The following is a 56,981-nucleotide window of genomic DNA, read 5'->3' as shown; positions in this document are numbered from 1 at the left end:
GACGTTCCGGTTTCCGCCCGAGGACATCACAGCGATGGAGCGCCAGCTTTCCGGAGAGCTCCAGGACGGCGATCGCACCGAGATCGAATTCGCGTTGGGTAAAGCGCTTGAGGATGAAAAGCGATTTGAAGCGTCGTTTGCGCACTATCAGGCTGGCAATGAGCTCGCCAGCAAGCGTTTCCGTTTCGATGATGAAGCGACGCGCCGCAACTTCGAGGCTGTGAAGGACGTTTTTACCGATGACTTCTACAGATCGCGCCCCGAATTCGGCGACGCCGATCCCGCACCGATCTTTATTGTCGGACTGCAGCGGTCCGGCTCGACACTGCTTGAGCAGATATTGTCCGCACATAGCCAGGTCGATGGCACGCAAGAGCTGAAGTTCGTGACAGCGCTGATCCGAAATTTAAAAAACACAATCGGACCGGACGAAGACGACGCCTATACAAAAAGCATGGAAGCGATCGATGCAGAGATGGCGGAAAGACTCGGACAGACCTATCTGAAACAGCTGGCGCCTTACCGAAAGTCAGGCCGCTTTTTTACCGACAAGTTGCCGGATAATTTCAAACATGTTGGCTTCATCAAGCTGATCCTCCCTCATGCGAAGATCATTGATGCGCGCCGTCATCCCATGGCGTGCGGGTTTTCATGCTTCAAGCAATTGTTCAGTTCGGGCGCGGAGTTCTCCTACTCACTTGAAGATATGGGCGCGTATTATCGCCTCTATGACGATCTGATGAGCCATTTCAACGAGGTTTTGCCCGGCCAGATCCTGCGGGTGAACAATGAAGATGTCATCGACGATCTGGAGGGTGAAGTCCGGCGCATTCTTGATTTCCTGGGGCTGGAATTCGAGGAGGCCTGTCTGAACTATCACAAGCAGGACCGCGCGGTTTTTACGCCAAGCGCCAGCCAGGTTCGCAAGCCCATTTCGCGGTCCGGTATGGAGCAGTGGAAGAATTTCGATCCATGGCTCGGACCGCTGAGAGAGGCGCTGGGCGATCTGGTATAGCATTCCCTCGGGGACCGGGCGCGGCAAGGCACGTGCCGATAAATGAGGTGTTTTCGGAACCCTTGAAGGCGGCTGCCCGTTGGTCCTGTTGATAGATAGACAGGAGAAACACATGGCCGAGCGCGATATTGAACGAGAAGAAGAAGTCAGCCGCCAGCGTGGCTATGGCGAAGAGTTCCGGAACGGAAAAGGCCTCGAAAATCAGGATGCTGATGGCGCAGGTTATAAAAAGGGTTCACCCGTCGCACAGCAGGGCGCTGAGCCCGATGACCTCGTAACTACGATGGATGATGAGCGCGTCCCGAATGCGCCGAATGACGGCACAGACGACGATTCGAGCGCCACGGTTGAAGGTCACGCGTCGCTCAAGAAGAAGCCTGATGGCCACCTTCTGGAGGATGCCTATTCGGTCCCAGACCCGGGCGTCGAGCCAAAAGAATAGAGATTTGTGAGAGAGCCCGGCCAATGCGCCGGGCTTTTTTGTTTCGATTGAAACATTGTGGGACGCGCGGCTGTGTAGTTAGGTCCGGCCTTAACGAAGACCAAACCTGGAGACATCCCATGAAACGACTGGGCCTGATGGCAGCAGCATCTGCAACGGCGATCCTTCTGTCCGGTTGCGCGGCGAACACCACACCTGCTGAGACAAGCACATCTGCGGCCAAAGCGACGGTCGAGGTGTCTGAAACCTGGCCGGACTTCATGGGCGAGTTTCTGAACGGCTATTTCGAGCTCAATCCAAGCTTTGCCGTCGTGCAGGGGCGACACGAATTTGACGGCCAGCTGCCCGACTGGAGCGAAGCCGGCATACAGGCGCAGATTGACTACCGTGAGAACGCCATTGCCGCCGCGCAATCGATCGATCCGGCAACGCTCAGCGAGGAAGAGGCCTTTGAGCGCCAATATTTCATCAACACGATGAAAGGCGAGCTGTTCTGGCTGACGGAAGCTGATTTCCCGCACAGCAATCCGGATTTCTACATCTACACCGGCGGCCTGGACCCGGACGTCTACATATCCAGGCCTTATGCCGACAAGGAGACGCGGTTTCGCGCCTTCATCGATTATCTCCACAACATTCCAGCCGTCGCAGAGCAGATCAAAGCAAACTTCACTCTGCCAATGCCGGAAACCTATGTGAAATACGGCACGGCAGGCTTCGGCGGCTTTGCCGACTATTATCAGGGTGATGGGAAGGCAGCCTTTGCCGACGTCGATAATCTAGAGCTGCAGGCTGAGTTTGAGACGGCAGCCGCCGCAGCCTCCACTGCGATGCAATCGCTTGCGGATTATGTCGGCTCCCAGCCGGGCACACCGGACGGCTTTGCGCTCGGTCCGGAAAAGTTTTCTGACATGATCCGCCTGACCGAAGGCGTGGATATCCCGCTTGACGAATTGGAAGCCATCGGCCGCGCTGACCTCAAGGCCAATCAGGATGCGCTTGCCGAGGCGTGCAGTGTCTTTGCGCCCGGCGCATCTATGGAAGACTGCATGGCCAAGATGGCCGCCAACAAGCCGGAGAATGGCCCGGTGCAGGAAGCGCGCGATTCTCTTGCGGCGCTAAAGGCGTTCATCCTTGAAAAGGACCTTGTGACGATCCCCGGCACAGAGGAAGCGCTGGTCGAGGAATCGCCGCCCTATAACCGGCAGAACTCGGCCTATATTTCCATTCCCGGGCCTTATGAGACGGGCATGCCGTCGGTTTACTACATCTCGCCGCCGGACCCGAGCTGGGACGAGGCGACTCGCGCGGCCTACATCCCCGGCAAGATGGACCTCCTCGGTACGACGGTGCATGAGGTCTGGCCGGGTCACTTCCTCAATTTCCTGCATGCGGTGCGGTCGGACTCGAAGTTCGGCCAGATCTTCGTGGGCTATGCTTTTGCAGAGGGCTGGGCGCACTATACCGAAGAAATGATGCTGGACGCTGGTCTGCACGACTATGATGCAGAAACAAGGATTGGCCAGCTCTCAAACGCGCTCCTGCGCAATTGCCGTTATCTCTCGGCGATCGGTCTGCATACGCAGGGTTGGAGCGTTGATGACAGCTACGAGCTCTTCCGCAAGGAATGCTATATCGACAAGGGCAACGCCACGCAGCAAGCCGCGCGCGGAACGTATGATCCGGCCTATCTCAATTACACGATGGGCAAGCTGATGATCCGCAAGCTGCGCGATGACTGGGTGGCGGAAAACTATCCGGACGCCACCGGCACCGAGGGCTGGAAGGAATTCCACGACGAGTTTCTGTCCTATGGTGGGCCGAATATTCCGCAGGTCCGTCAGGCCATGATGGACGAGGATGAAGCCCATGCGGTGTTTGGGGAATAGGCCCCCGGACTAAAGCGGCTTCTCCATGAGAAACCTGTCGAGCGCGACGTCGTCTATGTGGACGGTTTCGCGCTCGATCTCTTTAAAGCCCATCGCTTTGAAGGCTGGGGCGGCCATCAGGCTGGCATGGACCCAGATGCGGGGCTCGCCCGTCTTGCGCGCTTCAGTTTCGACGCACTCATAGAGTTGGCGAAAGAGGCCGAGCCCGCGTGCCGCTGGCAGGATGTAGGCAAAGTCGAGATAGCCGTCGGCGGCGAGCGTCATGAAGCCGAGCGCCTGTCCATCGGCCTCGGCAATAAAGATGGTCTGCGCCGCGAGGCGCGCGGACCAGTCTTTGCCTTTGCGCGGCGCCGGGACCCACGCGGCGCGTTGAGTTTCGGAGTAGGGGCTGGGGCCGGTGCGCACAGCATCATGTATGAGCTGGCCGAGCAGCTCATGATCGGCGTTGTTGCCGCTTCGGATAGATAGGGTTTCAGTTGCCATCAGAGGCGGATAATCCGGTATGAGTTGTTCTGCAATTCGAGAAAAGAGTTATGACCCAGAGGCGCAGTCGTCCGAAAGATTGTCGCATGCTGAATTCCAAGAGGTCGCTTCCTGTTCAGGTGAGGACGGCCGGTCCTCCAGGGGAGCTGAGCAAGGCGCAACGACGGAAGCCTCCGACCTGGATAGCCGATTGCGTGATGACGTTTGGTGGCCGCGGAAGATCCCGATGCCTCAAGGCAGTCTGCTTAACCCGGCCGCGTAGCCGGACCTTCTAGAGTGTCAGGCTGAGCGTTTCGTTTCAGCTCTGGTGTCTGCGAGCGGGTCTGTGATCGGCAACGCCATGCACACCTTGTTGCGCCCGCTTGTTTTGGCCGAATAGAGCGCCTGGTCCGCAGCGCGATAGTGGTCATCGAAACGACTATCGTCTGCGGTCGTCATGATTGAGATGCCGATGGACACCGTGATCTGGTCAATGGGGCGCGTATCGCTGCCAAACGTCTTTTCTGCGACGCGCGTGCGGATGCGGTCCGCTACGAGACGGGCTCCGTCGGCATTCGTGGCGGAGAGAATCATGACGAACTCCTCGCCGCCAAAGCGGGAACACAAATCATTTGATCGGCAATGCGCGCGCAGGATCGCGGCGAGCTGGACCAGCGCGATATCGCCGACGTCATGACCAAACGTGTCATTGATCGCCTTGAAGTGGTCGATGTCGATGACCAAAATGGCTGAGTAAAGTGGCTTACCCTCGGGCGCCTTGGGCCGGCTTTTCATGGCCTGCGCAAGGGCGCGGCGATTGAGCAGGCCCGTCAGTGGGTCTGTGTCGGCATATTCGAGCAAAATCTCTCGTTCAGCGCTGAGTTGTTCGAGCTCATTACGCATATTCAACAGGCGCAGCGCGACGGCAAGGCTGATGACGAGCGCCTCGAAGACCAGCGCTGGAAGAAAGATGTAGTCGAGGATTCCGGTGAAATCGAGAATACCGAGGCCCCGCAGAACTCGGCCGATCGCGAACATGGAGATGGGAGTCCAGGCAATCATCTGAAAGATGGCGAGTTTGCTGCCATTGCGGACCGCCGTCACAAGCGCGATCACGACGACAATGAAGGGCAGCAGGCCGAGCAGGTGGAAAACTTCCGAGCCGATATAAGCAAACCGCGGTGACAGACCGATGATGATAGCGCTGCTCACCATGATGAAGACGGCCGTAACAGCCAGCGCCAGGCGGTTTCGCGGACCGAGTGTTCCAGGCTCACATAATGCGCGAACCATCAGGCATCCAAGCGCCAGCGATAGAACGATAGTCATGTGATCTGCGACCGACCGCATTGTCACAGTCACTTGCGGCAGAATGGCGAAGATGATGCCGGACCAGAAGATAACATACATTACGGTTGAGAGGCTGGTGAGCGCGTTCAGCAACAGGAACGGGTAGCGCAGCACACCGAAGAACAGGAAGCTGAAAAGGATCGGCGCGCTGAGAAGCCCCACGGAGAAGAGAACCGCGCCAATCGCTCTGTGATTTGCCGCATGGGCGGTCTGGGCGCTGGTGATGGCGACCGCGGACCAGTTGACCGGATCCCACGGGGCGGTGACGCCAAACATGACGCGTTCCGGGATGCGGGTGTCAGAAGGACCAAGTGTCAGGGGAAACTGCATGCTGGATGGCGCCTGCCACATCTCGCGCAGGGCATCCGTGTCATACTCGCGGAACGAGAAAGAGCCGTCTGTGTAGGTGACGTAGATCGAGATATCGAGATGTCGGGACATGCGAAGAAGCAGGACCGAAGATTCAATTCCGGCGGCTATGTCGGCGACGTCGCCGAGGAGCCAGAAATGCTCCGTTGCAACTCGCAGACGGTCTTCGGAGCAGTCAAATAGCTCAGGCCGGGCGAGCGCGTCTTCAGCTGAAAGATCTCCGGCATCTGTGAGCACGCAAAAGCGGTCGCCAATATTGACGGTTTGCGCTGCAGCGCCGGTCATCACGCAGAAAAGCGCAGCGAGACCGAGTAGACAGATGCGGAGGGCCGAGATGTTCATCTAGAGAACTGCAATGGGCCTAACAGGTTGCGATGAGGTTGATAGGTCCGCGCAATTGTCGAATGGCGCATAAGGATTGATCAACCACCGGGCTGGGCCACCAACAAAAAAAGCCCGGCCAATGTGCGGCCGGGCTTCCTTTTTGGCGAACGTAAAGCCTCGCTAGAGGTTCTTCACGATGTCTTCGACCATCTTCTTCGCGTCGGCGAGAAGCATCATCGTATTGTCCTTGTAGAACAGCTCATTCTGGATGCCGGCATAGCCCGAACCCATGGAGCGTTTAATGAAGAGCACCGTGCCGGAGTCTTCGACGTTCAGGACCGGCATACCGTAGATCGGGCTGGTCTTGTCAGTCTTGGCGGCCGGGTTGGTCACATCATTCGCGCCGATGACGAAGGCGACTTCTGAATTGCGGAAGTCGGAGTTGATGTCTTCCAGTTCGAAGACTTCGTCATAAGGCACCTGAGCTTCGGCCAGTAGAACGTTCATGTGACCCGGCATCCGGCCCGCAACGGGGTGGATGGCGTATTTCACTTCGACGCCTTCTTCTTTCAGTGCTTCGGCCATCTCTTTCAGGGCGTGCTGCGCCTGCGCAACCGCCATGCCGTAACCTGGCACGATGATGACCTTGGACGCGTTCTTCATGATGAAGGCTGCGTCTTCGGCAGAGCCGCGCTTGAACGGACGGTCGTCTGCGCCAGCCGCTGCCGAGTCTCCGCCATCATCGCCGCCGAAGCCGCCAAGGATGACCGAGATGAAGCTGCGGTTCATGCCCTTACACATGATGTAGGACAGGATCGCACCGGACGAACCGACGAGCGCGCCGGTGATGATCAGGGCGAAGTTGCCGAGCGTGAAGCCAAGCGCTGCTGCGGCCCAACCGGAATAGGAGTTGAGCATCGAGACAACGACCGGCATGTCCGCGCCGCCAATCGGGATGATCAGCGTGATGCCGAGGATCAGAGCGAGGACGGTAACGCCCCAGAACGCCCAGGTGGCTGCGCCGCCGGACATGATGAGCACGACGACCAGAGCAATGATGCCAGCGGCCAGTGCGATGTTCAGCAGGTGGCGGGCCGGAAGCATGATTGGCGCGCCGCCCATATTTCCGTTGAGCTTGGCAAAGGCAATGACTGAACCGGTAAAGGTCAGCGCGCCAATGGCAGAGCCGATGGAGAGCTCGATCAGGGAGACGAGGTGGATGTCGCCAACCGTGCCGATGCCGAAGCCGAGCGGTGCATAAAGCGCTGCAGCGGCAACGAGCACAGCTGCCAGACCGACCAGCGAGTGGAAAGCGGCGACAAGTTGCGGCATCGCCGTCATGGCGATCTTGCGGGCAATGACCGCGCCGATCGTGCCGCCAATGACCGCTCCGCCGAGCAGGATGCCCCATGTTGCCGGGTCAAGGCTTTCCCAGAGCAGGATAAGCGTGGTGACCACAGCGATGGTCATGCCGATCATGCCATTGCGGTTACCTGTGCGGCTGGTGGCCGGGCTGGAGAGACCGCGAAGGGCGAGGATGAAGAGGATACCCGCGACGAGATAGAGCAGCGGGGCCCATGTGTTTGCAAACTGTGTCATGTGCTTACTCCCCCTTCTTCTTGTACATCGCCAGCATGCGCTGGGTGACGAGGAAGCCGCCGAAGATGTTCACGCTGGCAAGTGCCACGGCGAATCCGCCAAGAGCCTTGGCGATCCAGCCGCCATTGATGGCACCGGAGGCCGAAGCTGCAACGATGGCGCCGACGATGATCACCGAAGAAATGGCGTTCGTCACAGCCATTAGCGGGGTGTGCAGGGCCGGGGTGACCGACCAGACAACATAGTAACCGACGAAACAGGCGAGCGCGAAGATGGCGGCCAGGAAGACGGTTGGGTTGAGGTTGGAGATCTCAGCGGCATGGGCTGGCAGAGCCAGCGCAGCAACCGAGAGGGTTACGGGTATGAATTTGGACATTAATTGCTCTCCTTGCGAAAGCGCACGCGTGCTTCGACTTCGCTCAGCATGAGCGCGGTCTGAAACGGTGCTTGGGAAAGGCGCTCATCCTGAGCGAAGTCGAAGGACGAGGGCCGCTTGGCGGTCGCGCTTCGCATCATGATTTCAGCCTTTCATTGACGGTCTCGCCGCCGCGCGTGAGCATCATCGCGGTGACGATCTCATCATCGGTGTCGAGATTGAGCGAGCCATCCTCTGCTGTGATCAGCGGCAGGAAGGCGAGCAGGTTCTTGGCGTAGAGCGATGAACTATCGGCTGGCAGACGGGCGGGCAGGTTGGAGAACCCGGCCACTTTCACGCCGTTGACATCGACCACTTCATCAGCCTTGGACGCAGGGCAGTTGCCGCCTGCGGCCACAGCCATATCCACGATCACCGAGCCGGGGCGCATGGACGCGACCATCTCATCGGTGACGAGGACAGGGGCCGGACGGCCCGGAATAAGCGCCGTTGTGATGACGATGTCCTGTTTCGCAATATGGCTGGCTGTCAGCTCGGCCTGTTGCTTCTTATAGTCGTCCGACATCTCCTTGGCGTAACCGCCGGCGGTCTCGGCTTCCTTGAACTCGTCATTCTCGACGGCGATGAATTTCGCGCCGAGCGAGGCGACCTGTTCTTTCGCGGCCGGGCGAACGTCAGTGGCCGTCACGACACCGCCAAGACGGCGGGCGGTCGCGATGGCCTGAAGGCCGGCAACACCAGCGCCCATGACGAACACTTTGGCCGGGGCAACTGTGCCGGCGGCCGTCATCATCATCGGCATGGCGCGGCCATAGATTTGCGCGCCTTCGATCATGGCGCGGTAGCCAGCGAGGTTTGATTGCGAGGAGAGCGCGTCCATGGACTGGGCGCGTGTGATGCGCGGGGTGAATTCCATTGCCAGCGCGTTGAGCTTTTTCTTGTTCAGGGCGTCAGTGACATCGCCCATGGCAAACGGGTTCATCAGGGCGATGACCGTGAGGCCTTCCGGATACGCGGCTGCTTCGGCAGCGCTTGGTCCGCGCACCTTCAACAGGACATCGGCGCCTTTCAGCGCGTCAGCTGCCGATCCGGCAATTGTGGCTCCTTCATCTGAAAAAGCCTTGTCGGGAAAGCCCGCAACGGTACCGGCACCAGACTCAATGGTGACGGTATGTCCGAGCCCGACAAGCTTCTTCACCGATTCCGGGGTTGCCGCGACGCGCGTCTCTCCCGGACTTGTTTCTTTTATGATTGTCAGCTTCATGGGGCGAGTGATCGGAAAAATATTGCTCCAAAGCAATAGTAAATCAGGATTTGAGGCATGGAATTGTTTGATCTCTCAGGAAAAGCGGCGCTCGTGACGGGCTCTTCAGGTGGTCTGGGCGCGAGTTTTGCGCGGGAACTGGCGGCCGCAGGGGCACATGTCGTGCTGGCGGCACGTCGGCTCGACAAACTCGAATCGCTGGCAAACGCGATTGAAGCGTCCGGCGGTAAGGCACTGGCGGTGCAGATGGATGTGACCGACCCGGACAGCGTGGATGCAGCTTTCGCGACCATTCATGACAAGCTTGGCCAGCCTTGCGACATCATTATCAACAATTCCGGCATTTCTCGCGACGACTGGTTCACGAAGATGACCGAAGAAGACTGGCGCGCGGTGATGAACACGAATCTCGACGGCGTCTGGCGTGTCGCGAAAGGCGGGGCAAACGCCTTGATGGAGGCCGGAAAGCCCGGCTCCATCATCAATATTGCGTCGATTACGGCGCGGCGTCCGCAGCATACGATTGCAGCCTATGCGGCCTCGAAAGCGGCGGTGGAGCACTTCACGCGTGTGATGGCGCTTGAGCTTGCACGTTACGGTATCCGCGCGAACGCGATCGCGCCCGGCTATTTCAAGACCGACATCAATGATGAGTTTCTCGATAGTGAGCAGGGCGAAAAGATGCGCAAGCGCGTGCCGATGCGCCGGTTTGGCGACTATCGCGAGCTGTCTGGCGCGCTGCTGCTGCTGGCGTCCGATGCAGGCAGCTATATGACCGGTACGACGATTGTCGTCGATGGCGGGCATCTGGTGAGCACGCTTTAGGTTCAGTATGATCAGGACTGGCTCTTCTGCCATTGTACTCGCGTTCGCGTTTTGCGTTGCCTGCAGTGAAGGTGTGCCAGACCGTCCCGATACCGTGCCCGAGTCCGCAATTTTTCATCGTCCCGGCCCGTCATATCTTGGCAATCCGGCTCATTGGATGGACTGCGCAGGCGAAGGCGATGAACTGACGTGCAATATATGGCTAGAAGACGGTCGCTTACGCGAATTTGGTACGTATCGTGTCGCTGACAAGGACTGGTGTTCGGCGCTGGTCCAGAACCACGCTTACCCATTTCGTGATGGGTTCCTATTGCCCGTCAATGTCAGGTCAGCGTTAAACGGCAGGCTAGCTGGATCGTCGCGGGCATCGTCGGAATTCACTCAAGCCGTAACGACAGTTGTGGAAAGTCAGTGGGATATTAAGGTGGGGCAGATCGAAGTCGCAAATGACGATCGCGACGGCGAGCTATTCTTCAAGTCGATGCTCATTGAACGGCTAGATGGCGGGACACCGCTGCAAGGTAGCGTGCTGTGCGACCTCTATTTCACAGTCTTCGAACCAGATGACGTCTGACGGGAACGAGTAAATCTAGGGCTCCCGGCGATCCTGTGGCAGCGCCTCGGTTCCATCCAGCGACTGGTCACCGAGGGCGATGTCGCGCTCGCCCTGCGGCGGCATTTCGAACGGAGCGGGCTTTTCCTCCACTTCAGTCGTCGCGCGGAAACGTGGGAAGGCCTCTGGGTGTTCGGCCTGTAGCCAGTTGATCATCTGTTCGCGAATGTAGCAGCGCAGATCCCAGGCGCGGGGGCTGGTGCTGGCCGTGGCGAGGGCGCGGACCTGAATGGAGGTCTTGTCGGTCTCTGAGACTTGCAGGTTTACCACCTCGCCGTCCCAGAGGTCTGTCGACTTACAGATCTCTTCCAGCTTCTCACGCATGGCGGCGATGGGGGCGCGATAGTCGAGATACCAGAAGACCGATCCGATGATGGTGCCCGATTTCCGGGTCCAGTTCTGGAAGGGTTTCTCGATGAAATAGGTGAGCGGCACGATAAGGCGGCGCCGGTCCCAGATGCGGATGACGACGTAGAAGAGATCGATTTCCTCGATCCAGCCCCATTCGTTTTCAACGACGACAGCGTCCTCGATCCGGATCGGCTGGGTGAAAGCGATCTGGATGCCGGCGATGAGGTTGGACAGGACGGGCCGCGCGGCGAGGCCGACGGCGATACCAATGATACCGGCAGAGGCCAGAAGAGAAACGCCGAGCTGGCGCGCCCACGGCACCACGACAAGCGCGCTGGCCAGGGTAGCAATCGCGCCGACCACAACGATCACGCGGCGCATGACATCGAGCTTGGTCGCGATTCGGCGCGCTTCGAGATTGTCGTCGACATCGATCTCAAGCCGGTTCATCCGGCGCATCAGCGAATAGTCGATCAAGGAGACGACCGCCCAGCCAATGGCGATGATCGTCAGGAATTTCACGCCGATGAGTGTTGCGGATGTATAATCGGTGTCCGGCCAGCCAAAGCTTGCGGCCGCCCAGAGTGCGGCGGCGGCGAGAAGGATAAGGATCGGCAGACGCAGGCGCGCCATCCAGGATGATTTCTTTGGCTTCGACGTTTTCATGCATCTCCCATCGGGACTGGTGACTGTTGGGATGTTTAGCAGATTGTCTGCTTTCCTGCCCGACACTGTGAGCAGAGACACGCCGCGATCAAAGCCGCTGCACGGTCTTTATGCAGGGCTTGCCGTGGGCCGCGCAACGGCGTAGAGACCGCCTCTGACGGTGCCTGTCCTCATGGGGGACGGGTGAAAAGGGAAGCCGGTGTAAATCCGGCGCTGTGCCCGCAACTGTAAGCGGCTAGCCCTCGCCAAGATGCCACTGGAGCAATCCGGGAAGGCGGCGAGAAGGTGAGCATCCGCGAAGTCAGGAGACCTGCCGTCACGTCGTTTGCCCGCCGCCGGGATCAGCGGACAGGCAGGCGGAGTATCCTCCGTTTCACGACACATTTCGCGTCGGACAGGTCCTGTCCGGCTGGTTTTGTGATCGGGCTGGCCTTGTGTGCCGGGCCCTGTGTTCCGAGGAGTTCGGACAATGATGTATAAGTTTATTCCGATGGGGCTGTTCGCCCTTGCCCTGCCAGCGACGGCACTGGCGCAGGAAATTGGCGAGCGCCGTCTCGACTCCGTGATGGTGTCCGGTTTGCGCCCGGTGATCGATTCGCGTCTGACCGAAGACGTGTCGATCCTGACCGAGGAAGACCTCGAAATCCGCGACACGCCTTATGTGGCAGACCAGCTGCGGGCGGTCCCCGGCGTGGCGGTCTCACGCTCTGGCACTGTCGGTGGTCTGACGCAGGTGCGTCTGCGCGGCGCGGAAGCGAACCATACGCTGGTGCTGGTCGACGGGATCGAGTTTTCCGATCCGGTGACCGGGGAAACCGATTTTGGCCTGCTGACATCGCTCGGCATTAGCCGCATCGAAGTCCTGCGGGGAGAGCAATCATCGCTCTACGGGTCTGATGCCATTGGCGGCGTCATCGGCATCTATACGAGCGAGGAAGAAGGCCTTCGTGGTGATTTCGAGATCGGCAGCCGGGAAACGGTCCGTGGCTCGATTGGCGGCGGGACTGACCTTGGCGGGTTTAATCTGCAAGCCGTCGCCTCTGGCTTTACGACGGACGGGTATGATGTGTCCGGCCGCAATGGCGAAGCGGATGGCTCGCGCAATGGCGGATTTCTGCTGAAAGGGCAGGGCGAGGTTTTTAGCGGATGGAAGCTGTCCACGCTGGCGAGCTATCGCGATACCTATGCCGAGAGCGATCCTGACCTCGATTTCGATGGCCAGCTGGACAATGCAGACCGCAAGACAGACGGCACGCAATGGATGGTCGGCGCGGCGCTGGCTGGCGAGACCGGCCCGATCGATCACATCTTCCGGGCGAACTACAATGATGTGAACCGGGAAAACCGGGCTGACGGAAAATTCACCGATGAAACAACGGGTCAGCGCACAAAGGTGTCGTGGAGCCCGTCTTACAGCAAGTCGGGTGTCGTCGCCTATGTCGCGAGCCTCCTGATCGATTATGAGCGCGAGGATTATGAGCGCGTCTCCACCGATCTGGCGTATGGCGATCCAAATCAGAGCAAGTCTTTCGAAACCGTCGGCATTGCCGGTGAGTATGCGATCCGGGTCGGCGGCTTCAATGCGAACGCCTCCATCCGGCAAGACTTCAATGGCGATGATTTTGATGATGCCACGACCTACCGGGCCGGTGCGTCGTACACGTTCAATAGCCGCACGCGCCTCAGAGCCTCCTTTGGCCGGGGGATCAAAAACCCATCCTTTACCGAGCTTTTCGGCTACTATCCTGGCAGCTTCGTCGGCAATCCGGACCTTGAGCCGGAGACGTCGGAGAGCTGGGAAATCGGCATCGATCAGGAATGGAACAAGGGCAAGGCGTCGCTGACCTACTTCCAGGCTGACCTCGAAGATGAAATCTACACCGCATACACGCCGACCTTCGAGTCGACGGCGATGAACCGCGCCGCCAAGAGCGAGCGGTCAGGTGTTGAGGCGGCCGTGCAGATTGAACTCGCCAAGCGGCTGAACCTTCGGGCGCAGGCGACGAGCTTCACTTCCGAAAACGATACGGGCGTGGATGAAATCCGTATTCCGGAATGGACGGGCAGCCTCGCTGTGTCGTGGCAGCCTGTGAAGGATGGCGTGCGCCTTGGCGTGGCCCTGGATCATGTCGGTGAGCAGGACGACACCAATTTCGGTGTGTACCCGGCTGAGCTCGTGAAGCTGGACGCGTACACGCTGGTGTCTGCCAGCGCGGAATGGCCGATCAATGACCGGATCAGTCTGACCGTTCGCGGGGAAAACCTGTTTGATGAAGATACGGTCGATGTGTTCGGCTATGCGTCAGCAGGGGCTGCCGGCTTTATCGGGCTGAAGCTCAGATGAGAGCGATCGCGGTCCTCCTGATCTGGTTGACCGGCGCGCTTGCGGGCACTGCTGAAACGCCCGTCAAGCCGCGTGTCGTCTCGCTGGATTATTGTGCGGACCAGTTTGTCATGGGGCTTGCGGACAGGGACCAGATCCTTGCCGTGAGCCCGCATGCCGGACGCGCCTTCAGCCACCTGCGCGACAAGGCCAAAGGCCTGCCAGTCGTGCGGGCGCTGGCTGAAGACGTTATCGCGCTACAGCCTGACCTTGTCGTGCGCAGTTGGGGCGGCGATTCGCGGGCCCTGGCGTTCTATGAGCGCCTTGGCATCGAGGTGATCCAGATCGGTTATGCGTCGGACTTTGAAGGCGCTGCGCGGGTCACCCGGCAAGTGGGCGAGGCGCTCGGCCAGTCCGAGCGGGCAGAGGCGTTGGCCAAACGGCTCGGCTTTGGCGTGGCGGCAACCGGCAAGCGGGCGCTTTATCTCACGCCGGGCGGGGTCACTGCCGGAAAGGGGACAATGGTCGACGCGATTATGCAGGCGGCAGGACTTACCAATGTTGTGCAGGAGACAGGATGGATCAACCTGCCACTCGAGCAGCTTGTCCAGTCACCGCCAGATCGCGTGCTGGCGGCGTTTTTTGGCTTTGATGAGGACACTGCCTCAAACTGGAGCCTCAGCCGTCATCCGGTCATGCAGAGAGTTATGAAGAATGCAGAGACGATCGAACTCGACGAATCACGCCTGGCCTGTCCGGCCTGGTTTGTGGCGGGTGAGGCGGCCGATGTCGCCGATGCGGTGGCAAGCAAATGAGCCGGCTTAATCTCACCCTTGGCGTGCTCGCCATTTTACTGATCGCGGCCTCGGCAATGATCGGAACGGCCGACCTTTCGGCGGACGACCTCTGGTCGGGCCTGTTGGGCCAGACCGGGCCATCCTCGATCATCATCTGGGAGATACGGATGCCGCGGGCTGTCGCGGCGTTTGTGACGGGCGCCAGCCTTGGGCTTGCCGGTGCGGCCTTGCAGGGGCTGCTGCGCAACCCTCTCGCTGACCCCGGAGTCCTCGGTGTGTCGGCCTTTGCGTCGCTGGGCGCAGTGATTGCGCTCTATTTCGGGCTGGCGAGCCTCACCTGGCTGGCAGTGCCGCTGCTGGCGATCGGGTTTTCGGTCGTGGCGGTGATCCTTCTGCTGGTGGCGGCCGGTCCGAAGGGCGATACGGTGCGCACGCTGCTGGTCGGCATCGGCCTGTCGAGTGCGGGCGGGGCGATGATCGCGCTGGCGCTCAACCTTGCGCCCAATCCTTATTCGCTGGCTGATTTGATGAACTGGCTGCTTGGGTCTGTGTCGAACCGGTCCTGGGCTGACATCGTGCTCGTGTTGCCTGTGATGGCGCTGGGACTTGGCATCGTGCTGGTCGCGGGACCGGGCCTTCGGGCACTGAGCCTTGGAGATGAAACGGCGGCCTCGCTTGGCGCGCGGCCTGGACGGACCCGCGCTCTGGTGATTGCTGGCACATCCTTGCTGACAGGCGCGAGCGTCGCCATTGCTGGCGCGATCGGATTTGTTGGGATTGTTGCACCCCATATCGTGCGGCCATTTGTGAGGTCAGATCCGGCACGGTTGCTGGTTCCATCAGCGCTTCTGGCTGGCGTCATTCTGTTGGGCGCAGACATTGTAATTCGGGTGCTGCCATTTGACCGGGAGCTGCGGCTAGGCGTGGCGGCGGCCTTGTTTGGTGCACCTGTCTTCATCTGGATTTCAGCGCGTCTGACCCGGGGGCGTCTATGATAGAGATCGATATTTATGCGCCCGGTGTTCAGCTGGGCGACAAGACGGTGTTGCAGCCACAATCCTACCGTATGGCGCCGGGCGAGCTGGTCGGGCTGGTCGGGCCGAATGGCGCAGGCAAGTCGACGCTGTTGAAGCTGATGGGCGGCCTGCTCGCAAGCGCTGTCACGGACGTTCATGTGAACGGGAATGATATAGACTGGCTGAAACCATCTGTGCTGGCGCGTCAGGTGACGTGGCTGGCGCAAACACGGCAGTTGAGCTGGGACCTTCTGGTCGAGGATGTTGTTGCGCTTGGCCGGCATGCCTGGGGCGGCGGCCGGTTCGGACGGCTTGGAGAGGAAGATCGTGCCCGGGTGGTCTCCGCCATGGAAGAAGCGGGCGCGTCGGCGCTGGCCGGGCGGCACGTTCTGTCGCTGTCGGGCGGCGAACAGGCACGGGTGCATCTGGCGCGCTTTTTTGCGGGTGATGGCGACGTGCTCTTGCTGGATGAGCCACTGGCCGCGCTGGATATTGCCCATCAGCTGTCGATCATGGCGGCGCTGGAGCGCAAGCGGAGTGAAGGCAAGACAGTCTGTCTGGCGCTGCACGACCTCAGGCTGGCGCAGGCCTGGTGTAACCGGGTGATCGTGCTGGATAAAGGTGGGTGCGTTGCTGACGGGCCGCCCAGAGAAGCCCTGCACAATGATGTGTTGCACTCTGTGTTTTCGGTGGTTGATGCCGGCAACGGGGCTTTCAAGCCTGCCTGACGGGTGACAGCGGCGCAGACGAAACTTCGAGTCGTGTCCAATTCCGCAGACCGATTTAGCGCTTCATTAGGGATGGGATGCGAAAACGCCTGCCAGGAAAGGCGTTCTCAATGGCAGCCAAGAAAAAACACTTCGATGATCCGAACAAGCCAGCTTCGGTTGTGACGCCGGACGCTGCGCCGTCCCTGCGCGAGGCGGGTGAAACGCATAGCGAAGAGGTGAGTTCGTCGCCTGCGCGTGAGCTTCAGGAACATCTGGAGCAGAAGATTGCAGCCCCTTCACCAAAGCGCCAGATCATGGATATGGGACGGGTTCTGGCGTCGGCGTCCGGCATCACTGCGATCCTTGGCGTGTTCATCTTTTCCGGAATTTGGTAGCTCTGTTCTGGTATTGGCGCCGCAGACCCGTATGATCGCGCCCAGTCAGTGACTCGCGGACCGGAGGGCGTTTAATGGGAATTCGCAAAGCAGTATTGCCAGTGGCGGGGCATGGGACCCGTGTGCTGCCAGCTACGAAATCCATTCCAAAGGAATTATTGCCGGTCGTTGATCGACCTGCGCTGCAATATGTCGTCGACGAGGCCCGTGAAGCCGGTATCGAACACTTCGTCTTCGTGACCGGGCGCGGCAAAGGCGCCATCGAGGATTATTTCGACGAAGCTTACGAGCTTGAGCATTCGCTGTCGGCCAAAGCGTCCAAAGCCGAAATTCTCAAGGAGGTGCAAAGCACGAAGCTGCCTGCGGGCGCGGCGAGCTTTACCCGTCAGCAAGCGCCGCTTGGGCTTGGTCATGCGGTCTGGTGCGCCAAGGACATTATTGGAAACGAGCCTTTTGCCGTTCTGCTGCCGGACGTGATTGTGAGGGCAAAGCCCTCATGCCTGGCGCAGATGGTTGAGGCCTATGACAAGACGGGCGGAAACATCGTAGCGGTTGACCCGGTGCCGGAAGAGAATGTGTCGTCATACGGCGTCATTGCGCCGAAGTCCCGCGATGGGCGTCTGATTGAGATGTCCGGCATGGTCGAGAAGCCGCCGCGCGCTGAGGCACCATCCAATCTGAAGATTACCGGTCGCTATATCCTGCGTCCTGAAATCTTTGGGCTGCTGGAAGATCAGGGCAAAGGCGCCGGAGGCGAGATTCAGCTGACCGATGCGATGGTTCGATTGATGGAAAGCCAGCCTTTCTACGCCTACGAATTTGACGGCGAAGAGTTCGACTGCGGCTCAAAGGCTGGCTATTTCGAGGCGGTTGTTGCGCATGCGCTGAAGCATCCTGAAACAGCAAGTGAGGCAAAGCGCATCCTGTCCAAGTATCTGTGAGGTCATGCGCAAGTGCAGCGTCCTGCTTTTCCTGTAGTTCAAGGGCGGGTATAGCCTAATGAACGAGGAGAGCGCATGAGATTTCTTGTAACGGGCGCCGCCGGTTTTATCGGATCGCGAATTTCGAAATCCCTCCTTGCGGATGGCCATGATGTCATTGGTATCGATAACCTCAATGCCTATTACGATATCGCGCTGAAACAGGCCCGCCTGCACGAGTTGCAGCGGCATGACAATTTCCGCTTTCAGAAGCTGGATATTTCCAATCATGAGAAACTGCTGGCGCTGCCGGAGCGCGATTCGATTGATCGGGTGATCCATCTCGCGGCGCAGGCGGGTGTTCGGTATTCGCTCGAAAATCCGTTCGCCTATGCGCAGTCAAATATGACGGGTCATCTGGCGGTGCTGGAATTCTGCCGCCGGGCCGCGCGGGCGCCGCTTCTGGTCTATGCCTCATCTAGTTCTGTCTATGGGGACGATGCGGTCGCGCCCTTCAGCGAGGACGCGAATGTAGACCGTCCTGTTTCACTCTATGCGGCGACCAAGCGCGCAGATGAGCTGATGAGCCAGGCCTATTCCAAGCTCTATGATATGCGCCAGATCGGTGTGCGCTTCTTTACGGTCTATGGGCCGTGGGGGCGCCCGGACATGGCGTACTGGTCGTTCACAGACCGTATTCTTCGCGGCGAAACGATCCGCGTTTTCAATGGTGGCAAAATGAAGCGTGACTTCACCTTCATCGAAGACGCCATTGCCGGACTGAAAGCGATTGCGACGCGCCGTGCAGTCTTTGTTGAGGGCGAGCGCGCCCACAAGCTTTACAATATCGGACACAATCAGCCGGTCACGCTGATGGATTTCATTGCGACGATCGAGAAGGTCACTGGCAAGAAGGCCCGCATGGCGATGGAGCCGATGCAGCCGGGCGACGTGACGGAAACCTGCGCGGACATATCCCGCATGCAGGCCGACTATGGCTATAATCCGCAGGTTAGCCTGGAAGACGGGCTGTCGGCCTTTGTCGAATGGTTCCGGTCCCAACGCGTTGCATCTGGCGCTGCGTTCCGAACCCAGTAGAGCGTTCTGAATGATGCAATTGCCGACACATCAGACCGTGGTCGAGGCCGCCGAGCGGGTGCGGGCCCATGTCGTGCGCACGCCTGTCATCCGCAATGAAGCGCTGGATGAACGCGCCGGTGCCAGGCTCTTTATCAAGTGCGAAAATCTGCAGACCACGGGGAGCTTCAAGCTGCGCGGAGCGAGCAATCGGCTGCTGCAAATCCCGGAAGACGAGCGCGCCGCAGGTGTCGTGGCTTTCTCATCCGGTAATCACGCGCAGGGCGTTGCGCGCGCGGCCAAGCGGCTTGGCATGCCAGCGCTCATCGTGATGCCGTCCGATGCGCCTGCGATCAAGATTGCAGGAGTGAAGCGGGATGGCGGCGAAGTCCGCCTCTATGACCGCGAGCGTGAAAGCCGCGAGGCGATTGCAGAAGAGGAAGTCGAGCGCCGCGGCGCGGTGCTCGTGCCTAGTTTCGACGACCCTTACATCATTGCGGGGCAGGGCAGCGCCGGTGTGGAGTTTGCCGAGCAGATGGATGAGGCGGGCACGGTGCTGGACCACATCATCTGCTGTGCGGGCGGCGGCGGGCTGATCAATGGACTGGCGCTCGGCTACGACGCAAAGGCGAAGGGCACGAAGGTCTGGGCGGCTGAGCCGGAGGAGCATGATGACTGGCGACGGTCCCTGAAGGCCGGCGAAGTTGTCACCAATGCGCCGGGCACGCGCTCCATCTGCGATGCGATCCTGACGCCAGCACCGGGCAAGTTGACCTGGGCGCTGGGGCGAGAGCAACTCACGGGCGGCCTTGCCGTTAGCGATGCTGAGATCAGGCAGGCGATGCAGCTTGCGTTTTCAGAGCTGAAGCTGGTCGTCGAGCCGGGCGGGGCGGCGGCGCTCGCCTGCGCGCTGTTTGACTTGCCGGATGAGGCACGCGGAAAAAATGTCGGCGTGATCCTCTCAGGCGGCAATGTTGACCCGGCGCAGTTCGCCGAGATTATCGGCGCCTAGTTTTCCTTGAGGATGCGGGCCTTGTCGCGCTGCCAGTCACGTTTCTTGGCGGTCTCACGCTTGTCGGGCGCGCGTTTACCGGTGGCCACGCCGATCAGGAGCTTGGCGATCCCGCGCTCATTGAAATAGAGCTTTAGCGGCACGATTGTGCGGCCGGCACGCTCGACCGACTGGGCCAGCTTTGAGAGTTCCCGTTTGGAAACGAGCAGTTTGCGTCGGCGGCGCGGGTCATGATTGAACTGGTTGGCGCCTTCATAGGGCGGGAAATCGGAATTGATGAGCCAGAGCTCCCCATTTTCCACGCCAGCATAGGATTCAGCGATATTGGCGCGGCCATTGCGCAGGGATTTCACCTCGCTGCCGCGCAGCTCCAGTCCGGCCTCAAGCGTGTCTTCGACATGATAGTCGAACCGCGAGCGGCGGTTTTCTGCAACGAGGCCGTCATTACGGCCCTTGATCTGATTCTTCTTCGACATGTCGCTCTATATAAGACCGGCAATCGCCATTGCAGCGTCGATCTTCGCTCTGGCTGCAGCATCGGGCCCGACAATTGGCAGGCGGGTCTCAGGAGAGCAGAGGCCAAGCTGCGACAGCGCGTATTTTGCTGGGCCAGGCGATGGTGAGCAGAAGAGGGCTTTGTGCAGGGCGATGAACCGCTTTTCGATCTCCTGCGCCTTGGCAAGATCGCCGTTATCGACCGCAGTGTGCATGTCTGCCATTTCCTGCGGCGCGACATTGCCGGTGACCGTAATGCAGCCAACGCCGCCCATGGCGCGATAGCCGAGCGTCACAGGGTCTTCACCGCAGATCTGGACGAATTGTTCGCCTTCAAGGCCAGCGGCGTGAAGCGTGACGCGTGACAGGTCACCCGTTGCGTCCTTGATGCCGACAATGTTCGGATGTTTGCCGAGGCGTATCACCGTGTCTGGCTGGACGTCGGAGACGGTCCGTGCGGGCACATTGTAGAGAATGATGGGCAGGGCCACCGCGTCTGCAATGGCCGTGAAGTGGGCTTCGAGGCCTGCTTGATCGGGCCGGTTGTAATAGGGGCAGACACAAAGGGCGGCGTCAGCGCCGGCGTCCTTGGCATGCTGGACAAGGCCGATGGCTTCTCGAGTGGAATTCGAACCTGCGCCCGCGATGACCGGTATGCGGCCTTTTGCGACTTCGATACAAAGAGAAACGACCTCGCGGTGCTCCTCATGGCTCAGCGTAGCGGACTCGCCGGTCGTGCCGCAGGGGACGAGCGCGCCCGCACCGCACTCGATCTGGCGCTCGACCAGGTCGGCAAATGCGGTCTTGTCGATGGCCCCATTTTTGAATGGAGTGACCAGCGCAGGAATGGAACCATGGAACATCGTAATCTTGCCGCGATTTATTAGTTGAACACTTTGAATTGGACTCACTGGCGTTCTGTGTGACACGTCAGCTAATATTAGAAAACAGGCAGGGCTTTATGCGCGTTAGCACATACAAGGCAACATTCGCATCTTTCTTACTGATATCAACAGCATCGCTGGCATCAGCGGCAATGCCGGCAACGCCGGGCCTCAAGCCTGACCTCGTTCCGGCGTCTTCGGTGGTGTCTACCACAGACGCTGCGATCCTGCGCGATGCCATCAACGCAGCAGATAGCGGCAATTGGACCGAAGTTCGCCGTCTTGAGGCGCAGGCGCGGGACGAGACCGTGCGTCAATTGATCCGCTGGTATCGCGGGCGCGGCGATGTCGAAATGTCCTTCGATGAGCTGAGCGGCCTGTTACGGACGCAGGGCGACTGGCCCTATATGACGCGGCCGCAAGTGCGTGCAGAAGAGGCGATTGCTGATTCGACTCTGTCGATGGAAGATCGAATCGCCTGGTTCGACTCTGTTGGTGGGCCTGTTTCCGGCGAAGGACGGGTCGCGCTGGCAGAAGCTTACCGCGCGACCGGCAATTCTGCCAAGGCGACCGAAGTCATCCGCGAAGCCTGGCACCGCAACACGCTGGACAATGAGACGACGCAGTTTGTGCTGGACACATATGGCAGTGTTCTGACGCAGACCGACCATCAACAGCGCGCCGATTTCCTGCTCTGGACGAACCAGCGCTCGGCCGCCTCGCGCCTGTCGCCCTATGTCGGCAGCGACTGGCAGAAGCTGATAACCGCGCGCAGCAAGCTGCAGGCGCGTGCAGCTGGTGTCGACGCGGCGATCGATGCGGTTCCAGCGTCGCTGATCAACAATGATGGTCTCGTTTATGACCGAGCGGTCTGGCGCCGTAAGGCCGGACAAGGGTCTTCGGCCTATGTGCCTCTGCTGGAGCAGGTGGACGGTAACAGGATACCGGAGGCCGGGCGCAATGAGTTGTGGAATGCAAGACATGGTCTGATCCGCACCGCGCTCCGGGAAAAGAATTACAAGTCGGCCTACGCGCTCGCGAAGAACCATGGTCTGTCGTCAGGCAATAATTTTGCCGAGGCGACGTGGGTGGCTGGCTGGACGGCGCTGCGCCATCTGAAAGACCCGCAAGCGGCATTGGTGCACTTCAAAGCGCTGGAGGAAGGCTCATCGACGCCCATCAGCCAGGCACGTGCGCTCTATTGGCAGGGCCGCTCGCATGACGCGCTGGGCAATCCCGGCGCGGCGATGCAGTACTATGAGCGTGCGGCGCAATATCCTTACGTCTATTACGGCCAGCTCGCTGCAGAGAAGGTCGCCAAGACGCAGCTCTATCTCGAAAAACAGGCGGATGTGACGGAGGCGGATCGCAACTCCTTTTACAGCCGTCCGCTGATCCGCGCGATGCGCCTGCTCGCGGAGAACGGACAGGCCGCGGAGTTCCGCCAGTTCGCCTATCATGTCGATGACATGCTCGACAGCGAGGCGGACTACATCCTCCTGTCGGAAATGTCGTCAGATTACATGTTCCAGGACATTGGCGTGCGCGGGGCTAAAGCCGGGCTGGCCAAAGGGCTGGTTGCGACTGAAGCGGTGTTCCCTGTCCCCGATTACCAGCTGCAGAGAGAGCCGCGTGTCGAGCGCGCCATGATGTATGCGCTTGCGCGGCAGGAAAGCGAGATGAACCCGTCAGCGGTGTCGCATGCCAATGCGCGCGGCCTGATGCAGTTCATTCCAAGTACGGCGCGCACAGAAGCCCGTAACATTGGGCTCGATTATCGCACCTCATGGCTGACCGATGATCCAGGCTACAACATGACGCTGGGCGGCGCCCATCTCGATACGCTGCTCGGCCAGTTCAATGGCAGCTATATCATGGCAGCTGCGGCCTATAATGCCGGGGCGTCTCGCCCTCGTCGCTGGATGCAGGAATATGGCGATCCGCGTGCCGGCGAGGTGGATGTCATCGACTGGGTGGAGTTCATCCCGTTTGCCGAGACCCGCAACTATGTCCAGCGCGTGCTGGAAAATACGCAGGTCTATCGCCAGAGACTGGCCGGTGAGCCGGTTGAGGTGCGCCTCAGCGAAGACCTGAACCGCGGTAAATTCTGATCGGTTGCGAAGGCCGTCGATCAGCCCTTGTTTCTGAAAGCCTGAAAACGAAAAGGCCACCCGTTTGGGTGGCCTCCGTGAGCCGGCTTGGCTCTGAATCCTGACAGGGCACAAGGCCTTGTCGATGTTGTGCTAGCAAACGAAGAGAGGTTGCTCTCCAAGTCCACCAGCCCGAACGGACCCAATCGCCGTACCTGGTTTCTCACTCGACATTGGATCACCTCCTTTCAGCTGTTTGAACAGAACACCGACCGCAAAAAATCTGTGCCGGTGATTCATATAAAACATGACTCGCGCTAAATGGAAGATGAACGACGAAAAAGCCCGGCATTTCAAAGGAAATGCCGGGCTTTTGAATATGGGGTATCAAACTTGACTAGTTTGACAGGATACCGATGGCGAGGCCGATAATGGCGCCTGTTGCAACCGATGCGAGGACTGCGTCGCCGCTATAGCGGTCACGAACCCAGTGGTGGCCTTGCGGCGGGGCGTAGAGGCCGTAGCTGCCATAATCACTGATCACGATCGTGTTCGGATTGTACGAATACCGGCTGCCGATGTGATAGCGTGGATGGCTGTATCCGGAATTATAGTAGTACCTCACCGACGGGCGGCTGTAGGAATAGGCAGGGCGATTGTAATAGTACTGCCGGACAACCGGGCGGCGGTAGGTATGGCTTGGTGCCCGATAGTAGTTGTTTGAATAGTGCCGGCCGCGATTGTAGTCATAGCGGTTATTATCACGACGATTCCAGTCACCGTGCCGACGTCCGCGGTCATAGCGGTCGTTATGGCGGTCGCCGCGATTGCGATGACGATCACCGCGATCGCTATGATGTCCGCCGCGATCATAATGACCTCGGTCACCACGGTCGCCCCGGCGCTGGTCAGCCATGGCTGCCGGTGTAAGTGTTACCAGAACAAGCGCGCTCGCCGCGCTTAGCTTTGACAATAAGGAAAAGAGGGCCATCTGGGGTCTCCTAGGGTGTTGACCGCCAGCGGTCCGGCGGGTGGTTTTCAGCAATATTAAAGCGTTAACTAATCCTACAGTTCCCAGCTTGAACCTTAGCTGAACAGGTCCTTCATCATGAGCGCATCAAAAGATCTCGAAATAAACGACGAAATTACAGTGCCTTATTGGGAGCTCGTCGAAACCTTCACGCGGGCATCGGGGCCGGGTGGGCAAAATGTGAACAAGGTTTCGACGGCTGTGCAGCTGCGCTGGAATGTCGATGCCTCGAGCGTGCCGCCTCACATCAAATCGCGTTTCCGCCAGCTCTGGAAGAACCGGATTACCAAGGATGGCGATGTGATCGTCGATGCGAGCGAACATCGCTCTCAGGCGCGCAACCGGGACGAAGCGCGCGAGCGGTTGATTTCGATGATCCAGAAGGCGACCCGCAAGCGAAAGCGCCGAATTCCGACGCGGCCCGGGCGAGGGGCCATTGAGCGGCGCATCAAGGCCAAGAAGGAAACAGGAGAAAAGAAGGCGCTGCGCGGGAAGGTCACGCGGCAGGACTAGGCTCTGAGGCAAACAAAAAAAGCGCCGCAAACAGATGTCTGCGGCGCTTAAGTTTTTCAGCTGGTGCGATGTGGACCTATTCGATCACGGCGCAAGCCACACGGGCCCCTGCGCCGCCAATTGGCTGGCTCATATGATCGTCGCGGCCTTCATGGATGATCGCGGCACTGCCATCATCGTCCAGGATGTCTGACATGGCGACGAGATTGGTGAAGGTTTCATACTCAACTGAGCCGTCTGCAGCGACATAGAGGTTGGGCAGATCGCCCTTTTCCGGGCCATCCGGATTGAGCAGGCCGTGGCCGCCTTCAATCTTGCCGATGTGGCCGCCGGATGCCTTATATTCTCCGGTGTCACTGCAATCACCAGTCTGGTGCAGGTGGATTGCGTGCCAGCCGGGCTCAAGGCTGCCCTCTTCAATTGAGACGTTCATCGCAATGCCGTTCGGCCCTTCGATGAGGTTGACCGAGCCGATCGTGTTGCCGTCGACGCCCATCAGGTCGCCGGTGGCGCGCATCATCGATGGGATGGATTTTGGTCCATCCATGCCGGCGTCGTCAGGGATCTGGTCCTGTGCTTCGGTTGGTTCTGGCGGCGGTGTTGCGGCTTCTTCCTGCGCGTTCGACGTCTGCTGGGAGCAGGCGAAGAGGACGGCGAGCGATGCAACTGCTGCTGATGTTGTCAGATAGCGTGTCATGAAAATCTCCTTGGTTCTGAGGTCCGGACCTGTAATCAGACCTGATAAAACAACACTTCCCCAAGGTATCTGTTCCGTAAAGGCAGGCAATGGCAAGAATAGACCGCGCAGACCGGATCCTCGTTGAAACCGGCGCGTTCGAGACGCGCTCGGCGGCGCAGGCGGCGATTGCGGCGGGCCGTGTGCAGGTGAACGGCAGGGTCGTGACCAAGCCGTCGCAGAAGATATCGGCTGAAGACCGGATCGAGGCCGAGGCTGCGCATCCATGGGTGTCGCGCGGCGGCGTGAAGCTCGCCCATGCGCTGGACGTGTTCGCTGTGGACCCGTCTGGGCGCCACTGCCTGGATGTGGGGGCGTCCACGGGCGGGTTCACCGATGTGCTCCTGTCGCGCGGGGCGCGGTCTGTCGTGGCGGTAGATGTCGGGCGCGGGCAGCTTCATGCGAAGATTGCAGGCGATGCACGTGTGACGTCCCTGGAAGCGACGGATGCAAGGGCGCTGACGGCGGACATGTTGGGCGAGGCGCCATCGCTTATCGTTTGTGATGCGAGCTTCATTGCGCTGGAAAAGCTTTTGGCCGTGCCATTGTCGCTCGTGGGGGAGGGGGCAGAGCTGGTCACACTGTTCAAGCCACAGTTTCAGGTGGGCCGCGAGAATGTGGGGAAGGGCGGTCTTGTGAGCGACCAGGCGGCTGTGGAGCGCGCTGAGGCGGCGTTCTGCGACTGGCTGGTGGAGCAGGGCTGGCGTGTCAAAAGCCGCGCTGATAGCCCTATCCGGGGCGGCGATGGCAATCGCGAGCGACTAGTCTACGGCGAGATTAATCGTTGAGCCGCCGCCTTCCTCGAACTCAATGCTGGATATTGACCCGATCTCGCCTTTTAGTACGCCGATGAAATCGTTTCGCGCCTGCTCATATGTCGGGCGACCGCGATAAACCCGGAATAGTCCAATTTCGCTCTCAGAAAGCGCGCCAGAGAGATACCAGACGCCGCGGGGGTCGTCCTTGCCGTCGTCGAGCAGTGAAGTGAGGCCAGTGATGCCTCGAGTGATTTTCAGCGCTGCGGGCTCAACAAGACCATCAAGGGTCGCTCGGGACATCTGCCAGGCGTCGGGCTGCGCGGAGGGGGACGCCGTCATCAGCCACGCGGTATTGTTTCCTGCGAACTCAGTTACGTAGCAGGCATCATCGGCAAGTTTGTCATCTGCTTTTTCGTCAGGTGATTCAGAGTCGGCTGCAAAACCGGTGAGTATGGCTAGCAGAATTTCTGTTTTTTGATTGAGACTGTCAGCTTCGGGCGAAGGATTTTCGCGCCAGTCGACACACGCGTCGAGGCGTTCGCGGGCTTGTGCCTGGGTGGACGTGAAATCAGTTATACCACCATTCGGAATGGTATCAGGCGTGCTCCACGACGCACGAACCTTGAAAGACCAGCCATCGATCTCGCACGCCGTTACTGAGGACTTTTCCGGGCGCGCGGGATCACTGATGTCCATGGTGGCGGAGAGGCAGTTGTCCAGCGGTTTTCCGCCAAAGGCCAGATCGAGGGACTTTGTGTCGGAGATGTCACCGAACAGGCCAGCCTGACGCATGGCATCGAGGCCGCTTTTTACAATGGCGTCCGGCACTGCGCCTGTGCCGTACCACGACATGTAAAAGGTCAGCGTGGAATCACCGCCCGGGGAATTGTAGCCGCAGCTGACATCACGACCCGTCAAGCTGAACTGGACGACCCGTGTCAGCTGGTGGCCGTCTATATCAAACGGGCAGACAAGACCGCTCAATCCGTGAACGGCCTGCTGCGTCTCCTGCGAGATATCAAAGAAGAATGCGTCGCCATTTTCGAGCGGAAGGCTCTTCTCTTCAAGAACACCGCCATTTTCCGGGGCCGCTAAAGCGGAACCAGCAGAGGCGATGCCCAGACAGAGGAGAGCAACTACCCGCTTCATGGCGAGGCCTTAGCCTGCCGGGCCGCGGCGGCTGCCGCTTTCTCGGCGCGACAGGAAGGCGAGGCGTTCGAAGAGGGCGACATCCTGCTCATTCTTGAGAAGCGCGCCGTGCAGTGGCGGCGTGAGCTTGTCAGGGTCCTGCTCTTTCATCGTCTCAAGATCGATATCCTCGTTCATGAGGAGTTTCAGCCAGTCGAGCAGCTCGCTCGTCGATGGCTTCTTCTTCATGCCAGGCACTTCGCGCATCGAGTAGAAGGTCGTCAGGGCCTCGCTCACCAGCTTCTGTTTGATGCCGGGATAGTGAACGTCGATGATCTGTTTCATCGTCTGCTCGTCCGGGAATTTGATGAAGTGGAAGAAGCAGCGGCGCAGGAAGGCGTCCGGCAGCTCTTTCTCATTGTTCGAGGTGATGATGACGAGCGGGCGCTGTTTGGCCTTGATCGTCTCATCGGTCTCGTAAACGTAGAACTCCATCCGATCGAGCTCTTGCAGAAGGTCATTCGGGAATTCGATGTCGGCCTTGTCGATCTCGTCGATCAGCAGGATCGGGCGCTGGTCAGAGGTGAACGCCTCCCACAATTTGCCCTTCTTGATGTAGTTGGAGATGTCCTTGGCGCGCTCATCGCCCATCTGGCCATCCCGCAGGCGGCTGACCGCATCATATTCGTAGAGGCCCTGTTGCGCCTTTGTGCTGGACTTGATGTGCCACTCGATCAGCGGAACGCCGAGCGCTTTTGCCACCTCAATCGCCAGCACCGTTTTGCCGGTTCCGGGCTCGCCCTTGATCAGCAATGGGCGTTGCAACGCGATCGCAGCGTTGACGGCAACCCGCAGATCTTCGGTTGCGACATAGTTCTCGGTGCCTTCAAAACGCATATGGGTCTCCAATTCCTCACTGCCGTCGATGATAGACGCCCGGTCGCCAAGGGCAACCTCCAAGTCACCCCTGCCTTTGCGTAAATGTGCAGCCCTTTCGGAAACAAGAAATTTTCAAGACGGTGGTAACCTTTACAGTTTTAAGTATAAGGGACCGAATCGGGCCGAACGAATTGCTGTGGGGGGCGATTATGCCTCTAAAATTGTCGCTGAAGCCGCTAGAGGCTGTTGTCATCAACGAAGCCGTGATCCGCAATGGGGAACGGCGCGGTACGATGCTGCTTGAGACAAAAGCGCGGATTCTGCGCGAGCGCGACATCATGTTTCCCGAAGATATCCGCACGCCGCATGATGCGGTCTATTTCGCGGTCATGCAGATGTATCTGACCGGTGAGGCCAGCGGATTGCTGTACGATGGCGCCATTTCAGCGATCGCGGACCTGATGGCGGCCACGCCTGACGAGTCCGAGCGCGAAGATATTCTGAATATTGCACGACAGGTCGCTGCCGGAGATCTGTACAAGGCGCTTGGGTCTTGCCGGAAACTGCTGAGACGCGGATTTAGCGAGGCTGGCCATGGTTGAGTGCAACGCAAAAAAACTGGATACACTCGCGCCGATTGTGAGCCTGGACGAAGGCATCGAACTGCTTGAAAAAGGCAAGGCTGATGCGTGCATCCGGATCGATTTCGGCAATGGGCTGACCGGTGAAGCGACGAGCGCCAACGATTTGGACAATCTGCTCCAACGGGCTCGCGGATTACGCCTGATCACGATCATGTCAGAGAACAGAAACGTTGAGCGGCCGGCAAGTATGCGTTCTGGCAGCCCAACCTTGCACGCTGTCACTGAAGAAATACTGGACGCGTTGCGTCAGTCCAGCTAGTGCGCCGCCCATGACAGGCGACCTTCTCTCCGTATTCACAGCATCCTTCGTGACGTTCTTCGTCCTGATCGACGCGCTTGGCGTTGCGCCGATCTTTGCGTCGCTGACGGCGAAAGGCGATGCAAAGTATCGTCGCAGCATGGCGATCCGATCAATCCTGGTCGCGACGGTCATCATTTTCGGCTTTGCGTTTTTCGGCGCCTGGTTGCTGCAGCAGCTTCACATCACGATTGACGCCTTCCGGGCCGCTGGCGGCGCGCTTCTGTTCCTGATCGCGCTGGACATGGTGTTCGAGAAACGGACCGAGCGGCGGGAAACACGCGCCGACGAGTATCTGGAAGAACACGAAACACTTGAAGATGTTTCGGTCTTTCCAATCGGCATCCCGATGCTGGCCGGGCCGGGCTCCATTGCGACGGCCATGCTGTTCATGTCGGAATCGGCGAACTGGATGACGCAAGGGGCGGTGCTATTGGCGATTGGCCTCAACATGCTGCTGTGCCTGATTGTGTTCCTGCTGGCGTCACCGCTTGTGAAAGCCATGGGTGAAAGCGTCGCCGGTGCGATTACACGGATTTTCGGTGTGATCCTGGCGGCCTTGTCGGTGCAATTGCTGATCGACGGCCTGACCGGTGCGTTCGCGCTGAACTAGGGTCTAGCGGTGATATCGGTCCTGGGGCGTCATTCGACCCAGCGCGGAATAAGTCGACCAGCACAGCGCGATCACGATGGCGAGCAATGCCAGAAGCTGCAGTATCAGCGAAGTTGACCATTGCACGCCGATCTGAGCGAGCGACGTGACACTACGGCCGATCTGCTTGGTCAGGGCGACACCGCGATCACCGCCTGCTTCGGCGACGAGCCGCATTTTCTTCACGTCTTCAGGGGTTTCGGCCACTTCGAGCATCGTCATGGCGCCTGTCGGGCTGGTGAGCTTGGCGATGCGGGCGATGAAGAAGAGGTCCCGTTCAAGCCGGGCCATGCCGTCAGCGTCAATCGCAGACTGGTAGGCGGCCAGGACGCGGCGTTCACGCTCTGCATTGGGGGCAACGCCCACAAGGGCGCGGCGAAGGCTTGCCAGTGTTTGGGCTTCCGGCATGGCGAGGTCCACGCGCTGGATGATATAATCGGTGTACTGGGGCGTCAGTCGGCGGGCCCGCGACGCGCCGCGAAGGACTGAAATTGCGCTGCGATAGGTGTCTTCAACTGCCGGATCATCCTGCTGCAACTGGCTGATTGCGATCAGGCGCAGCTGCGTTGTGTTGACCGGTTCACCATTGGCCCAGCGCTGTGAGCGGCGCACAAGATCTGAATTGTCGCCGATGAGCGTGAAGGACTGTGACGGCTCGGTTGTGGCCGGCGTATCGGAAGGCGCTGCGTCGGCCGGTGGAGACTCAGCCACGCTCTCGTTTGAGGCGATGTCGCTGTCGGCTTCAGCATCTGCGTCGCTGTCGGATGGCTCTTCAGACGTCGGTGCCGGGTCCGTCGAGGTCAGCACCTGGGGGCGTTCTATCGCGCGTTGATAGCTTGCCCGAACGTCATTCGGCAAGAATAGGAGCGCCGCATTCGTCAGGCGCTGATCGTTATCCCCCGACTCCTCGGCGGCTGCTGCGGCCAGAATGGCGCGCGAGTCTTCGCGGTCAAGCATGACGGGCGCGGCGAGCAGATAGCCGCGTGCGGCTGAGAAGTCCCGAACGTCCAGCTCACTGGCGATATGGTCGGCCCAGACCTGGCGCGTGCCGTCGCCACTGGAAAACACGGTCTCAAACGCCTGATCAATTTCCTGGCGCGTTTCCTTCAGCGCCTGGGCGTCTGGCGCGTCGCCCACGCTTTCGGCCGTGTAGGCGTTTACCAAGACACGCGTTCCCAGCACGGCCAGGAGAATCAAAAGGCTGTTGAAGACCAGTGCCTGACGCCACGCGCCCTTGGTCTCCCTATCTCGTCGGAAATGAATGCGGGCCATAAAGGACCTGACCTTGAGATTACAGAACTGACCACCACCGGCATACCCGGCAAGTTTCATACCGCACTGGACCGCAAATGATAGCAAGAGCGGGTTGCAGGCGACATTGGGCTGATTCCCGGGCTCGCCATAAGCCGGGCGAATTCAGGCCGCATTCAGGTGCCATATGGTTTCTACGCTAAATGCAATGTGGAATTGCGCGAAAGGCCGACACGCATTATAGCGCCGCCTTGTTGGAGGAATGGATATTATGACTAACTCAGGCACTGAGGACTATGTCCCAACCGAGGGTGAAGAGTTCATGAACCCTCGTCAGCAAGCTTTCTTTCGCGCCCGTCTGGAGAAGTGGAAGTCGGACATCCTTGCGGGGACTAAATCAACCATCAACAATTTGCAGGAAGCCTCTAGTAACTTGCCGGACGTCGTCGACCGTGCGTCTTCGGAAAGCGACAAGGCATTGGAGCTTCGTACGCGTGACCGTCAGCGGAAGCTGATTTCAAAAATCGACGCGGCCCTGCGCCGTATCGATGAAGGGACTTATGGTTACTGCGACGAAACAGGTGAGCCGATCAGCCTGCGCCGGCTGGAAGCACGCCCGACAGCGACGCTGAGCCTGGAGGCCCAGGAGCGTCATGAGCGCAAGGAGCGCACCGTCCGGGACGACTAAGCGCGACAAAGTTTGCTAAACTGAATCAAAACGGCAGCGTCTTTCGATCGCTGCCGTTTCTTTGTCATCACCCAACGCCCGGCGGTTCTGTGTGCCGGTCCGTTGAGTTGAAACATGTCATATGAATCCGAATCAAAGATTACCCGGATGTTTCGGACAGATTAATCCAGCCCCGTCTTCGTAAATTTTAAGCGCGCTGCTGTTTACTTCGGGCGCCCAAAAATATGCGAAATCCACCGATTCTCTGCAGACGGACTCAGAAATCCTAACGACTCATTAACCAGCGCAAGCCACTAATGGTGGGACTATAAGGCGGGATGGCATGCAGGGCTCGGCATCAAATGATGAAGATTGGTCAATGTCCGCACGGCGCGAGCGGGCTGTCATGAGAGATATGCCCGGAGATGACGCGGCGCCGAAGGGCGCTGGCAAGCGAGGATCAAACATCGTGCCACCGACCGGTTTTGTAGATGACTTCAAATTGCCGACCGGACGCGGCATCCTTTCCAAGGAAGAAATCCAGGCGCTGCTGCGCCCGAGCAATCTGCCGACGATCAATGCCGATGAACCCAAACAGTCAGGTGAACGCCCGCTTGATCTGGACCGGGACCTTGAAAGCCGTCCGGACTATGCAGCTGCAGAAGGGCGCCGGATTGCAGCGCGCTTGTCGCGCGCATTCGGTCAGCATGCCGGTCTGAAAGCGGCCCTGTCCTTTCGTAAGGCGCAAGAATTTGACGGTTTCGAAGCGACGATGACCAAACGCCTCGGCGGGGCAGGCGCGGCCTATCTCTGCTTTGGTGAACGCCACGGCGATATTTCGCAGGTTATTTTCCTCAGCCCTTCAGTCGTGGACAGGCTGATCACAGTGGTTTGCGGCGGCGGCGCGACATCTGCCCCGGTTTCAGCTGCGCGGGAATTGAGCGCAATCGACTGTGCGCTGCTCGAGCCGGTGATCGCGCCATTCTCAACCATGATGGGGCATGATCTCAGCTTTATCGGGATCGAGACGGACGCGGACTTCCTGGAATCCATCCTCCCGGTCGATACCGGTGAGGAGTTCTGTTTCACGGTGCCGTCAATCGGAAGCGCAAGCGATATCTCATTGCTGAGACTGAGCGCTGACGAGGAAGCGACTGCTGACCGCGTTTCGCCACTGAACGCACATCAAGCACCAGTGACCGCGCTTTTGACGGCCCGCATCGCATCTTTGAGCGTGCCGGTGAGTCGTCTGTCGAACCTCAAGCCAGGCGACACGATGCTGCTGGGCGTGCCAGCCGACCAACCGGTCGAGCTGTTGTCAGGCGGCCGCGATGGACGCGTCGCTTTCGAAGGTGATGTTGGCCGCAAGGGCAACAGTATGGCAATCCGGATCAAGAAGCGCTGCCAGCGATAGGCAGCGCTCTCAATTCTTCTAGTGCGTATCTGCCGGCGTTTCGCCCGCCTGACGGGAGCTAAGCTCGCGTTCGCGCTGGGCCCAGAGCCGCTTCTGGTAATTCGTTGAGATAACATCAGTGATCACCAGCACACCGACGACGAGATAGAAGCTCGACTTCGACATCGCTTCGATCGGGAAGGTGAAGATGTGCATGTGCGCAAGGTGTGCGCCCTCGGTCACCAGCAGGACGCCGACCAGGAACAGGATGAAGAGGCCAAGCACTTCATACATCCGGTTCCTCTTGAGGAATTCAGCCACATAGTCCGCCATCAGCATCATCACGATGCCGGAGGCGATGATCGCGATGGTCATGATGGTGACCTGATAGCGGGTCTCGGTGACGCCATCGATCGTCTCCTTGACGTTGGCAATCGCCATCGCTGACAGGATGGAGTCGAAGGAGAAGACGAGGTTCATCGCGACGATCATCAAGATGGCCTGCGTCACCGATTTCTTGCCTGTCTTGCCGTGAGCGCCGACCTCATCAATCGTCAGAAGATGGGTAATCTCCTTGATGGCTGTGTAAATGATGAAGCTACCGCCGGCGAGCGTTACCAGGGCCTGTAAGGTGAACTCACCGTCGAACACGCGCGGAATGGCGATGGCGAACAGCGGCTCCGCAAGCAGGCCGAACAGGCTGACAATGATGATCAGCAGAATGACGCGGAAGACCATCGCCAGGCCGATCCCCCAACGGCGCACCATGGGGGCGTTCTCGCCGGTACGTTTCGATTCGATGGAGATGTAGAGAAGGTTGTCAAAGCCCAGCACCGCCTGGAGCAGGAGCAGCATGAGCAGCGTGAAAAACCCGCTGGTGGTGAAAAGATCGCCGAAAATCTCAGGCATGTCGGGCCCCGCTAGTGAACTGATGTGTCCCTCTAACTGGCGCGATGGTGGCCACTAGGCAAGCGAGAGGGCGGAAACGGTGGACAATCTCGTGGACAAACCGGCCCCACACGCCTTTGCGGGCAAAAATTAACACTTCTTTCGAATTGGTTAACCATTCACGGCCAGAAATGCCGGCGAGTGTGCCGCCGGGCCGTGCAGTGCAATTGGCGTGGCGGTAGTATAAACTTAGCGAATCGCCGAAATGGCGCACATCCGCTGCGGCAGGAGTTGGCGCAATGAAACTGCAAGCTTCGAACGAAACTGAAAAAGCTGGCGAGAGCCTGGACGATATGGATCCCGATACGGAGATGAGCCGGACGGACATGTTGCAGCTCGCCTTCTGGGGATGCCTCCTGATCGCGGTTGCAGCCGCCAGCGTCGCCATCGCCTGGCCACAGGCTGTCGGCGGGACAGGGCCAGTGCTTCTGATCTCGATGGCAGCAGGCGGTATGGTGTTCCTGCTCTGGGTCCTGAAGGGGGCCGGACGGCGCCTTGGCCTGTTCCCTGAGAAGGGCGCTGCAGAAGAGGCGGTTGCGAATGCCTCACCGCGCTTTGGCTGGATTGAGTCGCTGGATGAAGCGGTTCTTATTTCCGATCTTGGCGGTGCGCCGATTGCGGCGAACGTTCACTATAAAGAGCTCACGCAGATTGCGCTTTCGGGCCAGCCGGATTCGGCGAGCCCGGTTGCGGTTGACCGTATTTTCAGTGCTGTGCCGGGCCTGGCTGCGCCCGTCTTCCGCCTGTCCAAGGCGGCAAAGGCAAGCGAATCGCGCCGCGAGATTTTGCCAGCGATCACGATCGGACCGGACGCGCTGCCCGTGCAGTACGAAGTTACCGTTGCGCCGCTGCCGAGAGAGCGCGTGATCTGGCGTCTTCGTCAGCTCAATGCGGCCGTTGATGGGGCAGGGGCCGCCGACATGAAGGCGCTCTATGTTGAAGATGCGCCGCTTGGCTTCTTTGCGGCCAAGCCCGACGGCACGATCACCTATGCCAATAACTGGGTGCGTGAGCTGATTGGCCTGCATGAGACGACGCACAAGGTTCGCCTCGACGATATCATGCGCCCTGAGTTTGTGCGGATGCTGGCCAAGGACCGCAAGAGCGGCGCGCCGGGCCGCGCCGACATCATGATCCGCACCCGCGATGGCGTTGAAATGCCGGTGCAGACGATCACGACCTGGACCGGCAAAGGCGTTCAGGCGCAGGGACGCACCATCTTGCTGACCAATGCGCAGGCCGGGCTTGGCCGGGAAGGGCGCTTTCCAGCTTCGGCGAGCCGCCCGGCGCAGGCTGGCGGTGATCCGATGTTTGACGATGCACCGTTTGGCGCGGTGCGCCTTGAAGGCAATTCGGTCGAGAGCGCCGTTATCATGGACGCCAACCGCGCGCTTCTTGAGATCGCCGACGGCAAGTCAGCGCCTGGCACGCGCTTTGCCGATCTCTTCGTGCAAGACGCTGAAGAACCTGATGCGCTCGCCGCCAAGCTGGTCGATGCGGTCGACAAGCCGGTCGGGCTGAAGCTTGCGGGTGATGACCCTAAGCACGTCAACGTCTTCGTGACGCTGGACGCAATGGGGCGCCCTTCGGTGGCCTACATCATCGACATGACCGAGCAGCGCGAGCTGGAACTGCGCCTGGCGCAGGGCGAGAAGATGCAGGCGATTGGCCAGCTGGCCGGCGGCGTCGCGCATGACTTCAACAACGTCCTGACGGGCATCATGCTCAACAATGATGAGCTGATGAGCAAACACCCCGTCGGTGACCCGTCTTACGAGTACATCAAGAGCATCTATGAGTTCTCGGTGCGCGCGAAGGATCTGGTCCATATGTTGCTCGCCTATGCGCGTCAGCAGACCTTCAAGCGCGAGGTTTTCAATGTCTCGGACTTCCTGTCAGAATTCTCCATCCTGATCCGCCAGATCCTGGACGAGCGGATTGAGTTCAAGACTGTGCACGGGCGTAATCTGCCGTATATCAAGGCGGACAAGAACCAGCTTGAAACGGCGATCCTGAACCTTGTGACCAATGCGCGTGACGCGATGCTGCTTTCGGGCCGGACCGGCGGAAGCCTGACGATCCGCACGGCGGCAGCGTCAGCCGAAGACGCGCACGCGCAGGGCTTTGGCTATGTTGACGATGGCGACTATCTGCTGATCGAAGTCGCCGATACCGGCCACGGCATTCCTGAGAACATTCTCAACAAGATCTTCCAGCCTTTCTTCACGACCAAGGATGTTGGCGTGGGCACCGGGCTTGGTCTCGCGACGGTCTACGGCATCATCAAACAGTCCGAAGGCTATATCTGTCCGCTCTCGACAGTGGGTGAGGGCACGAAGTTCCAGATCTACCTGCCGGCACTCAAGGCTGAAGACATTCCGATGCCTGAGATTGCAGGGCCGGATGACGAACCTGCCGAACCACGCCCGATGGATATTTCCGGTCGTGGCCGCATCCTGCTGGTCGAAGATGAGAAAGGCCTGCGCGATATTGCGGTCATGCATCTCATCTCGCGCGGCTATGAAGTGGAATCGGCCGGAGATGGCGAAGAGGCGCTGGAAATCCTTGAGGATGAGCCGGGCAGCTTTGACCTCATCATTTCCGACGTCGTCATGCCGGGCATGGATGGGCCGACGCTTATTCGTGAGGCGAAGGCCTATCTGGGCGAAGCACGGGTGATCTTTGTGTCTGGCTATGCCGAACGCGATATCGCCAAACAGCTGGACGATGACCGCGAGATTTCATTCCTGCCGAAGCCGTTCAATGTGCGCCAGCTTGCCGAGCGCGTGAAGCAGCAGCTGGGCGTTCGCAAGGAGCGTGAGGCAGCTTAGGGCCTAGTCAGGCCGCCAACGAGCACAGATAGCGGTCGGCAATAGCCGGCCGCTTTTTTGTTCGGGGATGGCCATCTCGCCCATCTCGATGCGCCCGCCCCAGGCTTCCAGCCGGTCACCCAAAGCTTGCGCGAGCGCGATGTGCGACAGGCGCACAGCATAGGCGGTCAGGATGACGAAAAGAGGGTCATCCACGAGAAGCGCCGAAATGCCGTCGAGCAGGCCTGGCAGGTCTTCTTCGAACTTCCAGGTCTCGCCATTGGTGCCGCGGCCAAATTTCGGCGGATCGAGGATGATGGCGTCATACTTGTTGCCGCGCCGGCCTTCGCGGGCGACGAACTTCATGGCGTCGTCGGCGATCCAGCGAATGGTTTCGTGATCGAGGCCTGAGAGGCTCTGGTGATCCTTGCCGAAGCCGTTGGATTTGGGGCTGGCATCGAGGTGGACGACTTCTGCACCCGCTTCCGCGCAGGCGAGCGACATCATGCCGGTATAGCCAAAGAGGTTCAGCACCTTGGTCGGGCGACCGGCAGCTTTCAGCTTTTCCTGCGCGAAGGCCCAGTGCACCGAATGCTCCTGAAAGACGCCGAGGTGGCGGAAGGGCGTGCGCCGCGCCATGAATTTCAGATTATTCCAGTGCATCGGCCAGGTGTCTGGCGCCTTGTTGTTCAGGCGGCGCCACTGCCCGCGATCATCGTCGCCGGCTTTCGGGTCAAACCAGGCATCGGCGTTCCAGGACTGGACGGGCCGATGTGGGCGCCAGAAGGCTTGCGGGTCAGGCCGGACGATCTTCTGATTGCCGAAGCGCTCGAACTTGTGGCCGTCGCCGCTGTCGAGCAGGGCGTAGTCTGACCAGTCATCGGCGAGAAACAGGGTGCTGTCATACTTCATGCGAAATCCCTCTGGCGCCAGGCTTCATAGGTCATCACTGCGGTGGCTTGTGCGAGGTTGAGGCTGTCGGCGCCGCCGCGCATCGGGATGAGGCAGAGCGTGTCGCACGTCGCTTCGACTTCGGGCGGCAGGCCAGCCTGTTCATTGCCCATCAGGATGACGGAGGGCTGTTTGAAGTCAGCTTCAGTATGGCGGACGGTGCCGTTCACGCTGGCGGCTTTGACGGTGAGACTGGCGTCGGTGCGCCAGGCTTGAAACTCTTCAAACGTGCCCTCTGCGAACGGGATGTCGAAGACAGATCCCATGGAGGCGCGTACGCCTTCGACGCTGAACGGATCACAGCACTGATTGATGAGAAGGACACCGGAAAGCGCGGCGCAGTCTGCAGTGCGCAATATGGTGCCGAGATTGCCGGGGTCGCGGACCTCATAAAGGCCGATCCAGAGCGAATCAGCTGGCGCTTCGAGCGCGGAAATTGCGCGTTGGCGCTGTTTGAAGGCGCCGATCACAGCTTGCGGATTGTCTTTACGTGCAATCTGACCGGCCAGCCTGTCAGGAACTTGCACCGTGCGCGTGCCGGAACTGGCGGCGCGGCGAACGAGGTTCTGGACGAATGGCCGCTCTGCGCTGGAGGCTGAAACGACGAGGCTGTCGAGCTCCCAACCGGCTGCGAGGCCTTGTTCTACAAGGCGCGCGCCTTCTGCCAGAAAGAGCCCGGTTTCAGTACGGGCTTTCTTTCGCTCAAGGCTGCGGAGCGTTTTGACCAGCGGGTTGGATGAGCTGGAAATGATTTCAAGGGCGGGCTGCATGCGCGGCGTTTATCACAGACTTGCCTGAAAACAATTGATAGGGCATGCATCACTGTCCTGTTTTGCAGGAATCAGGGGGGGCAGCCTGTGCTTTTGTGCTGCCGGTTCGACCGAATTCCGAGCGGCTCATTTGCACTGACAGGTTGCCCGCCTTCATGGTCACTGAGGAGCGTCACGCATGACACTGATCCACACATATATCTGGGCGTTTCTGGCGGCAGCCCTGCTGGTGGGATTCGTGATTGCGTGGATCATTCAGGGCATGCGCCCGTCGAAGACCGAGCAGCGGGCTTTGATGGACCGCGACGTCGCCTTTCATGAACGCGATCAGGCGCGCAGTGAGCTCGACAGCCTGTTTGAGGCGCAGCGGCGCCAGAAAGCTGCGGCTAAGGCTGCGGGTGCCGTAGCTGATCCTGCGCTTGCCGAGAAGCACGCCAAAACCGTTGCCGAACTTGAGGCAGCAAAGGACGCGCTTCAGAAAGCCAATGGCGAACTCGAATCGCTGCGGGCCGACGCGAGCCGACCGGCGCCAGCGGAACCTGCTGCTGCCAAGCCTGCGCCAGCGCGCGACCGCGAGGCCGACACAGTCCGCAACGCGTTGATTGCCCGAAACCAGTATCTGGAAGACCGCATCCATACAGTAGAGTTGAAGCTTCACAGTGTTGCCAAGTCGCGGACTCAGGCCAGCGACGCGCCGCGGGCTGAAGCGCCGGTTGCCGCCGTCGCCAAAGAGGGGCCTGCGCCGGATGTGATCCAGCAGAAGCAGGCTTGGCAGACAAATTATCTAAAGCTGCGTGTCGAGAGCCTTCAGGAAAAGCTCCTCGAGTTGGGGCTTGCGGAACCAGAGGAAGATAGTGCGCTGTCTGATGCTGGCGACGATAGCTCCGTTCAGCAGGATCTTGCGCGCCTTCGTTGGCGCAACCGCTATCTGGAAGGGCGTCTGGCCTATTTTGAGGAAACGCCTGAGCTTGGCGAGGCCGACACACCGCAGCCTCAGCCTGAGCCAGTCGTGGCAGCGCCCGCGCCGGCGGAAGAGAAGGTTGCAAGCACACCTGTCTCATTCTCGCGGGAGCGCAATGGCCCGCGTTTTGGACCTATTGGCGACGCGGATGGGCCTAGCGTCTTCTCGGCGCTTGCTGCAGCCGGGAGCTCGGCGGATGAAGCGTCGAGCAGCCAGCCGGAAACAGAGCGGGCTCCGGCGTCTGTGGCAGACGGGGTCACGCGTCCGGTTTCACTGCCTTCGCCAAATGGGCGGGCAGATGATCTGACACGCATATCCGGCGTCTCTGCGCGTCTTCAGCGTATGCTTAATGATCTCGGCATCTGGCATCTTTCACAGATTGCCGACTGGGATGAGGGGCAGGCGCGCTGGGTGGATGAAGAGCTGAACCTCGGCGGCCGTCCCTTACAGGATGACTGGATTGGGCAGGCGCGCGTCCTGTCCTGACGAAACGCCCCATCGGTACCCGCGCCTTCATGTCCGGTTCAGCCAGCGCGGCCCAGAATTCGGCCGGTTGAACGCTTTGGCGTTTGGTGAGTTTCCATAGTCGGGATATGACAACCGCACTTTGAGGAAATTTGCATGAGTGAGAACGAATTGGAGTTCGCGATGAAGACTGGATCAGGCAAGGGCACAGGTTGGGGACGCGGACGTCTTTCCCGTTCGGTCATGTCAATTCTGGCAGCAGGCGGGATGGTGGCAGTTGTCGCATCCTGTACGACCAACCCATACACCGGCGAGACGCAGTTTGCGGCCTATGACGATGCGCAGCTGTCGCAACTCTCGGCGACGGCCTGGCAGGAACTGAAGTCCGAGACGCCTACGATCAATAGCGGCGCACAATATCAGCGCGTCATGCGCGTCTGGAACCGCATCGCGGCAGCGACGCCAAAGGCTGGCGAGAGCTGGGAGGTTCGTGTCTTCAACTCCGATCAGGTCAACGCCTTTGTGATGCCGGGCAATCGGGTCGGCGTTTATACCGGCCTTCTCGACATCGTGGAGAATGATGACCAGCTCGCCGCCGTCCTTGGCCACGAAGTCGGCCATGCGATCTATCGCCATGCCAACCAGCGCGCGACGCGCTCGGCGGCTGCTTCAACGGCGGTACAGGTCGGCACGGCAGTTCTTTCCAACAGCTCGTCCATGGGGGCATATGCCAACCAGGTCGGCGCGCTGGGCTCTGTGGCTGCCAATCTCGGCGTCGTGCTGCCGTACAGCCGCAATGCCGAGCTTGAGGCTGACCTTGCTGGTGTCGACTACATGCACAAGGCTGGATACGACCCACGTCAGGCGATCCGCCTGTGGGAAGTCATGGAAGCCAAGGGTGGTAGCGCAGGCACAGCTGACTTCCTGTCGACGCACCCCAATCCGGCCACGCGCCGTGAGCGTATTCGCCAGTATATCCAGCAAAAGGGCTACTAGGCTCTACGACTGGATCTGAAAGATCAGCGACTGACCCGGCGGGCTTGACCTGCCGGGTCTTTTCGTGTGTACGGACGCGCTTCGCCCAGCAATGGGTGAAAAGTCTGTGGGAAGTGCCGGTCCATATAAGACCATGGCCGGGCTGTACCACGGGACCTCAAACGAAAGGCGGCCGGATCGAAAGACCACCGGCCCTACAAAGCCAGAGAGGATATCATGGCGAAGAAACTCCTGGGGCAGCTGAAGCTCCAGATCCCGGCCGGTGCGGCCAACCCGTCTCCACCCGTTGGTCCTGCGCTCGGTCAGCGCGGCATCAACATCATGGAATTCTGTAAGGCCTTCAACGCGAAGACCGAGAAGATGGAAAAGGGTCTGCCGATTCCAGTCGTGATCGACTATTATCAGGACAAGTCCTTTACCTTCATCACCAAGACGCCGCCTGCCAGCGTGCTTCTGAAAAAGGCCGCCGGCCTCAAGATCGGCAAGCCGAACTCAGGCGCCAAGCAGCCGGGCAAGGATGTTGCCGGTAAGGTGACCGAAGCCCAGTGCCGCGAGATCGCCGAAATGAAAATGGTCGATCTGAACGCTAATGACCTCGATGCCGCAACAGAGATTATCAAAGGCTCTGCGCGCTCGATGGGTCTCAACGTGGTGGGATAAGAAACATGGCACACGGAAAACGTTATCGCGCGGCAAACGCGACGGTGGAAGCAGAGAAGACCTACGGTGTCGCTGAAGCCATCAAGCTGGTGAAATCCAACGCCACGTCCAAATTTGACGAGACGATCGAAGTCGCCGTCAATCTGGGCGTTGACCCGAAATATGCTGACCAGATGGTTCGCGGCATGGTCTCGCTGCCATCGGGCACCGGCAAGGACGTCCGCGTTGCTGTGTTCGCACGCGACGCCAAAGCAGACGAAGCCCGCGAAGCCGGTGCTGATTTCGTCGGCGCCGAAGACCTGATGGAACAGGTCCAGGGCGGCATGATGGATTTCGACCGCGTTATCGCAACACCAGACATGATGGCTGTTGTCGGCCGTCTCGGTAAGGTGCTTGGCCCACGCGGCCTGATGCCAAACCCGAAGGTCGGTACGGTTACGCCAAATGTTGCGAAAGCTGTTGCTGACGCCAAGGGCGGTTCTGTCGAGTTCCGCGTCGAGAAGCAGGGCATCATCCATGCCGGTATCGGCAAGGCGAGCTTCACCGAAGATGCGCTTGAGCAGAACTTCAAGGCTTTCGTCGGCGCGCTGGTCAAGGCACGTCCAAGCGGCGCGAAGGGCACGTTCGTCCGCAAGGTTGCGCTGTCATCGACCATGGGCCCAGGCGTCCAGGTTGATACGGCAGAGGCCATCGCTGTCGAGTAAACGACCGCATATCTGATTGTGAGCACCCGGGCCGAAAGGTCCGGGTGTTTGCGTTTCAGGGGGATTGGGAGTATGTCTAATCCCAATCTAGCGAGGCCAACCTACCGCATGTGATTTTGTGCGGGGGAGGGGTTGCGACGCCAGAAATTTCACGTTAACAGGTCCGGCTTGACGGGAGATCACCGAATAGTTCGGAGGCCTCCCGTTTTCCTGTCCAAGACCATGGGTCGCGCCGCAAGGTGTTTAATTCCCATATAGACGGGGTGAGGCGAGTATAGAGGCTGTCGGAGCGATCTGTTTCGGCCAGTCTGGTTTTCGCCAGGCCCTGGGCAGGCGCTGGAAGCGGCACTAGCCGTGGAAGGCGAATTCCCGGGCGCCCGGATGGGCCGGACGCCTTAACTGGAGAACCGTAATGGACAGAGCTGGAAAGCAGGCAGCACTCGCGGACCTCGAAACAGTATTCGAGAATTCCGGCGCAGTCGTTGTCACGCATTACACCGGTTTGAGCGTTGCGGAACTGACGAAGCTGCGGACCAAGCTCATCGAGCAAGGTGGGCGGCTTAAAGTGGTCAAGAACCGGATTGCCAAGATTGCCCTGAAGGGCAAAGGCGGCGATGCGGCAACCGACCTTTTCAAGGGCCAGGTGGCCATTGCTTATGCAGAGGACCCAACCGTTCCTGCAAAGGCGACCACCGAGTTCGCCAAGGATAACGACAAGCTGAAGCTTATCGGCGCCGTGATGGGTTCCGATGTGATGGATGTAAGCGGCGTGGAAGCGCTTGCGAAACTGCCATCGCGCGAAGAGCTGATTGCAACCGTCGTCGTCCGCCTGACAGGTCAAGCCAGCCAGATTGCACAGCGCCTCAACGCGCCTGGGCAACAACTTGCTGGAGCGATCGAAGTCATCGGCGAGCAGGCAGCGGCCTAACGTCAAGATATCAACGCGAAACCAGAACACCTCAAATCCTGTATTAGAAAGTCGATCAGACAAATGGCAGATATTGCAAAACTCGGTGATGAGCTCCTCGGCCTCACCATCCTCGAAGCCAAAGAACTCAACGATTACCTCGAAGAGCGCGGCATCAAAGCGGCTGCAGCCGTTGCTATGGCTGGCCCAGCTGCAGGCGGCGACGCCGGCGCAGCTGCAGAAGAGAAAACAGAATTCGACGTCATCCTGACCGGTGGCGGCGACAAGAAAATCAACGTCATCAAGGTTGTGCGCGAAGTCGTGCCTGGCCTGGGCCTGAAAGAAGCCAAGGACCTCGTCGAGAGCGCTCCGAAGCCAATCAAGGAAGGCGTTTCCAAGGACGAAGCCGAAGAACTCAAGAAGAAGTTCGAAGAGGCCGGTGCTACGGTTGAAATCAAGTAAGCCAGTCAGGCTTGCTTATTATGGGATTGTGTCTGCGCGAGGCGCGATCTCTGTAGATTACACTGCGCGGCGGGATCATTCAGGTCCTGCCGCGTGCTCGCGTTTCAGGTGGCAAGCTGCCGAGGCTCTCGAGAGGCTTCAGGTAGCAAGAAACGGAACAAATGATGGCTCTTTCTTTCACGGAAAAAAAACGTATCCGCAAATCCTTCGGTCGTATTCCCGAAGCCATCGACATGCCAAACCTCATCGAAGTGCAGCGCTCGTCCTATGAGCATTTCCTGCAAATGAACACGCCGCTCTCCGAGCGGACCGATGATGGCCTTGGTGGTGTCTTTAAAGGCGTTTTCCCGATCATTGATTTCAATGAACGTGCAACACTCGAATACGTCTCCTACGAATTCGAACCCCCAAAATTTGACGTGCAGGAATGCATGCAGCGTGACCTGACCTACGCAGCGCCGCTCAAAGTGCGGCTGCAGCTGGTCGTCTTCGACATCGACGAAGACACAGGCGCAAAATCCATCAAGGAAGTGAAAGAGCAGGAAGTCTATCTCGGCGATATCCCGCTGATGACCGACAAGGGCACTTTCATCGTCAACGGCACAGAGCGTGTGATCGTCTCGCAGATGCACCGTTCGCCGGGCGTCTTCTTCGACCACGACAAGGGCAAGACGCACTCGTCCGGCAAACTTCTGTTTGCGGCCCGGATTATTCCTTACCGTGGCTCATGGCTCGACTTCGAGTTCGACGCCAAGGACATTCTGAACATCCGTATCGACCGTAAGCGCAAGCTGCCGGCGACGACGATGCTCTATGCGCTCGGCTTCGACACCGACGAAATCATCGATCTCTTCTACACCCGGTCGGTCTACCGTCTGGACAAGAAGGGCTGGATCATGGGCTACCGCCCAGAGGCATGGAAAGGCCAGAAGCCTGCCTATGACCTGATCGACGCGAAAACCGGCAAGGTTGTTGCGCCAGCCGATCGCAAGATCACGGCGCTGGCGGCCAAGCGGATCGCTGAAGGCGGCACTGATGAGCTGCTGGTGCCTTCGACGGCGCTTGAGGGCAAGTTCCTCGGCCGCGATATCGTCAACCGTGAAACCGGTGAGATCTTCGGCGAAGCCGGCGACATTCTCGAAGAAGAACTGCTGGCTGAACTGCGCGAGCAGGGCCACAAGTCGATCGAGATCCTCAACATCGACGGCGGCGACCGCGGCCCATGGCTGCGCAACACGCTGAAAGCTGACAAGAACGAGACGCGCTTCGAAGCGCTGTCCGACATCTACCGCGTTATGCGTCCTGGCGAGCCACCGACCCAGGAAGCGGCTGATGCGCTGTTCAACCAACTCTTCTTCGATGGCGAGCGTTATGATCTCTCGGCTGTTGGCCGTGTGAAGATGAACATGCGTCTCGGCATGGCTCTCGACGAGTATGAGGCCGCTGAAGACACGATGCGCACGCTGCGCCGCGAAGACATTATCGGCGTCATGAAGGTCATCCTCGACCTGAAAGACGGCAAGGGCGAAGTCGATGATATCGACAACCTCGGCAACCGCCGCGTCCGTTCCGTCGGCGAGCTGATGGAAAACAACTACCGCATCGGTCTGGTGCGCATGGAGCGCGCCATCAAGGAGCGTATGTCGTCGGTCGATATCGACACCGTCATGCCGCACGACCTGATCAATGCGAAACCGGTTGTGGCCTCGGTGCGTGAATTCTTCGGCTCCTCGCAGCTGTCGCAGTTCATGGACCAGACCAACCCGCTGTCCGAGATTACGCACAAGCGTCGTCTCTCAGCGCTTGGCCCAGGCGGTCTGACGCGTGAGCGCGCAGGCTTCGAAGTCCGCGACGTTCACCCGACCCACTATGGCCGTATCTGTCCGATTGAAACGCCGGAAGGCCCGAACATCGGTCTGATCAACTCGCTGGCGACGCATGCTCGCGTCAATAAGTACGGCTTCATCGAAAGCCCGTACCGCAAGGTTGAGAACGGCAAACTGACAAGCGAAGTGGTCTACCTCTCCGCTATGGAGGAGCACCGCTTCTCGATCGCTCAGGCGAACGCGACCGTGAACGACAAGGGTGAGCTCGACAATGAGTTCGTCAACGCCCGCGTCAACGGCGAAGCGACGCTCGTGCCGCGCGAGGAAGTCGAATATATGGACGTGTCGCCGAAACAGGTTGTTTCGGTTGCTGCGGCCCTCATTCCGTTCCTTGAAAACGACGACGCCAACCGCGCTCTGATGGGCTCGAACATGCAACGTCAGGCCGTGCCGCTGGTGCGTTCGGAAGCTCCATTTGTCGGGACCGGCATGGAATCTGTTGTGGCCCGTGATAGCCGCGCGGCTGTCGTGGCACGCCGCGCAGGTGTGATCGAGCAGGTCGACGCAACGCGGATCGTTGTGCGGGCGACCGAAGACATCGACTCGGCCCAGTCCGGCGTCGATATCTACCGTCTCGCCAAATTCCGTCGTTCGAACCAGAACTCCTGCATCAACCAGCGCCCGATTGTGCGCGTGGGCGATGTTGTGACCGCTGGTGACATCATTGCAGACGGTCCATCGACCGATCTCGGTGAATTGGCCCTCGGCCGTAACGTGCTCGTCGCGTTCATGCCGTGGAATGGCTACAACTTCGAGGACTCCATCCTCATCTCCGAGCGGATCGTGAAAGACGACGTCTTCACCTCGATCCACCTTGAAGAGTATGAGATTGCGGCCCGTGATACGAAGCTCGGCCCTGAAGAAATCACCCGCGACATTCCAAACGTCGGCGAGGAAGCCCTGCGTAACCTCGACGAAGCCGGTATCGTTGCTGTCGGTGCGGAAGTGAAATCTGGCGATATCCTCGTCGGCAAGGTCACGCCGAAGGGCGAGAGCCCGATGACGCCGGAAGAGAAACTCCTCCGCGCTATCTTCGGTGAGAAAGCCTCTGACGTTCGCGATACGTCGCTGCGCGTGCCTCCGGGCGGCGCCGGCACGGTTGTCGAAGTTCGCGTCTTCAACCGTCACGGGATCGACAAGGACCAGCGCGCCCTTCAGATCGAGCGTGAGCAGATCGAACAGCTGCAGGAAGATAAAGAAGACGAACAGAGCATTCTGGAGCGCAACACGTTTGCGCGTCTTCGTGAGCTTCTGGTCGGCAAGGATGCTGCGGCAGGGCCGAAAGGCTTCAAGGCTGGCAAGATCACCGATGAAGCCCTCAACGAACTGCGCGAGTCGCAGTGGTGGGAAATCGCGCTTCAGTCCGAGAAGGCTCAAGGCGAGCTTGATCAGCTGCAGACCCGTTTCAACCAGTCGCTGTCCGAGCTTGATGCTCGCTTCAACGACAAGGTCGACAAGGTTCAGCGCGGCGATGATCTGCCACCGGGTGTGATGAAGGTCGTCAAGGTCTTCCTGGCCGTGAAGCGTAAGCTTCAACCAGGTGACAAGATGGCTGGTCGCCACGGCAACAAGGGTGTGATCTCGAAGATCAATCCGGCCGAAGACATGCCGTTCCTGGAAGATGGGACGCCTGTCGATATCGTTCTTAACCCGCTCGGCGTGCCGTCGCGGATGAACGTTGGTCAGATTCTCGAAACCCATATGGGCTGGGCCGCAAACGGTCTGGGCCGGGTTGTCCAGAACGCGCTTGATGAGTGGAACGAAAATCACGATGCCAAGGCGCTTCGTGAGACCGTCCAGATGGTCTACGGCAAGGAAGAAGAGCTTCCGGAAACCGATGAAGAGATCGTCGAGCTGGCGAACAACGTCACCAATGGTGTGCCGATCGCAACGCCTGTCTTCGACGGTGCACGCGAAACCGACATCGTTGAGATGCTTGAGCGGGCAGGGCTTCATTCGTCCGGTCAGGTCACCCTGTTTGACGGACGTACCGGCGAAAGCTTCAAGCGGCCTGTTACCGTTGGCTACAAGTATCTTCTGAAGCTTCACCACCTGGTGGACGAGAAGATCCACGCCCGTTCGACCGGTCCATACTCACTGGTTACCCAGCAGCCTCTCGGCGGCAAGGCCCAGTTCGGCGGCCAGCGCTTCGGCGAGATGGAAGTCTGGGCCCTGGAAGCCTATGGTGCGGCCTACACCCTGCAGGAAATGCTGACTGTGAAGTCGGATGACACGGCAGGGCGCGCGAAAGTGTACGAAGCGATTGTTCGCGGCGATGACACCTTCGAGGCTGGTATCCCGGAAAGCTTTAACGTGCTTATCAAGGAAATGCGTTCACTTGGTCTCAATGTCGAATTGATCGAGGCCAATGAGGATGATGATGAATCGCCGGTGGCGGCCCAATAGGCCGCCATCTGGCAACTAGAATGATTAGAGACTAAGTTTTTCTAGGTCGGGTTCAGGCTCGGCCACACCCCTCCCGAGGAGCGGAAAATATGCGCCAAGACGTCACCAGCATCTTCAACCAGAACGCCCCAGCCCCGAGCTTTGAGGCGATCAAGATTTCCATTGCCAGCCCGGAGAAGATCCGGTCCTGGTCATCCGGCGAAATCAAGAAGCCGGAAACCATCAACTACCGTACGTTCAAGCCTGAGCGTGAGGGCCTTTTCTGCGCTCGTATCTTTGGTCCGATCAAGGATTACGAATGCCTTTGCGGCAAGTATAAGCGCATCAAGTATCGCGGCATTGTCTGTGAGAAATGCGGCGTTGAAGTGACCCTCGCCAAGGTCCGCCGTGAGCGCATGGGTCATATCGACCTTGCCGCCCCGGTTGCGCACATCTGGTTCCTGAAATCGCTTCCTTCCCGTATTTCGACGCTGCTCGATATGGCGCTGAAGGATGTTGAGCGCGTTCTCTACTTCGAAAGCTATGTGGTCATCGAGCCCGGCCTGACGCCGCTCGAGCCAAACCAGCTGCTCACCGAAGAAGAGTATATGGAAGCTCAGGACGAGCATGGCGAAGATGCTTTCACCGCCATGATCGGTGCTGAAGCTGTTCGCGAACTGCTGCGCGGTCTCGACCTGGAATCGCTTGCTGACACGCTGCGCGACGACCTCGCCGCATCGACCAGCGAACTGAAAACGAAGAAGTACTCCAAGCGGCTGAAAGTCGTTGAGGCCTTCCTTGCTTCGGGCGCCAAGCCTGAGTGGATGATCATGACGATCGTTCCAGTGATCCCGCCGGACCTTCGTCCGCTGGTGCCGCTGGATGGCGGACGTTTCGCAACGTCTGACCTCAACGACCTCTATCGCCGCGTCATCAACCGTAACAACCGCCTGAAGCGCCTGATGGAGCTTCGTGCGCCTGACATCATCATCCGTAACGAAAAGCGGATGCTGCAGGAATCGGTTGATGCGCTGTTCGACAATGGCCGTCGCGGCCGCACAATCACGGGCACCAACAAGCGCCCGCTGAAATCGCTGTCCGACATGCTGAAAGGCAAGCACGGCCGTTTCCGTCAGAACCTTCTCGGTAAGCGCGTCGACTATTCTGGCCGTTCGGTCATCGTGGTTGGCCCGAACATGAAGCTGCATGAGTGCGGCCTGCCGAAGAAGATGGCGCTCGAGCTGTTCAAGCCGTTCATCTATGCGCGTCTCGACGCCAAGGGCCTCGCTGGCACCGTCAAGGCGGCCAAGAAGCTCGTCGAGAAAGAGAAGCCGGAAGTCTGGGATATCCTGGAAGAGGTTATCCGCGAGCACCCGGTCATGCTGAACCGTGCGCCGACGCTTCACCGTCTCGGTATCCAGGCGTTCGAGCCGAAACTGATCGAAGGTAAGGCCATCCAGCTTCACCCGCTGGTCTGTGCCGCGTTCAACGCTGACTTCGACGGTGACCAGATGGCTGTTCACGTGCCGCTGTCGCTGGAAGCCCAGCTTGAGTGCCGCGTGCTGATGATGTCGACGAACAACATCCTCTCGCCAGCCAACGGTAAGCCAATCATCGTTCCGTCGCAGGATATCATTCTGGGTCTCTACTACCTGTCACTCGACAAGGATGCAGAGCCAGGCGAGGGCATGGCCATCTCCGATGTGGCCGAGCTCGAGCACGCTCTGCAAAGCGGCAAGCTTTCGCTTCACGCCAAGATCAAGGCCCGTTTCGAGGGTGTTGATGAAGAGGGCAATGAAGAGATCCGCGTCATCGAGACGACGCCGGGCCGCTACATGATCGCTTCGCTTCTGCCGAAGATGAAGGGCATGCGCGCCGAGCTCGTCAACGATCTGATGACCAAGAAGGCCATCTCGAAGCTGATCGACGAGGTTTACCGGAACTGTGGTCAGAAGGCGACTGTCATCTTCTGTGACCAGCTGATGGCGCTTGGCTTCAAGGAAGCCTGCAAGGCCGGTATCTCGTTCGGTAAGGACGACATGAAGATCCCGGCTGCCAAGGCGAAACTCGTTGAGGACACGCGTGAGCAGGTCTCCGAATACGAGCGTCAGTACGCTGAAGGCCTCATCACTCGCGGTGAGAAGTACAACAAGGTTGTGGATGCCTGGTCGACCTGTACCGACAAGGTTGCCGATGCCATGATGGATGCTGCTGGCGAAGCCGAAATCGACCCGAAAACGGGCCGCTTGGCAGAAACCAACTCGGTCTTCATGATGGCGCACTCCGGTGCACGTGGTTCGAAGAACCAGATGAAGCAGCTGGCTGGTATGCGCGGCCTGATGGCCAAGCCATCCGGCGAGATCATCGAGACGCCAATCGTGTCGAACTTCAAGGAAGGCCTGACCGTTCTTGAATACTTCAACTCGACCCACGGTGCTCGTAAAGGTCTGGCTGATACCGCTCTGAAGACCGCTAACTCCGGTTACCTGACACGCCGCCTCGTTGACGTGGCTCAGGACTGTATCGTCAATGAAGACGATTGCGGCACTGAGAACGGCATCATGCTGTCGGCTGTCATGGAAGGCGCTGATATCGTTGTGCCACTGGCCGAGCGTATTCTAGGCCGGACCACCGGACAGGACGTCATCAATCCGAAGACCGAAGAACTGGTCTGCCCGGCAAACACCTATCTCGACGAAGCCCTGTCACAGGCCGTCGAGGATGCCGGTGTCGACGAGATCAAGGTCCGTTCACCGCTGACCTGTGAAACCAAGATCGGTGTCTGTGTCGCCTGTTACGGCCGTGACCTCGCGCGCGGTACGATCGTTAACCGGGGTGAGGCCATCGGCGTTATCGCGGCCCAGTCGATCGGTGAGCCAGGTACGCAGCTTACGATGCGGACGTTCCACATTGGTGGCGCGGCCTCCGTGGCTGAAGACTCCTCCGTCGAGTCGGCTTTCGAAGGTAAGATCACCTTCGAGAACGGCGACACGGTCACCAAGTCGGACAAGACGCTTGTTGTTGTCGGTCGTCAGATGTCGGTATCGGTTGTCGATGCAGACGGGCGCACCCGTCAGACCTTCAAGCCAAGCTACGGTACACGCCTCTACGCCAAGGAAGGCGCAAAGGTGAAGCCAGGCGACAAGCTTGCTGATTGGGATCCGTTCGCACAGCCGCTGATCTCGGAAGTGCCGGGTACGGCCAAGCTAATCGACGTTGTCGATGGCATGACCGCCCGCGACGAGACCGATGAAGCCACGGGTATCTCTTCCCGCGTGATCGTTGATTACCGTGCGAGCAAGGGCAATGACCTTCGCCCGTCCGTCCTGATCGTCGATGACAAGGGTGAGCCGAAAATGCTCGCCAACGGCACTGAGGCTCGCTACCTGCTGTCACCAGGCGCCATTCTCTCCATCAATGATGGCGATGAGATCGGCGCAGGCGACAGCCTTGCACGGACCTCGACCGGCGGTGCCAAGACCAAGGACATCACCGGTGGTCTGCCGCGTGTTGCTGAACTGTTCGAAGCACGTCGTCCGAAGGACAATGCTGTCATCGCCGATATCGATGGCCGCGTGTCGTACCTTCGCGACTACAAGAACAAGCGCAAGATCGGCATTATCCCGGAAGAAGAGGGCGCAGAATCGGCAGAATACCTCGTGCCGAAGAACAAGCGCATCTCGTTCCAGGATGGCGACTTCATCCGTCGCGGCGAATACCTTGTCGACGGTAACCCGGCGCCTCAGGACATTCTGAGCTCACTCGGTATCGAAGCGCTGGCCAACTATCTGGTTGACGAAGTCCAGAAGGTGTACCGCCTGCAAGGTGTTCCGATCAACGACAAGCACATCGAGGTGATCGTTCGCCAGATGCTGCAGAAGATCGAAATCACCGATCCAGGCACGACAACGCTGCTCAAGGGCGAGCATGTCGACCTTATGGAGCTGGACGAAGCGAACGCAGCGGTCCGCCGCTCGCGCAAGCAAGACCAGCGTGAAGCAATTGGTGTCCCGGTCCTGCTGGGGATCACCAAGGCGTCCCTGCAGACGCGCAGCTTCATCTCCGCGGCCTCCTTCCAGGAAACGACGCGTGTGCTGACCGAAGCTGCCCTTCAGGGCAAGGTCGACACACTCGAAGGCCTGAAAGAGAACGTCATCGTCGGCCGGCTGATTCCCGCCGGTACAGGTGGTGGCATGCGCAACTTCCGCCGGATTGCGGGCGTTCGCGATGCCAAGCTCAAGGCGAAGCGGCGTCAGGCCGCCGAACAGGCTGCTGCGGCAGCTCTGCCGGCTCCCGACGCAGCCGAATAGTTGCAGTTGCAAAGACCCATATCGCAGCCGTGCCCGTTGCAGAGACTTGACGGGACGGCTGCAGGGTCTTAACACGCGCCGAACGCTGGCTGAGGCGATATTCTTATCACCTCCGGCGGCCCGACAGGGCGCTGTAAAGCTGGCATAGTACGGAATTGATGGTCCGGTGGGTCAAGCTTATGGCCCAACCGGGCTATCTTGGTTTGAACTGGTCCGATGGGGCCATGTTAGAAAGAAGCAAAAAGGCCCTCATGCCCACGATTCAACAGCTTATCCGCAATCCGCGCAAGCCAAAGCCCGCGCGGTCCAAGACACCAGCCCTCAAGGGCAATCCACAACGTCGCGGCGTCTGCACGCGCGTTTACACAACGACCCCGAAGAAGCCGAACTCGGCGCTTCGTAAGGTTGCCAAGGTGCGCCTGACCACCGGATTTGAATCGCTTTGCTACATCCCGGGCGAAGGCCACAACCTTCAGGAGCACTCTGTTGTCCTGATCCGCGGCGGCCGCGTCAAAGACCTTCCGGGTGTCCGTTACCACATCCTCCGCGGTGTCCTCGATACGCAGGGCGTCAAGAACCGTAAGCAACGCCGCTCGCATTACGGCGTGAAGAAACCGAAATAAGGGTCATAGAGCATGTCACGTCGTCACCGCGCTGAAAAACGCCTCGTTCTTCCTGATCCGAAGTTCAAGGACATCGTTATCTCGAAGTTCATGAACCAGATCATGCAGGACGGTAAGAAATCGACCGCCGAACGCATCGTTTATGGTGCCTTCGATCTGGTCGAAGAAAAAGCCAAGAAGGACCCTGTTGAGGTGTTCCACTCTGCGCTTGAAGCCATTTCCCCGGCTGTAGAAGTCCGTTCGCGCCGCGTTGGTGGTGCGACCTATCAGGTGCCAGTTGAAGTTCGTCCGGAACGCCGTCAGGCGCTCGCGATTCGCTGGCTCGCATCGGCTGCTGGCAACCGCAACGAGAACACCATGCGTGAACGCCTCGCTGGTGAGCTTCTGGATGCCTCGCAAGGCCGTGGTACGGCTGTGAAGAAACGCGAAGACACGCACCGCATGGCGGAAGCTAACCGCGCCTTCTCGCACTACCGCTGGTAAACACAATTTATCCGTTCCCTCCCGGAAACAGACAACAAAGGTAATCCCTATGGCCCGCGACTATCCGCTGGAGCGTTATCGCAATTTTGGCATCATGGCCCACATCGATGCCGGCAAGACGACGACCACTGAACGCATCCTGTTCTACACCGGCAAATCGCACAAGATCGGCGAAGTCCATGACGGCGCCGCGACGATGGACTGGATGGAGCAGGAGCAGGAGCGTGGGATCACGATTACCTCTGCTGCGACGACCACGTTCTGGGAGCGTACGGAAGATGGCCAGCAGGCTCTCTCGCCAAAGTATCGCTTCAACATCATTGATACGCCCGGACACGTTGACTTCACGATTGAAGTCGAGCGCTCGCTGGCTGTTCTTGACGGCGCTGTCTGCGTTCTCGACGCAAACGCCGGTGTTGAGCCACAGACCGAGACCGTCTGGCGTCAGGCTGACCGCTACAAGGTTCCGCGCATCGTGTTCGTCAACAAGATGGACAAGACCGGCGCTGACTTCTTCAACTGCGTGAAGATGATCAAAGAGCGTACCGGTGCGATCCCTGCGCCGATCCAGCTGCCAATCGGTTCGGAAACCGAACTCGAAGGCCATGTTGACCTGGTCACCATGAAGGAATGGGTCTGGGAAGGCTCTGACCTTGGTGCCAGCTGGCAGCTCCGCGACATTCGCGACAGCCTCAAGGCGAAAGCCGAAGAGATGCGCGCTGAGCTCGTTGAGATCGCCGTCGAAATGGACGAAGAAATCATGGAAGCGTATCTGGAAGGCGAAGAGCCTGACGTCGATACGCTGCGCCAGCTGATCCGTAAGGGCACGCTGTCCATGTCGTTCGTGCCGGTTCTTTGCGGTTCCGCGTTCAAGAACAAGGGCGTGCAGCCAATGCTGAACGCTGTTGTCGACTATCTTCCAGGTCCACTCGACGTGCCAGCCTATATGGGCTTCAAGCCGGGCGACGAAGAAGAAGTTCGCAACATCCCGCGTCACGCTGATGACAGCGAGCCATTCTCCGGTCTTGCTTTCAAGATCATGAATGACCCGTTCGTTGGTTCGCTGACCTTCCTGCGCATCTATTCCGGTACGGTCACCAAAGGTGGCTCCATGCTGAACTCGACCAAGGGTCGTCAGGAACGCATTGGCCGGATGATGATGATGCACTCGAACAACCGTGAGGAAATCGAGGAAGCGTTTGCTGGCGACATCATCGCGCTTGCTGGTCTGAAGGAAACGACGACGGGCGACACGCTCTGCGACAAGTCCGATCCAGTTGTTCTGGAAACGATGACGTTCCCTGATCCGGTTATCGAAATCGCGGTTGAGCCAAAATCGAAGGCTGACCAGGAAAAGATGTCCATCGGCCTGCAGCGTCTGGCTGCTGAGGATCCATCCTTCCGCGTCGAGACCGACATCGAGTCCGGTCAGACCATCATGAAGGGCATGGGCGAGCTTCACCTCGACATTCTCGTCGATCGTCTGAAGCGCGAATTCAAGGTCGAAGCCAATATCGGTCAGCCACAGGTGGCTTACCGCGAGGCGCTCGGCCGTCCGACCGAAATCAACTACACCCACAAGAAACAGTCGGGTGGTTCCGGTCAGTTCGCTGAGGTCAAAATTCAGTTCGAGCCGCTTGAGGCTGGTTCAGGCTTTGTCTTCGAGAGCGCAATTGTCGGTGGTTCGATCCCGAAAGAGTACATCCCGGGTGTCCAGAAAGGTCTCGAGCAGGCCAAGGAAAACGGTCTTCTGGCCGGCTATCCTGTGACGGACTTCAAGGCTGTTCTGATTGACGGCAAATTCCACGACGTTGACTCCTCGGTCCTCGCCTTCGAAATCGCATCGCGAGCTGCTTTCCGTGAGCTTCGCACGACCGCTGATCCGAAGCTGATGGAACCGGTGATGAAGGTCGAAGTCATCACGCCTGAAGACTATATGGGCGATGTGATTGGTGACCTGAACTCCCGCCGTGGACAAATCCAGGGCTCGAACCCACGTGGTAACGCAGTTGCCATCGGCGCTTTCGTGCCACTGGTGAATATGTTCGGCTACGTCTCGAACCTGCGCGGCATGTCCCAGGGACGTGCGCAGTTCACGATGCAGTTCGATCACTATGCTGAAGTTCCGAAGGCGGAAGCCCAGAAGATCGTTCAGGATCTGGCAGGCTAACGATAGATCCGCGCATCGGGCCCTTCGCGGTCCATGCGCGGAATTTCGGTTGATAGATAGAATTAGAGCGAAGGAGAAGCTCCATGGGCAAGGCAAAGTTTGAGCGGAACAAGCCGCACGTAAACATCGGCACGATTGGTCACGTTGACCACGGCAAGACGACGCTGACAGCAGCGATCACGATGACGCTTGCAGAAGTTTATGGCGGCGCGGCGAAGTCCTATGCGGACATCGACAACGCCCCTGAAGAAAAAGCACGCGGCATCACCATCAACACCGCACACGTTGAGTATGAGACGGAAAACCGTCACTACGCTCACGTCGACTGCCCGGGTCACGCTGACTATGTGAAGAACATGATCACCGGTGCGGCTCAGATGGACGGCGCGATCCTGGTTGTGAACGCAGCTGACGGCCCAATGCCGCAGACCCGCGAGCACATCCTGCTGGCCAAGCAGGTCGGTGTGCCTGCGATGGTTGTCTTCATGAACAAGGTCGACCAGGTTGACGACGAGGAGCTTCTTGAGCTCGTCGAGATGGAAGTTCGTGAACTTCTGTCGTCCTACGACTTCCCGGGCGACGAGATTCCGATCATTTCCGGCTCTGCACTCGCTGCTGTTGAAGGCCGCGACGAGAAGATCGGCAAGGAGAAGATCCTCGAGCTGATGAAAGCTGTCGACGAGTACATCCCGACCCCTGAGCGTCCACTGGACAAGCCATTCCTGATGCCGGTTGAGGACGTGTTCTCGATCTCCGGCCGTGGTACGGTTGTGACCGGCCGCGTCGAGACGGGCGTCATCAAGGTTGGTGAAGAAGTCGAGATCGTTGGTATCCGCGACACGCAGAAGACGACCGTTACGGGCGTTGAAATGTTCCGCAAGCTGCTCGACCAGGGCCAGGCTGGCGACAACATCGGCGCGCTGATCCGCGGTATCGACCGTGAGGGTGTTGAGCGCGGCCAGGTTCTCTGTAAGCCAGGCTCGATCACGCCGCACACGACGTTCGAAGCTGAAGCCTACATCCTGACCAAGGAAGAGGGTGGCCGTCACACGCCATTCTTCACCAACTACCGTCCACAGTTCTACTTCCGTACGACGGACGTGACGGGTGTTGTCCAGCTTCCAGCGGACAAGGAAATGGTTCTTCCAGGCGACAACGTCAAAATGGACGTTGAGCTGATCGCGCCAATCGCGATGGACCAGGGCCTGCGCTTCGCCATCCGCGAAGGCGGCCGCACCGTCGGTGCCGGCGTCGTCTCTTCGGTCAAGAAGTAAGAC

51 protein-coding genes and 1 riboswitch (1 of these 52 running past the window's edge) are annotated in these 56,981 nt (G+C 59.3%); of the genes, 34 read left to right on the top strand and 17 right to left on the bottom strand.

Annotated features, from left to right (window positions below; translation table 11 throughout):
- The 3 genes from B8783_RS00335 to B8783_RS00325 form a co-directional block, all read left to right on the top strand.
- Positions 1 to 1,015, top strand: partial view of a tetratricopeptide repeat-containing sulfotransferase family protein gene (locus B8783_RS00335; protein WP_084417790.1) — the 3' portion only. 974 nt of this gene lie to the left of the window's left edge; the window shows 1,015 of its 1,989 coding nt (coding positions 975–1,989); its start codon lies beyond the left edge, outside the window; the stop codon is at positions 1,013 to 1,015.
- A gap of 112 nt (positions 1,016 to 1,127) precedes the next feature.
- Positions 1,128 to 1,457 (top strand): hypothetical protein, encoded by a 330-nt coding sequence (locus tag B8783_RS00330; protein WP_084417789.1) that lies wholly within the window; start codon positions 1,128 to 1,130, stop codon positions 1,455 to 1,457.
- A gap of 119 nt (positions 1,458 to 1,576) precedes the next feature.
- A complete protein-coding gene (locus B8783_RS00325) occupies positions 1,577 to 3,346 on the top strand; it encodes a DUF885 domain-containing protein (protein WP_084417788.1) in 1,770 nt (589 codons plus the stop codon).
- A gap of 9 nt (positions 3,347 to 3,355) precedes the next feature.
- Here the strand turns inward: B8783_RS00325 and B8783_RS00320 are convergent, their stop codons facing one another.
- The 6 genes from B8783_RS00320 to B8783_RS00300 all read right to left on the bottom strand — a co-directional run bounded on the left by B8783_RS00320 (position 3,356) and on the right by B8783_RS00300 (position 9,090).
- Positions 3,356 to 3,829, bottom strand: coding sequence for a GNAT family N-acetyltransferase (locus tag B8783_RS00320; protein WP_084417787.1), 474 nt, complete (start codon positions 3,827 to 3,829; stop codon positions 3,356 to 3,358).
- Positions 3,830 to 4,108: 279 nt separating this feature from the next.
- Positions 4,109 to 5,869, bottom strand: coding sequence for a sensor domain-containing diguanylate cyclase (locus B8783_RS00315; protein WP_084417786.1), 1,761 nt, complete (start codon positions 5,867 to 5,869; stop codon positions 4,109 to 4,111).
- A 162-nt stretch (positions 5,870 to 6,031) separates the two neighbouring features.
- Complete coding sequence (locus tag B8783_RS00310; RefSeq protein WP_084417785.1) at positions 6,032 to 7,450, bottom strand: NAD(P)(+) transhydrogenase (Re/Si-specific) subunit beta; 1,419 nt, start codon at positions 7,448 to 7,450, stop codon at positions 6,032 to 6,034.
- Positions 7,451 to 7,454: 4 nt separating this feature from the next.
- Positions 7,455 to 7,760: a proton-translocating transhydrogenase family protein gene (locus B8783_RS00305; protein WP_139792222.1), complete on the bottom strand. Its 306-nt coding sequence runs from the start codon at positions 7,758 to 7,760 to the stop codon at positions 7,455 to 7,457.
- A gap of 65 nt (positions 7,761 to 7,825) precedes the next feature.
- The gene (locus B8783_RS18425; RefSeq protein ID WP_169711657.1) at positions 7,826 to 7,966 is read right to left on the bottom strand and encodes a hypothetical protein; all 141 of its coding nucleotides are present in this window, start codon (positions 7,964 to 7,966) and stop codon (positions 7,826 to 7,828) included.
- Positions 7,963 to 9,090 (bottom strand): Re/Si-specific NAD(P)(+) transhydrogenase subunit alpha, encoded by a 1,128-nt coding sequence (locus B8783_RS00300; protein WP_084417783.1) that lies wholly within the window; start codon positions 9,088 to 9,090, stop codon positions 7,963 to 7,965. Before B8783_RS00300 ends, B8783_RS18425 begins: the two co-directional genes overlap by 4 nt.
- Positions 9,091 to 9,147: 57 nt before the next feature.
- Between B8783_RS00300 and B8783_RS00295 the strand changes: the two genes are divergently transcribed.
- The gene (locus B8783_RS00295; RefSeq protein ID WP_084417782.1) at positions 9,148 to 9,915 is read left to right on the top strand and encodes an SDR family NAD(P)-dependent oxidoreductase; all 768 of its coding nucleotides are present in this window, start codon (positions 9,148 to 9,150) and stop codon (positions 9,913 to 9,915) included.
- A 7-nt stretch (positions 9,916 to 9,922) separates the two neighbouring features.
- Positions 9,923 to 10,489: a hypothetical protein gene (locus B8783_RS18280; protein ID WP_139792168.1), complete on the top strand. Its 567-nt coding sequence runs from the start codon at positions 9,923 to 9,925 to the stop codon at positions 10,487 to 10,489.
- 15 nt (positions 10,490 to 10,504) lie between these two features.
- Here the strand turns inward: B8783_RS18280 and B8783_RS00290 are convergent, their stop codons facing one another.
- Positions 10,505 to 11,545: a mechanosensitive ion channel family protein gene (locus B8783_RS00290; RefSeq protein WP_084417781.1), complete on the bottom strand. Its 1,041-nt coding sequence runs from the start codon at positions 11,543 to 11,545 to the stop codon at positions 10,505 to 10,507.
- Positions 11,546 to 11,686: 141 nt separating this feature from the next.
- Positions 11,687 to 11,876: riboswitch (cobalamin riboswitch) on the top strand.
- A 138-nt stretch (positions 11,877 to 12,014) separates the two neighbouring features.
- On the opposite strand from B8783_RS00290, the gene B8783_RS00285 reads away from it, so the two are divergent.
- The 8 genes from B8783_RS00285 (at position 12,015) to B8783_RS00250 (ending at position 19,795) form a co-directional block, all read left to right on the top strand.
- Complete coding sequence (locus tag B8783_RS00285) at positions 12,015 to 13,889, top strand: TonB-dependent receptor plug domain-containing protein (RefSeq protein ID WP_233355624.1); 1,875 nt, start codon at positions 12,015 to 12,017, stop codon at positions 13,887 to 13,889.
- Positions 13,886 to 14,683: an ABC transporter substrate-binding protein gene (locus B8783_RS00280; RefSeq protein ID WP_084417780.1), complete on the top strand. Its 798-nt coding sequence runs from the start codon at positions 13,886 to 13,888 to the stop codon at positions 14,681 to 14,683. Before B8783_RS00285 ends, B8783_RS00280 begins: the two co-directional genes overlap by 4 nt.
- Positions 14,680 to 15,660, top strand: coding sequence for a FecCD family ABC transporter permease (locus B8783_RS00275; RefSeq protein ID WP_084417779.1), 981 nt, complete (start codon positions 14,680 to 14,682; stop codon positions 15,658 to 15,660). Before B8783_RS00280 ends, B8783_RS00275 begins: the two co-directional genes overlap by 4 nt.
- Entirely contained in the window at positions 15,657 to 16,409 is a 753-nt protein-coding gene (locus tag B8783_RS00270) for an ABC transporter ATP-binding protein (protein ID WP_084417778.1), read from the top strand. Before B8783_RS00275 ends, B8783_RS00270 begins: the two co-directional genes overlap by 4 nt.
- 110 nt (positions 16,410 to 16,519) lie before the next feature.
- Entirely contained in the window at positions 16,520 to 16,786 is a 267-nt protein-coding gene (locus B8783_RS00265; RefSeq protein ID WP_084417777.1) for a hypothetical protein, read from the top strand.
- Positions 16,787 to 16,860: 74 nt separating this feature from the next.
- Positions 16,861 to 17,727, top strand: coding sequence for a UTP--glucose-1-phosphate uridylyltransferase GalU (gene galU / locus B8783_RS00260; protein ID WP_084417776.1), 867 nt, complete (start codon positions 16,861 to 16,863; stop codon positions 17,725 to 17,727).
- 75 nt (positions 17,728 to 17,802) lie between these two features.
- Entirely contained in the window at positions 17,803 to 18,804 is a 1,002-nt protein-coding gene (locus B8783_RS00255) for an NAD-dependent epimerase/dehydratase family protein (RefSeq protein ID WP_084417775.1), read from the top strand.
- Between the two features lie 10 nt (positions 18,805 to 18,814).
- On the top strand, positions 18,815 to 19,795 hold the full coding sequence (locus B8783_RS00250; protein WP_084417774.1) for a threonine ammonia-lyase: 981 nt from the start codon (positions 18,815 to 18,817) through the stop codon (positions 19,793 to 19,795).
- Here B8783_RS00250 and smpB read toward each other — a convergent pair.
- Together smpB and dapA are read right to left on the bottom strand one after the other, a co-directional pair.
- Positions 19,792 to 20,271, bottom strand: coding sequence for an SsrA-binding protein SmpB (gene smpB, locus B8783_RS00245; protein WP_084417773.1), 480 nt, complete (start codon positions 20,269 to 20,271; stop codon positions 19,792 to 19,794). The genes B8783_RS00250 and smpB overlap by 4 nt on opposite strands.
- Before the next feature lie 6 nt (positions 20,272 to 20,277).
- Entirely contained in the window at positions 20,278 to 21,153 is an 876-nt protein-coding gene (gene dapA, locus B8783_RS00240) for a 4-hydroxy-tetrahydrodipicolinate synthase (RefSeq protein WP_084417772.1), read from the bottom strand.
- Between the two features lie 173 nt (positions 21,154 to 21,326).
- Between dapA and B8783_RS00235 the strand changes: the two genes are divergently transcribed.
- On the top strand, positions 21,327 to 23,285 hold the full coding sequence (locus B8783_RS00235; protein WP_169711656.1) for a lytic transglycosylase domain-containing protein: 1,959 nt from the start codon (positions 21,327 to 21,329) through the stop codon (positions 23,283 to 23,285).
- A gap of 376 nt (positions 23,286 to 23,661) precedes the next feature.
- Here B8783_RS00235 and B8783_RS00230 read toward each other — a convergent pair whose 3' ends face one another.
- Entirely contained in the window at positions 23,662 to 24,255 is a 594-nt protein-coding gene (locus B8783_RS00230) for an RcnB family protein (protein WP_084417770.1), read from the bottom strand.
- 117 nt (positions 24,256 to 24,372) lie between these two features.
- On the opposite strand from B8783_RS00230, the gene arfB reads away from it, so the two are divergent.
- Positions 24,373 to 24,807: an alternative ribosome rescue aminoacyl-tRNA hydrolase ArfB gene (gene arfB, locus B8783_RS00225; RefSeq protein ID WP_084417769.1), complete on the top strand. Its 435-nt coding sequence runs from the start codon at positions 24,373 to 24,375 to the stop codon at positions 24,805 to 24,807.
- 76 nt (positions 24,808 to 24,883) lie between these two features.
- On the opposite strand, the gene B8783_RS00220 is transcribed toward arfB, so the two are convergent.
- Positions 24,884 to 25,504 carry a superoxide dismutase family protein gene (locus tag B8783_RS00220; RefSeq protein WP_233355623.1) on the bottom strand — a complete coding sequence of 207 codons (621 nt, stop codon included), beginning with the start codon at positions 25,502 to 25,504 and terminating at the stop codon, positions 24,884 to 24,886.
- A gap of 89 nt (positions 25,505 to 25,593) precedes the next feature.
- On the opposite strand from B8783_RS00220, the gene B8783_RS00215 reads away from it, so the two are divergent.
- A complete protein-coding gene (locus B8783_RS00215; RefSeq protein WP_084417768.1) occupies positions 25,594 to 26,331 on the top strand; it encodes a TlyA family RNA methyltransferase in 738 nt (245 codons plus the stop codon).
- Here B8783_RS00215 and B8783_RS00210 read toward each other — a convergent pair.
- Both B8783_RS00210 and B8783_RS00205 read right to left on the bottom strand, forming a co-directional pair.
- Positions 26,305 to 27,450: a hypothetical protein gene (locus B8783_RS00210; RefSeq protein WP_084417767.1), complete on the bottom strand. Its 1,146-nt coding sequence runs from the start codon at positions 27,448 to 27,450 to the stop codon at positions 26,305 to 26,307. The two genes, B8783_RS00215 and B8783_RS00210, sit on opposite strands and share 27 nt — an antisense overlap.
- A 9-nt stretch (positions 27,451 to 27,459) precedes the next feature.
- Positions 27,460 to 28,326 carry an AAA family ATPase gene (locus B8783_RS00205; protein WP_084418311.1) on the bottom strand — a complete coding sequence of 289 codons (867 nt, stop codon included), beginning with the start codon at positions 28,324 to 28,326 and terminating at the stop codon, positions 27,460 to 27,462.
- A 191-nt stretch (positions 28,327 to 28,517) separates the two neighbouring features.
- On the opposite strand from B8783_RS00205, the gene B8783_RS00200 reads away from it, so the two are divergent.
- The 3 genes from B8783_RS00200 to B8783_RS00190 are packed head-to-tail and all read left to right on the top strand — an operon-like array spanning position 28,518 to position 29,863.
- Complete coding sequence (locus B8783_RS00200) at positions 28,518 to 28,910, top strand: flagellar biosynthesis repressor FlbT (RefSeq protein ID WP_084417766.1); 393 nt, start codon at positions 28,518 to 28,520, stop codon at positions 28,908 to 28,910.
- Positions 28,903 to 29,211: a hypothetical protein gene (locus tag B8783_RS00195; RefSeq protein WP_084417765.1), complete on the top strand. Its 309-nt coding sequence runs from the start codon at positions 28,903 to 28,905 to the stop codon at positions 29,209 to 29,211. Before B8783_RS00200 ends, B8783_RS00195 begins: the two co-directional genes overlap by 8 nt.
- Positions 29,212 to 29,221: 10 nt before the next feature.
- Positions 29,222 to 29,863, top strand: a complete 642-nt coding sequence (locus tag B8783_RS00190) for a MarC family protein (protein ID WP_084417764.1) — start codon at positions 29,222 to 29,224, stop codon at positions 29,861 to 29,863.
- A gap of 3 nt (positions 29,864 to 29,866) precedes the next feature.
- On the opposite strand, the gene B8783_RS00185 is transcribed toward B8783_RS00190, so the two are convergent.
- A complete protein-coding gene (locus B8783_RS00185; protein ID WP_139792167.1) occupies positions 29,867 to 31,066 on the bottom strand; it encodes a hypothetical protein in 1,200 nt (399 codons plus the stop codon).
- A gap of 358 nt (positions 31,067 to 31,424) precedes the next feature.
- On the opposite strand from B8783_RS00185, the gene dksA reads away from it, so the two are divergent.
- Positions 31,425 to 31,841, top strand: a complete 417-nt coding sequence (gene dksA, locus B8783_RS00180) for an RNA polymerase-binding protein DksA (RefSeq protein WP_084418310.1) — start codon at positions 31,425 to 31,427, stop codon at positions 31,839 to 31,841.
- Between the two features lie 385 nt (positions 31,842 to 32,226).
- Complete coding sequence (locus tag B8783_RS00175) at positions 32,227 to 33,234, top strand: FliM/FliN family flagellar motor switch protein (RefSeq protein WP_169711655.1); 1,008 nt, start codon at positions 32,227 to 32,229, stop codon at positions 33,232 to 33,234.
- A gap of 18 nt (positions 33,235 to 33,252) precedes the next feature.
- Here the strand turns inward: B8783_RS00175 and B8783_RS00170 are convergent, their stop codons facing one another.
- A complete protein-coding gene (locus tag B8783_RS00170) occupies positions 33,253 to 34,122 on the bottom strand; it encodes a TerC family protein (RefSeq protein ID WP_084417761.1) in 870 nt (289 codons plus the stop codon).
- 278 nt (positions 34,123 to 34,400) lie between these two features.
- Between B8783_RS00170 and B8783_RS00165 the strand changes: the two genes are divergently transcribed.
- The gene (locus B8783_RS00165) at positions 34,401 to 36,992 is read left to right on the top strand and encodes a response regulator (protein WP_084417760.1); all 2,592 of its coding nucleotides are present in this window, start codon (positions 34,401 to 34,403) and stop codon (positions 36,990 to 36,992) included.
- Between the two features lie 3 nt (positions 36,993 to 36,995).
- Here B8783_RS00165 and B8783_RS00160 read toward each other — a convergent pair whose 3' ends face one another.
- A complete protein-coding gene (locus B8783_RS00160) occupies positions 36,996 to 37,883 on the bottom strand; it encodes a class I SAM-dependent methyltransferase (RefSeq protein ID WP_084417759.1) in 888 nt (295 codons plus the stop codon).
- Complete coding sequence (locus B8783_RS00155; protein ID WP_084417758.1) at positions 37,880 to 38,692, bottom strand: TrmH family RNA methyltransferase; 813 nt, start codon at positions 38,690 to 38,692, stop codon at positions 37,880 to 37,882. Before B8783_RS00155 ends, B8783_RS00160 begins: the two co-directional genes overlap by 4 nt.
- A 178-nt stretch (positions 38,693 to 38,870) precedes the next feature.
- Here B8783_RS00155 and B8783_RS00150 point away from each other — a divergent pair, with 178 nt between their 5' ends.
- From B8783_RS00150 to tuf, 12 genes are all read left to right on the top strand, one after another.
- Complete coding sequence (locus B8783_RS00150) at positions 38,871 to 40,139, top strand: hypothetical protein (RefSeq protein WP_084417757.1); 1,269 nt, start codon at positions 38,871 to 38,873, stop codon at positions 40,137 to 40,139.
- Between the two features lie 135 nt (positions 40,140 to 40,274).
- On the top strand, positions 40,275 to 41,114 hold the full coding sequence (locus B8783_RS00145) for a M48 family metallopeptidase (RefSeq protein ID WP_084417756.1): 840 nt from the start codon (positions 40,275 to 40,277) through the stop codon (positions 41,112 to 41,114).
- 216 nt (positions 41,115 to 41,330) lie between these two features.
- Entirely contained in the window at positions 41,331 to 41,774 is a 444-nt protein-coding gene (gene rplK, locus B8783_RS00140; protein WP_084417755.1) for a 50S ribosomal protein L11, read from the top strand.
- Between the two features lie 5 nt (positions 41,775 to 41,779).
- Positions 41,780 to 42,478, top strand: a complete 699-nt coding sequence (rplA, locus tag B8783_RS00135; protein ID WP_084417754.1) for a 50S ribosomal protein L1 — start codon at positions 41,780 to 41,782, stop codon at positions 42,476 to 42,478.
- A gap of 412 nt (positions 42,479 to 42,890) precedes the next feature.
- Positions 42,891 to 43,406, top strand: coding sequence for a 50S ribosomal protein L10 (gene rplJ, locus B8783_RS00130; RefSeq protein WP_084417753.1), 516 nt, complete (start codon positions 42,891 to 42,893; stop codon positions 43,404 to 43,406).
- 63 nt (positions 43,407 to 43,469) lie between these two features.
- Positions 43,470 to 43,847 carry a 50S ribosomal protein L7/L12 gene (rplL, locus tag B8783_RS00125; protein WP_084417752.1) on the top strand — a complete coding sequence of 126 codons (378 nt, stop codon included), beginning with the start codon at positions 43,470 to 43,472 and terminating at the stop codon, positions 43,845 to 43,847.
- 164 nt (positions 43,848 to 44,011) lie between these two features.
- On the top strand, positions 44,012 to 48,139 hold the full coding sequence (rpoB, locus tag B8783_RS00120; protein WP_084418309.1) for a DNA-directed RNA polymerase subunit beta: 4,128 nt from the start codon (positions 44,012 to 44,014) through the stop codon (positions 48,137 to 48,139).
- A gap of 89 nt (positions 48,140 to 48,228) precedes the next feature.
- On the top strand, positions 48,229 to 52,428 hold the full coding sequence (gene rpoC, locus B8783_RS00115) for a DNA-directed RNA polymerase subunit beta' (protein ID WP_084417751.1): 4,200 nt from the start codon (positions 48,229 to 48,231) through the stop codon (positions 52,426 to 52,428).
- Positions 52,429 to 52,679: 251 nt separating this feature from the next.
- Positions 52,680 to 53,051 carry a 30S ribosomal protein S12 gene (gene rpsL / locus B8783_RS00110; RefSeq protein WP_018146782.1) on the top strand — a complete coding sequence of 124 codons (372 nt, stop codon included), beginning with the start codon at positions 52,680 to 52,682 and terminating at the stop codon, positions 53,049 to 53,051.
- 12 nt (positions 53,052 to 53,063) lie between these two features.
- Positions 53,064 to 53,534 carry a 30S ribosomal protein S7 gene (rpsG, locus tag B8783_RS00105; protein WP_084417750.1) on the top strand — a complete coding sequence of 157 codons (471 nt, stop codon included), beginning with the start codon at positions 53,064 to 53,066 and terminating at the stop codon, positions 53,532 to 53,534.
- Positions 53,535 to 53,583: 49 nt separating this feature from the next.
- Entirely contained in the window at positions 53,584 to 55,704 is a 2,121-nt protein-coding gene (gene fusA, locus B8783_RS00100) for an elongation factor G (protein WP_084417749.1), read from the top strand.
- Between the two features lie 83 nt (positions 55,705 to 55,787).
- Positions 55,788 to 56,978, top strand: coding sequence for an elongation factor Tu (gene tuf, locus B8783_RS00095; RefSeq protein WP_084417748.1), 1,191 nt, complete (start codon positions 55,788 to 55,790; stop codon positions 56,976 to 56,978).
- Positions 56,979 to 56,981 lie beyond the last annotated feature (3 nt).

Source organism: Henriciella litoralis (genome assembly GCF_002088935.1).
Classification (GTDB): Bacteria; Pseudomonadota; Alphaproteobacteria; order Caulobacterales; family Hyphomonadaceae; genus Henriciella; species Henriciella litoralis.
The sequence above is the reverse complement of the archived record's forward strand: the minus strand, read 5'-3'. Positions and strand labels throughout refer to the sequence as shown.

What these genes read in the sequence shown, in the direction of transcription:
- B8783_RS00330 (WP_084417789.1), top strand. Translation starts at nt 1,128, where the DNA reads ATGGCCGAGCGCGATATTGAACGAGAAGAAGAAGTCAGCCGCCAGCGT.
- B8783_RS00325 (WP_084417788.1), top strand. Translation starts at nt 1,577, where the DNA reads ATGAAACGACTGGGCCTGATGGCAGCAGCATCTGCAACGGCGATCCTT.
- B8783_RS00320 (WP_084417787.1), bottom strand. Translation starts at nt 3,829, where the DNA reads ATGGCAACTGAAACCCTATCTATCCGAAGCGGCAACAACGCCGATCAT.
- B8783_RS00315 (WP_084417786.1), bottom strand. Translation starts at nt 5,869, where the DNA reads ATGAACATCTCGGCCCTCCGCATCTGTCTACTCGGTCTCGCTGCGCTT.
- B8783_RS00310 (WP_084417785.1), bottom strand. Translation starts at nt 7,450, where the DNA reads ATGACACAGTTTGCAAACACATGGGCCCCGCTGCTCTATCTCGTCGCG.
- B8783_RS18425 (WP_169711657.1), bottom strand. Translation starts at nt 7,966, where the DNA reads ATGATGCGAAGCGCGACCGCCAAGCGGCCCTCGTCCTTCGACTTCGCT.
- B8783_RS00300 (WP_084417783.1), bottom strand. Translation starts at nt 9,090, where the DNA reads ATGAAGCTGACAATCATAAAAGAAACAAGTCCGGGAGAGACGCGCGTC.
- B8783_RS00295 (WP_084417782.1), top strand. Translation starts at nt 9,148, where the DNA reads ATGGAATTGTTTGATCTCTCAGGAAAAGCGGCGCTCGTGACGGGCTCT.
- B8783_RS18280 (WP_139792168.1), top strand. Translation starts at nt 9,923, where the DNA reads ATGATCAGGACTGGCTCTTCTGCCATTGTACTCGCGTTCGCGTTTTGC.
- B8783_RS00290 (WP_084417781.1), bottom strand. Translation starts at nt 11,545, where the DNA reads ATGAAAACGTCGAAGCCAAAGAAATCATCCTGGATGGCGCGCCTGCGT.
- B8783_RS00285 (WP_233355624.1), top strand. Translation starts at nt 12,015, where the DNA reads ATGATGTATAAGTTTATTCCGATGGGGCTGTTCGCCCTTGCCCTGCCA.
- B8783_RS00280 (WP_084417780.1), top strand. Translation starts at nt 13,886, where the DNA reads ATGAGAGCGATCGCGGTCCTCCTGATCTGGTTGACCGGCGCGCTTGCG.
- B8783_RS00275 (WP_084417779.1), top strand. Translation starts at nt 14,680, where the DNA reads ATGAGCCGGCTTAATCTCACCCTTGGCGTGCTCGCCATTTTACTGATC.
- B8783_RS00270 (WP_084417778.1), top strand. Translation starts at nt 15,657, where the DNA reads ATGATAGAGATCGATATTTATGCGCCCGGTGTTCAGCTGGGCGACAAG.
- B8783_RS00265 (WP_084417777.1), top strand. Translation starts at nt 16,520, where the DNA reads ATGGCAGCCAAGAAAAAACACTTCGATGATCCGAACAAGCCAGCTTCG.
- galU (WP_084417776.1), top strand. Translation starts at nt 16,861, where the DNA reads ATGGGAATTCGCAAAGCAGTATTGCCAGTGGCGGGGCATGGGACCCGT.
- B8783_RS00255 (WP_084417775.1), top strand. Translation starts at nt 17,803, where the DNA reads ATGAGATTTCTTGTAACGGGCGCCGCCGGTTTTATCGGATCGCGAATT.
- B8783_RS00250 (WP_084417774.1), top strand. Translation starts at nt 18,815, where the DNA reads ATGATGCAATTGCCGACACATCAGACCGTGGTCGAGGCCGCCGAGCGG.
- smpB (WP_084417773.1), bottom strand. Translation starts at nt 20,271, where the DNA reads ATGTCGAAGAAGAATCAGATCAAGGGCCGTAATGACGGCCTCGTTGCA.
- dapA (WP_084417772.1), bottom strand. Translation starts at nt 21,153, where the DNA reads ATGTTCCATGGTTCCATTCCTGCGCTGGTCACTCCATTCAAAAATGGG.
- B8783_RS00235 (WP_169711656.1), top strand. Translation starts at nt 21,327, where the DNA reads ATGCCGGCAACGCCGGGCCTCAAGCCTGACCTCGTTCCGGCGTCTTCG.
- B8783_RS00230 (WP_084417770.1), bottom strand. Translation starts at nt 24,255, where the DNA reads ATGGCCCTCTTTTCCTTATTGTCAAAGCTAAGCGCGGCGAGCGCGCTT.
- arfB (WP_084417769.1), top strand. Translation starts at nt 24,373, where the DNA reads ATGAGCGCATCAAAAGATCTCGAAATAAACGACGAAATTACAGTGCCT.
- B8783_RS00220 (WP_233355623.1), bottom strand. Translation starts at nt 25,504, where the DNA reads ATGACACGCTATCTGACAACATCAGCAGCAGTTGCATCGCTCGCCGTC.
- B8783_RS00215 (WP_084417768.1), top strand. Translation starts at nt 25,594, where the DNA reads ATGGCAAGAATAGACCGCGCAGACCGGATCCTCGTTGAAACCGGCGCG.
- B8783_RS00210 (WP_084417767.1), bottom strand. Translation starts at nt 27,450, where the DNA reads ATGAAGCGGGTAGTTGCTCTCCTCTGTCTGGGCATCGCCTCTGCTGGT.
- B8783_RS00205 (WP_084418311.1), bottom strand. Translation starts at nt 28,326, where the DNA reads ATGCGTTTTGAAGGCACCGAGAACTATGTCGCAACCGAAGATCTGCGG.
- B8783_RS00200 (WP_084417766.1), top strand. Translation starts at nt 28,518, where the DNA reads ATGCCTCTAAAATTGTCGCTGAAGCCGCTAGAGGCTGTTGTCATCAAC.
- B8783_RS00195 (WP_084417765.1), top strand. Translation starts at nt 28,903, where the DNA reads ATGGTTGAGTGCAACGCAAAAAAACTGGATACACTCGCGCCGATTGTG.
- B8783_RS00190 (WP_084417764.1), top strand. Translation starts at nt 29,222, where the DNA reads ATGACAGGCGACCTTCTCTCCGTATTCACAGCATCCTTCGTGACGTTC.
- dksA (WP_084418310.1), top strand. Translation starts at nt 31,425, where the DNA reads ATGACTAACTCAGGCACTGAGGACTATGTCCCAACCGAGGGTGAAGAG.
- B8783_RS00175 (WP_169711655.1), top strand. Translation starts at nt 32,227, where the DNA reads ATGAGAGATATGCCCGGAGATGACGCGGCGCCGAAGGGCGCTGGCAAG.
- B8783_RS00170 (WP_084417761.1), bottom strand. Translation starts at nt 34,122, where the DNA reads ATGCCTGAGATTTTCGGCGATCTTTTCACCACCAGCGGGTTTTTCACG.
- B8783_RS00165 (WP_084417760.1), top strand. Translation starts at nt 34,401, where the DNA reads ATGAAACTGCAAGCTTCGAACGAAACTGAAAAAGCTGGCGAGAGCCTG.
- B8783_RS00160 (WP_084417759.1), bottom strand. Translation starts at nt 37,883, where the DNA reads ATGAAGTATGACAGCACCCTGTTTCTCGCCGATGACTGGTCAGACTAC.
- B8783_RS00155 (WP_084417758.1), bottom strand. Translation starts at nt 38,692, where the DNA reads ATGCAGCCCGCCCTTGAAATCATTTCCAGCTCATCCAACCCGCTGGTC.
- B8783_RS00150 (WP_084417757.1), top strand. Translation starts at nt 38,871, where the DNA reads ATGACACTGATCCACACATATATCTGGGCGTTTCTGGCGGCAGCCCTG.
- B8783_RS00145 (WP_084417756.1), top strand. Translation starts at nt 40,275, where the DNA reads ATGAGTGAGAACGAATTGGAGTTCGCGATGAAGACTGGATCAGGCAAG.
- rplK (WP_084417755.1), top strand. Translation starts at nt 41,331, where the DNA reads ATGGCGAAGAAACTCCTGGGGCAGCTGAAGCTCCAGATCCCGGCCGGT.
- rplA (WP_084417754.1), top strand. Translation starts at nt 41,780, where the DNA reads ATGGCACACGGAAAACGTTATCGCGCGGCAAACGCGACGGTGGAAGCA.
- rplJ (WP_084417753.1), top strand. Translation starts at nt 42,891, where the DNA reads ATGGACAGAGCTGGAAAGCAGGCAGCACTCGCGGACCTCGAAACAGTA.
- rplL (WP_084417752.1), top strand. Translation starts at nt 43,470, where the DNA reads ATGGCAGATATTGCAAAACTCGGTGATGAGCTCCTCGGCCTCACCATC.
- rpoB (WP_084418309.1), top strand. Translation starts at nt 44,012, where the DNA reads ATGGCTCTTTCTTTCACGGAAAAAAAACGTATCCGCAAATCCTTCGGT.
- rpoC (WP_084417751.1), top strand. Translation starts at nt 48,229, where the DNA reads ATGCGCCAAGACGTCACCAGCATCTTCAACCAGAACGCCCCAGCCCCG.
- rpsL (WP_018146782.1), top strand. Translation starts at nt 52,680, where the DNA reads ATGCCCACGATTCAACAGCTTATCCGCAATCCGCGCAAGCCAAAGCCC.
- rpsG (WP_084417750.1), top strand. Translation starts at nt 53,064, where the DNA reads ATGTCACGTCGTCACCGCGCTGAAAAACGCCTCGTTCTTCCTGATCCG.
- fusA (WP_084417749.1), top strand. Translation starts at nt 53,584, where the DNA reads ATGGCCCGCGACTATCCGCTGGAGCGTTATCGCAATTTTGGCATCATG.
- tuf (WP_084417748.1), top strand. Translation starts at nt 55,788, where the DNA reads ATGGGCAAGGCAAAGTTTGAGCGGAACAAGCCGCACGTAAACATCGGC.